This is a genomic window from Tsukamurella tyrosinosolvens (assembly GCF_900104775.1).
Taxonomy (GTDB): domain Bacteria; phylum Actinomycetota; class Actinomycetes; order Mycobacteriales; family Mycobacteriaceae; genus Tsukamurella; species Tsukamurella tyrosinosolvens.
In genome coordinates this window covers 1,181,477-1,237,944 of the sequence record NZ_FNSA01000003.1, presented here as the reverse complement: position 1 = coordinate 1,237,944, position 56,468 = coordinate 1,181,477, and the positions used below count along the sequence as shown (strand labels likewise).

50 protein-coding genes and 1 pseudogene (2 of these 51 running past the window's edge) are annotated in these 56,468 nt (G+C 73.2%); 16 read left to right on the top strand and 35 right to left on the bottom strand.

Features of this window, described 5'->3' with window-relative positions:
* Positions 1–1,681 carry the 5' portion of a PGRS repeat-containing protein gene (locus BLW32_RS28315; RefSeq protein ID WP_156486392.1) on the bottom strand. The gene continues 473 nt to the left of window position 1, outside the view, so only the first 1,681 of its 2,154 coding nucleotides appear in the window; it begins with the start codon at positions 1,679–1,681; the stop codon falls past the left edge of the window.
* A gap of 243 nt (positions 1,682–1,924) precedes the next feature.
* On the opposite strand from BLW32_RS28315, the gene dapD reads away from it, so the two are divergent.
* A complete protein-coding gene (gene dapD / locus BLW32_RS07615; RefSeq protein WP_068741133.1) occupies positions 1,925–2,875 on the top strand; it encodes a 2,3,4,5-tetrahydropyridine-2,6-dicarboxylate N-succinyltransferase in 951 nt (316 codons plus the stop codon).
* 58 nt (positions 2,876–2,933) lie between these two features.
* Here the strand turns inward: dapD and BLW32_RS07610 are convergent, their stop codons facing one another.
* Complete coding sequence (locus BLW32_RS07610) at positions 2,934–3,194, bottom strand: hypothetical protein (protein ID WP_139286101.1); 261 nt, start codon at positions 3,192–3,194, stop codon at positions 2,934–2,936.
* A 219-nt stretch (positions 3,195–3,413) separates the two neighbouring features.
* On the opposite strand from BLW32_RS07610, the gene BLW32_RS07605 reads away from it, so the two are divergent.
* Positions 3,414–4,874 (top strand): aldehyde dehydrogenase, encoded by a 1,461-nt coding sequence (locus BLW32_RS07605; RefSeq protein WP_068741132.1) that lies wholly within the window; start codon positions 3,414–3,416, stop codon positions 4,872–4,874.
* On the opposite strand, the gene BLW32_RS28310 is transcribed toward BLW32_RS07605, so the two are convergent.
* From BLW32_RS28310 to benA, 4 genes are read right to left on the bottom strand one after another with little or no spacing between them, the layout of a single operon-like run.
* The gene (locus tag BLW32_RS28310; RefSeq protein ID WP_068741131.1) at positions 4,865–7,366 is read right to left on the bottom strand and encodes a helix-turn-helix domain-containing protein; all 2,502 of its coding nucleotides are present in this window, start codon (positions 7,364–7,366) and stop codon (positions 4,865–4,867) included. The genes BLW32_RS07605 and BLW32_RS28310 overlap by 10 nt on opposite strands.
* Positions 7,367–7,407: 41 nt before the next feature.
* Positions 7,408–9,990, bottom strand: coding sequence for a benzoate 1,2-dioxygenase electron transfer component BenC (gene benC, locus BLW32_RS07595; protein WP_068741130.1), 2,583 nt, complete (start codon positions 9,988–9,990; stop codon positions 7,408–7,410).
* 22 nt (positions 9,991–10,012) lie between these two features.
* Complete coding sequence (gene benB / locus BLW32_RS07590; RefSeq protein WP_068524565.1) at positions 10,013–10,522, bottom strand: benzoate 1,2-dioxygenase small subunit; 510 nt, start codon at positions 10,520–10,522, stop codon at positions 10,013–10,015.
* Entirely contained in the window at positions 10,519–11,895 is a 1,377-nt protein-coding gene (gene benA / locus BLW32_RS07585) for a benzoate 1,2-dioxygenase large subunit (protein ID WP_068524564.1), read from the bottom strand. The genes benB and benA overlap by 4 nt, the downstream gene beginning before the upstream one ends.
* A 175-nt stretch (positions 11,896–12,070) precedes the next feature.
* On the opposite strand from benA, the gene BLW32_RS07580 reads away from it, so the two are divergent.
* From BLW32_RS07580 to BLW32_RS07545, 8 genes are read left to right on the top strand one after another with little or no spacing between them, the layout of a single operon-like run.
* Positions 12,071–13,009, top strand: coding sequence for a LysR family transcriptional regulator (locus BLW32_RS07580; RefSeq protein WP_231857340.1), 939 nt, complete (start codon positions 12,071–12,073; stop codon positions 13,007–13,009).
* A 5-nt stretch (positions 13,010–13,014) separates the two neighbouring features.
* Positions 13,015–14,118, top strand: coding sequence for a mandelate racemase/muconate lactonizing enzyme family protein (locus BLW32_RS07575; protein WP_068524769.1), 1,104 nt, complete (start codon positions 13,015–13,017; stop codon positions 14,116–14,118).
* A 52-nt stretch (positions 14,119–14,170) separates the two neighbouring features.
* Complete coding sequence (gene catA, locus BLW32_RS07570) at positions 14,171–15,025, top strand: catechol 1,2-dioxygenase (RefSeq protein ID WP_068741129.1); 855 nt, start codon at positions 14,171–14,173, stop codon at positions 15,023–15,025.
* Positions 15,025–15,321 (top strand): muconolactone Delta-isomerase, encoded by a 297-nt coding sequence (gene catC, locus BLW32_RS07565; protein ID WP_068741128.1) that lies wholly within the window; start codon positions 15,025–15,027, stop codon positions 15,319–15,321. The genes catA and catC overlap by 1 nt, the downstream gene beginning before the upstream one ends.
* Entirely contained in the window at positions 15,318–16,010 is a 693-nt protein-coding gene (locus BLW32_RS07560; protein WP_068741127.1) for a 3-oxoacid CoA-transferase subunit A, read from the top strand. The genes catC and BLW32_RS07560 overlap by 4 nt, the downstream gene beginning before the upstream one ends.
* Complete coding sequence (locus BLW32_RS07555) at positions 16,007–16,681, top strand: 3-oxoacid CoA-transferase subunit B (protein WP_068741126.1); 675 nt, start codon at positions 16,007–16,009, stop codon at positions 16,679–16,681. The genes BLW32_RS07560 and BLW32_RS07555 overlap by 4 nt, the downstream gene beginning before the upstream one ends.
* The gene (locus BLW32_RS07550; RefSeq protein WP_068741125.1) at positions 16,674–17,477 is read left to right on the top strand and encodes an alpha/beta fold hydrolase; all 804 of its coding nucleotides are present in this window, start codon (positions 16,674–16,676) and stop codon (positions 17,475–17,477) included. Before BLW32_RS07555 ends, BLW32_RS07550 begins: the two co-directional genes overlap by 8 nt.
* Before the next feature lie 37 nt (positions 17,478–17,514).
* The gene (locus tag BLW32_RS07545) at positions 17,515–18,708 is read left to right on the top strand and encodes an acetyl-CoA C-acetyltransferase (protein WP_068741124.1); all 1,194 of its coding nucleotides are present in this window, start codon (positions 17,515–17,517) and stop codon (positions 18,706–18,708) included.
* Positions 18,709–18,751: 43 nt separating this feature from the next.
* Here the strand turns inward: BLW32_RS07545 and BLW32_RS07540 are convergent, their stop codons facing one another.
* The 5 genes from BLW32_RS07540 to fdxA are packed head-to-tail and all read right to left on the bottom strand — an operon-like array spanning position 18,752 to position 21,764.
* A complete protein-coding gene (locus tag BLW32_RS07540; RefSeq protein ID WP_068524557.1) occupies positions 18,752–19,159 on the bottom strand; it encodes an SCO6045 C-terminal-like domain-containing protein in 408 nt (135 codons plus the stop codon).
* Positions 19,146–19,415 (bottom strand): hypothetical protein, encoded by a 270-nt coding sequence (locus BLW32_RS07535; protein WP_074850432.1) that lies wholly within the window; start codon positions 19,413–19,415, stop codon positions 19,146–19,148. The genes BLW32_RS07540 and BLW32_RS07535 overlap by 14 nt, the downstream gene beginning before the upstream one ends.
* An 18-nt stretch (positions 19,416–19,433) precedes the next feature.
* Entirely contained in the window at positions 19,434–20,330 is an 897-nt protein-coding gene (locus tag BLW32_RS07530) for a multinuclear nonheme iron-dependent oxidase (protein WP_068741122.1), read from the bottom strand.
* Positions 20,330–21,415, bottom strand: a complete 1,086-nt coding sequence (dapC, locus tag BLW32_RS07525; RefSeq protein ID WP_068741248.1) for a succinyldiaminopimelate transaminase — start codon at positions 21,413–21,415, stop codon at positions 20,330–20,332. Before dapC ends, BLW32_RS07530 begins: the two co-directional genes overlap by 1 nt.
* A gap of 16 nt (positions 21,416–21,431) precedes the next feature.
* Entirely contained in the window at positions 21,432–21,764 is a 333-nt protein-coding gene (fdxA, locus tag BLW32_RS07520; protein WP_068524555.1) for a ferredoxin, read from the bottom strand.
* 108 nt (positions 21,765–21,872) lie between these two features.
* Here fdxA and BLW32_RS07515 point away from each other — a divergent pair, with 108 nt between their 5' ends.
* Positions 21,873–23,087, top strand: coding sequence for a NupC/NupG family nucleoside CNT transporter (locus BLW32_RS07515; protein ID WP_068741121.1), 1,215 nt, complete (start codon positions 21,873–21,875; stop codon positions 23,085–23,087).
* 26 nt (positions 23,088–23,113) lie between these two features.
* On the opposite strand, the gene BLW32_RS07510 is transcribed toward BLW32_RS07515, so the two are convergent.
* From BLW32_RS07510 to typA, 7 genes are all read right to left on the bottom strand, one after another.
* Positions 23,114–23,650 carry a Uma2 family endonuclease gene (locus BLW32_RS07510; RefSeq protein WP_068741120.1) on the bottom strand — a complete coding sequence of 179 codons (537 nt, stop codon included), beginning with the start codon at positions 23,648–23,650 and terminating at the stop codon, positions 23,114–23,116.
* Positions 23,651–23,688: 38 nt separating this feature from the next.
* Entirely contained in the window at positions 23,689–24,456 is a 768-nt protein-coding gene (locus BLW32_RS07505) for a hypothetical protein (protein WP_068741119.1), read from the bottom strand.
* Entirely contained in the window at positions 24,453–27,044 is a 2,592-nt protein-coding gene (locus BLW32_RS07500; RefSeq protein WP_068741118.1) for a bifunctional FO biosynthesis protein CofGH, read from the bottom strand. Before BLW32_RS07500 ends, BLW32_RS07505 begins: the two co-directional genes overlap by 4 nt.
* Entirely contained in the window at positions 27,041–27,394 is a 354-nt protein-coding gene (locus BLW32_RS07495) for a hypothetical protein (RefSeq protein ID WP_068741117.1), read from the bottom strand. Before BLW32_RS07495 ends, BLW32_RS07500 begins: the two co-directional genes overlap by 4 nt.
* Positions 27,394–28,305: an N-acetyl-1-D-myo-inositol-2-amino-2-deoxy-alpha-D-glucopyranoside deacetylase gene (gene mshB / locus BLW32_RS07490; RefSeq protein ID WP_068741116.1), complete on the bottom strand. Its 912-nt coding sequence runs from the start codon at positions 28,303–28,305 to the stop codon at positions 27,394–27,396. Before mshB ends, BLW32_RS07495 begins: the two co-directional genes overlap by 1 nt.
* The gene (locus BLW32_RS07485; protein ID WP_082791314.1) at positions 28,302–30,161 is read right to left on the bottom strand and encodes an ABC transporter family substrate-binding protein; all 1,860 of its coding nucleotides are present in this window, start codon (positions 30,159–30,161) and stop codon (positions 28,302–28,304) included. The genes mshB and BLW32_RS07485 overlap by 4 nt, the downstream gene beginning before the upstream one ends.
* A gap of 81 nt (positions 30,162–30,242) precedes the next feature.
* Positions 30,243–32,150 carry a translational GTPase TypA gene (gene typA / locus BLW32_RS07480; RefSeq protein ID WP_068524543.1) on the bottom strand — a complete coding sequence of 636 codons (1,908 nt, stop codon included), beginning with the start codon at positions 32,148–32,150 and terminating at the stop codon, positions 30,243–30,245.
* 183 nt (positions 32,151–32,333) lie between these two features.
* Here typA and BLW32_RS07475 point away from each other — a divergent pair, with 183 nt between their 5' ends.
* Positions 32,334–32,531 carry a hypothetical protein gene (locus tag BLW32_RS07475; RefSeq protein WP_068524542.1) on the top strand — a complete coding sequence of 66 codons (198 nt, stop codon included), beginning with the start codon at positions 32,334–32,336 and terminating at the stop codon, positions 32,529–32,531.
* Positions 32,532–32,538: 7 nt separating this feature from the next.
* Here BLW32_RS07475 and BLW32_RS07470 read toward each other — a convergent pair whose 3' ends face one another.
* The 3 genes from BLW32_RS07470 to mgrA are packed head-to-tail and all read right to left on the bottom strand — an operon-like array spanning position 32,539 to position 35,007.
* Positions 32,539–33,246: a DUF8817 family protein gene (locus BLW32_RS07470; RefSeq protein WP_068741115.1), complete on the bottom strand. Its 708-nt coding sequence runs from the start codon at positions 33,244–33,246 to the stop codon at positions 32,539–32,541.
* A 25-nt stretch (positions 33,247–33,271) separates the two neighbouring features.
* Positions 33,272–33,943 carry a TetR/AcrR family transcriptional regulator gene (locus tag BLW32_RS07465; RefSeq protein ID WP_074850948.1) on the bottom strand — a complete coding sequence of 224 codons (672 nt, stop codon included), beginning with the start codon at positions 33,941–33,943 and terminating at the stop codon, positions 33,272–33,274.
* Positions 33,940–35,007, bottom strand: coding sequence for an L-glyceraldehyde 3-phosphate reductase (gene mgrA, locus BLW32_RS07460; protein ID WP_068741113.1), 1,068 nt, complete (start codon positions 35,005–35,007; stop codon positions 33,940–33,942). Before mgrA ends, BLW32_RS07465 begins: the two co-directional genes overlap by 4 nt.
* 49 nt (positions 35,008–35,056) lie before the next feature.
* On the opposite strand from mgrA, the gene BLW32_RS07455 reads away from it, so the two are divergent.
* Positions 35,057–36,055: a cation diffusion facilitator family transporter gene (locus BLW32_RS07455; protein ID WP_068741112.1), complete on the top strand. Its 999-nt coding sequence runs from the start codon at positions 35,057–35,059 to the stop codon at positions 36,053–36,055.
* Between the two features lie 13 nt (positions 36,056–36,068).
* On the opposite strand, the gene BLW32_RS07450 is transcribed toward BLW32_RS07455, so the two are convergent.
* From BLW32_RS07450 to BLW32_RS07430, 5 genes are read right to left on the bottom strand one after another with little or no spacing between them, the layout of a single operon-like run.
* On the bottom strand, positions 36,069–38,015 hold the full coding sequence (locus BLW32_RS07450) for a GMC family oxidoreductase N-terminal domain-containing protein (protein WP_068741111.1): 1,947 nt from the start codon (positions 38,013–38,015) through the stop codon (positions 36,069–36,071).
* A 4-nt stretch (positions 38,016–38,019) separates the two neighbouring features.
* Positions 38,020–39,063: an ABC transporter ATP-binding protein gene (locus BLW32_RS07445; protein ID WP_139286100.1), complete on the bottom strand. Its 1,044-nt coding sequence runs from the start codon at positions 39,061–39,063 to the stop codon at positions 38,020–38,022.
* A gap of 40 nt (positions 39,064–39,103) precedes the next feature.
* A complete protein-coding gene (locus BLW32_RS07440) occupies positions 39,104–40,711 on the bottom strand; it encodes an ABC transporter permease (RefSeq protein ID WP_068741109.1) in 1,608 nt (535 codons plus the stop codon).
* Positions 40,712–40,724: 13 nt separating this feature from the next.
* Positions 40,725–41,789 carry a thiamine ABC transporter substrate-binding protein gene (locus tag BLW32_RS07435; RefSeq protein ID WP_068741108.1) on the bottom strand — a complete coding sequence of 355 codons (1,065 nt, stop codon included), beginning with the start codon at positions 41,787–41,789 and terminating at the stop codon, positions 40,725–40,727.
* Between the two features lie 4 nt (positions 41,790–41,793).
* Positions 41,794–43,104 carry a glycosyltransferase 87 family protein gene (locus BLW32_RS07430; protein ID WP_068741107.1) on the bottom strand — a complete coding sequence of 437 codons (1,311 nt, stop codon included), beginning with the start codon at positions 43,102–43,104 and terminating at the stop codon, positions 41,794–41,796.
* A gap of 105 nt (positions 43,105–43,209) precedes the next feature.
* Between BLW32_RS07430 and BLW32_RS07425 the strand changes: the two genes are divergently transcribed.
* Positions 43,210–43,926: a CPBP family intramembrane glutamic endopeptidase gene (locus BLW32_RS07425; protein ID WP_372456802.1), complete on the top strand. Its 717-nt coding sequence runs from the start codon at positions 43,210–43,212 to the stop codon at positions 43,924–43,926.
* Between the two features lie 16 nt (positions 43,927–43,942).
* Here the strand turns inward: BLW32_RS07425 and BLW32_RS28105 are convergent, their stop codons facing one another.
* The 4 genes and pseudogenes from BLW32_RS28105 to BLW32_RS07410 form a co-directional block, all read right to left on the bottom strand.
* The gene (locus BLW32_RS28105) at positions 43,943–44,125 is read right to left on the bottom strand and encodes a hypothetical protein (RefSeq protein WP_231857354.1); all 183 of its coding nucleotides are present in this window, start codon (positions 44,123–44,125) and stop codon (positions 43,943–43,945) included.
* Positions 44,126–44,224: 99 nt separating this feature from the next.
* Positions 44,225–45,082: pseudogene (locus tag BLW32_RS07420) on the bottom strand (nitrilase-related carbon-nitrogen hydrolase); the annotation flags it as partial.
* A 29-nt stretch (positions 45,083–45,111) separates the two neighbouring features.
* Positions 45,112–46,431 carry a M20 family metallopeptidase gene (locus BLW32_RS07415; RefSeq protein WP_068741105.1) on the bottom strand — a complete coding sequence of 440 codons (1,320 nt, stop codon included), beginning with the start codon at positions 46,429–46,431 and terminating at the stop codon, positions 45,112–45,114.
* Entirely contained in the window at positions 46,428–48,164 is a 1,737-nt protein-coding gene (locus tag BLW32_RS07410) for an amidohydrolase (RefSeq protein WP_170181062.1), read from the bottom strand. The genes BLW32_RS07415 and BLW32_RS07410 overlap by 4 nt, the downstream gene beginning before the upstream one ends.
* A gap of 106 nt (positions 48,165–48,270) precedes the next feature.
* Between BLW32_RS07410 and BLW32_RS27440 the strand changes: the two genes are divergently transcribed.
* The gene (locus BLW32_RS27440) at positions 48,271–48,867 is read left to right on the top strand and encodes a TetR/AcrR family transcriptional regulator (protein WP_068741103.1); all 597 of its coding nucleotides are present in this window, start codon (positions 48,271–48,273) and stop codon (positions 48,865–48,867) included.
* A gap of 10 nt (positions 48,868–48,877) precedes the next feature.
* Here BLW32_RS27440 and BLW32_RS07400 read toward each other — a convergent pair whose 3' ends face one another.
* The gene (locus BLW32_RS07400) at positions 48,878–50,095 is read right to left on the bottom strand and encodes an MFS transporter (RefSeq protein WP_068741102.1); all 1,218 of its coding nucleotides are present in this window, start codon (positions 50,093–50,095) and stop codon (positions 48,878–48,880) included.
* Between the two features lie 50 nt (positions 50,096–50,145).
* On the opposite strand from BLW32_RS07400, the gene BLW32_RS07395 reads away from it, so the two are divergent.
* On the top strand, positions 50,146–51,135 hold the full coding sequence (locus tag BLW32_RS07395; RefSeq protein WP_074850428.1) for a LacI family DNA-binding transcriptional regulator: 990 nt from the start codon (positions 50,146–50,148) through the stop codon (positions 51,133–51,135).
* Here BLW32_RS07395 and BLW32_RS07390 read toward each other — a convergent pair.
* The 4 genes in view from BLW32_RS07390 to BLW32_RS07375 are tightly spaced (at most 50 nt apart) and all read right to left on the bottom strand, a layout consistent with a single transcriptional unit that may run on beyond the window.
* A complete protein-coding gene (locus BLW32_RS07390) occupies positions 51,123–52,451 on the bottom strand; it encodes a WS/DGAT domain-containing protein (RefSeq protein WP_068741100.1) in 1,329 nt (442 codons plus the stop codon). The genes BLW32_RS07395 and BLW32_RS07390 overlap by 13 nt on opposite strands.
* On the bottom strand, positions 52,448–53,353 hold the full coding sequence (locus tag BLW32_RS07385) for an ROK family protein (protein WP_068741099.1): 906 nt from the start codon (positions 53,351–53,353) through the stop codon (positions 52,448–52,450). Before BLW32_RS07385 ends, BLW32_RS07390 begins: the two co-directional genes overlap by 4 nt.
* On the bottom strand, positions 53,350–55,815 hold the full coding sequence (glgP, locus tag BLW32_RS07380; RefSeq protein ID WP_068741098.1) for an alpha-glucan family phosphorylase: 2,466 nt from the start codon (positions 55,813–55,815) through the stop codon (positions 53,350–53,352). Before glgP ends, BLW32_RS07385 begins: the two co-directional genes overlap by 4 nt.
* 50 nt (positions 55,816–55,865) lie before the next feature.
* Positions 55,866–56,468, bottom strand: partial view of a 2-isopropylmalate synthase gene (locus BLW32_RS07375; RefSeq protein WP_068741097.1) — the final stretch only. Its footprint extends 1,149 nt past the window's final position; only the last 603 of its 1,752 coding nucleotides appear in the window; its start codon lies beyond the right edge, outside the window; its stop codon occupies positions 55,866–55,868.

Sequence of the window (56,468 nt, the reverse complement as noted above, 5' to 3'; positions counted from 1 at the left end):
CCGCGGTGCCGTTGCCGCCCTGGCCGCCCGTGCCGCCCTGGCCGCCGCTACCGCCGGGGGCCGAGATGGGGCTGCCCGGGGGCCGGATGCCGTTTCCGCCGGTGCCACCGGTACCGCCGGTACCGCCCGTGCCACCGGTGCCGCCGGTGCCACCGGTACCGCCGTCGCCGCCGGGTCCGCCCCGGCCACCCGTGCCGCCGTCGCCCGCATCGCCGCCGGTGCCACCGGTGCCGCCCGTGCCACCGGTACCGCCGGTGCCGCCCCCGCCGCCGAAGCCGCCCGCGCCACCGGCTCCGCCGCCGCCGAAGACGCTGAACAGGCCCGCGGCGCCGCCGGCGCCGCCGAGGCCGCCCGCGGTACCGGGAGTGCCAGCACCGCCGGTCCCGCCGGTCCCGCCCGTTGCGCCCGGGGTGCCCGACCCGCCGGTGCCGCCGACGCCACCCGTGCCGCCGACGCCGCCGTCCTTGCCGTCGGTGCCGGCGGTCGTCGCGTCGGTTCCGGGGTCACCGGGTCCGCCGGGGCCCCCGTTGTAGCCGGAGGGATGGAAGACGGGCGGCAGGAGGCTGATCCGGCCGTTGCCTCCTGTGCCTCCCGGGGTGCCGTTCGGGCCGGTGGTCCCATTGGTCCCGTTGGTGCCGGCCGCGCCCGTGGTGCCGCGGGACCCCGTCGACCCCGTGCTGCCGTCGGCACCGTCCGTGCCGCGGGCCCCGGTGACGCCCGTGGCGCCCGTCGTGCCCTTGGCGCCCTGGGCGCCGTTCCCTCCTGCACCGCCGGCGCCGCCGAAGCTGAACAGCGCGAAGGTACCGGCGCTGCCGCCGGCACCGCCGTTGCTACCCGCGGCGAGGCCGTAGCCCGCGGCGCCGTTGCCGCCGCGACCGCCGTCGCCGAAGAGGAGTCCGCCGCTGCCGCCCTTGCCGCCGGCGACGCCGACGACGGTGCTGTTCCAGCCGTTACCGCCGTGGCCGAGCAGGAGGCCGCCGTTCTGTCCGTCGGGATGCGCGGCGGTACCGTCGGCGCCGTTGCCGATGAAGACCCGCACCACGTCGGCGAAGGGGTTGATCGGTGCGACGAAGTCCGCCATGGCGATGATCCCGTTGCCGACCAGGTCGGCCACCTGCAGCACCAGCCCCACGACGGGCGTCATCAGCGAGGTCACCTGCGCGATACCGGGCAGCGGGATCTGGGGCACCGGGCCCGACAGGGGCGCGAGGGGCGAGCCCGTGCCGGAGAGGATCTGTGTGAGCCCCGGGAGGACGGAATTCGCTCCGCCGAGTACCGATTCGGCCACCGACGCCGCGGAGCTCGCCGGCGCGGACCGGGCCGCGGGAGCGCCGAACGATGCCGGCGCCGCCGTGCCGGGCGAGCGGCCGGTACCCGCCAGGGCGACCGTCTGCGGGGCGAACGTCAGGGGACCCGTCACCCGAGCGCCGTCCCCGCCCGACGGTGCCATCGGCACCGTCCAGCCCGCGGGCAGCGGAACCGCCCTCACGACACCGTCGACCTCGGTGAGCACCGCTGCCACCGCGACCCGGGCCGGGGTGAACGCAGCGGGCAACAGGTGCTCCTGCTGGACCGGCGGGGCCGCGGTGAGCCCCGCCGTGACGCCGGGCGCGGCGACCAGCGCACCCGTACTGACGATCGCGACGCCCGCCGCCGCGAAACGATGAGTTCTACGTGACATGACCACTCCTTGATCGGGACGTACTGCCTTGTCCAGCAAACTCCCAGCGAGTGCACAGGTCGTGAGTAGTCGACTACTCAATTCCGCAGGGCGGACCGTTGTCCGGCGCCCGGCGCACTACTCGGGACCAGCGGCGAGGACGCCCCGGCCACGCCGGGTACATGCGATCGAGGGCGCCCGGCGCTCGGTCGTCCTCCTCGCCTGGGGACGCGCCCACCACGGCCGTGCCGGTACCCTGATCGGGTGACGAATCGTGGAGCGAAGGCGTACGGACTGGCCACCATCACCGACGACGGGACGGTGCTCGACACCTGGTTCCCCGCGCCGGAGCTGACCGACGGCGGCGGTACCGCCGGCACCGTGCAGGATCCCGACGGCGCGCCGGAGGTCCTCACGGCCTCCGCCGGCGCGGACGCGGCCCGCAAGGTGCGGATCGTGGTCGTGCAGACCACGATCGCCGATCTCGGTGCCGCCCCGGCCGACGCGCACGACGTGTACCTGCGCCTGCACCTGCTGAGCCATCGCCTAGTGCAGCCGCACGGCCTCAGCCTCGAGGGCCAGTTCGGCCTCCTCGCGAACGTCGTCTGGACCAACTTCGGCCCCTGCTCCCCCGTCGACTTCGAGTCGGTGCGCGCGGCGCTCTTCCCCCGCGGCCACGTCACCGTGTACTCGGTGGACAAGTTCCCGCGCATGGTGGACTACGTGCTGCCGAGCGGCGTGCGCATCGGCGACGCCGACCGGGTGCGCCTCGGCGCGCACCTGGCCGAGGGCACGACCGTCATGCACGAGGGCTTCGTGAACTTCAACGCCGGCACGCTGGGCACGGCGATGGTCGAGGGCCGCATCTCTGCGGGCGTGGTCATCGGCGACCACTCCGACGTGGGCGGCGGCGCGTCGACGATGGGCACCCTGTCGGGCGGCGGCAAGGAGATCATCAAGCTCGGCGAGCGGTGCCTGCTCGGCGCCAACTCGGGCCTGGGCATCCCGCTCGGCGACGACTGCGTGCTCGAGGCGGGCCTCTACCTCACCGCCGGCACCAAGGTGACCGGCCCGGACGGGACGCAGGTCAAGGCCCGCGATCTGGCCGGGCAGAGCAACCTGCTCTTCCGTCGTAACTCGGTGACCGGCGCGGTCGAGGTCGTGCCGTGGAGGAGCGAGGGCGTCGAGCTCAACGCCGCCCTGCACAAGAACTGATCGGACGACGACGAGAAGGGCGGCCGGTGCGCGCACCGGCCGCCCTTCTCGTGCACCGTCAGTGCATTCTGTTCGCGGTCGCGTCCCGCGACGGTCCCGTCGCGCACCCGAGGCCGCTGAGGACCCGGTCGAGCGCGCGTTGCAGCACGGGCTCACCGCTCACGGACTCGGAGACGGACACCCGCGGCGAGCCGGTGCCCGCACATCCCGGATGATTCGCCACCAGGCGTGATTCGACGATCCACAGCCCGACTCCGCACAGCACCACCGCGCCGCACAGCGCCGCGATCAGCGCAATCCTGACTCTAGTGAATGTCATCTTCACCACCTCTCCGCAACCGAACCTCGCTCCTGTTTGCAATAGCGTACCACTGATCGCCCGTTACTTCGCAGAGGAAAGCACTGCCGCCGTCCGCGATCCGGACGATCCGGTTCTCAATCCGCGCGCAACAGGTCGTGGACCTGCACGAACGCCGCCCCTACCGTCGGAGGGACGGGATCACGGTGATCCCGGTCACGACCGGACAGGGAACTGCACATGAGCGCCTCCACGATCGACACCACGACGTACGACCGGCTCTACATCGGCGGCGACTGGGTCGCCCCCGCCGGCCGCGGGTCGATCACTCCGATCAACGCGAGCACGGAGGAGCCGCTCCCCGCGGTGCCCGAGGGCGTGGAGGCGGACGTCGACGCCGCGGTCGGCGCGGCCCGCCGGGCCTTCGATGCACCGTCGGGCTGGCGGACGTGGGAACCCGCACGCCGGGCCGAGGTGCTCGAGCGGTTCGCCGCCGAGCTGGAGGCCCGCGCCGACCGCATGATAGGCCTGGTCAGCGCGCAGAACGGCATGCCCGTCTCCGTGGCCGCCCAGCTCGAGGGCTCGTACCCCGCCACGCTGTTGCGCTACTACGCCGGCCTGCTCCGCGCCCCGAGCGCGCCGGACCTGCGGGACGGCCTCTTCGGCGGCGTCGTCGAGGTGCGCCGGGAGCCGATCGGCATCGTCGCCGCGATCGTGCCGTGGAACTTCCCCCAGACCCTCGCCATGTTCAAGATCGCCCCGGCGCTCGCCGCGGGCTGCTCCATCGTGGTCAAGCCCTCCCCCGAGACGGTGCTGGACGCCTTCCTGCTCGCCGAGGCCGCCGACGCCGCCGGCCTGCCCGCGGGCCTGCTCAACGTGGTGCCGGCCGGCCGGGAGGTGGGCGCCTACCTGGTCGCGCACCCGGGCGTCGACAAGGTCGCGTTCACGGGCTCGACGGAGGCCGGGCGCGCGATCGGCGAGACCTGCGGCCGGCTGCTGCGGCCCGTCACGCTGGAGCTGGGCGGCAAGTCCGCGGCGATCGTGCTCGACGACGCGGACCTCGACCTGGGCGCGATCGGCGAGGGCCTCTTCGTCGCGACGCTGCTCAACAACGGTCAGACCTGCTTCCTCGGCACCCGGGTCCTGGCGCCGCGCTCGCGCTACCAGGAGGTGGTGGACGCCTTCACGGCCTTCGCGGGCTCCCTCACCGTCGGCGACGCCGCGGATCCCGCGACGCAGGTCGGGCCCCTCGCCACCGCGCGACAGCGGGAGCGCGTCGAGGGCTTCATCGCGCAGGGCCGCGCCGACGGCGGCCGGATCACGGTCGGCGGTGGCCGCCCCGACCGGGACCGCGGGTGGTTCGTGCAGCCGACCGTGTTCGCGGACGTCGACAACGAGGCGGCGATCTCGCGGGCGGAGATCTTCGGCCCCGTGCTGTCGGTGATCGGGTACGACGACGTCGACGACGCCGTGGCCATCGCGAACGCCTCCGACTACGGGCTGGGCGGCACCGTCTGGACCTCCGACCCGGATCGCGGTGCGGCCGTGGCCCGCCGGGTGCGCACGGGCACGATCGGCGTCAACCGCTACATCCCGGATCCGGTCGCCCCCTTCGGCGGCGTCAAGGCCAGCGGCCTCGGCCGCGAGCTCGGGCCCGAGGGCCTGGCGGCGTACACCGAGCTGCAGACGATCTACCGCTGACCCGCGCCGGGGTCGGCCTCGAGCTCGCCGCCGTACCGGGCGGCGAGCTCGCCGCGGGTCGTGACCCCGAGCTTGGCGAAGATGCGGGTCAGGTGGAACTGCACCGTCTTGGGTGACAGGTAGAGCTGCTCCGCCACGCGCCGATTCGTGTCCCCCGCGACCACGAGGCGGGCGACGTTGAGCTCGTGCGGGGTCAGCGCGGCGACGTCCGCGTCGGCGGGGCCGCCGGCCCGCCCGAGCTCCCGATCGGTCGTGCGGAGCGGTGCGTGTGCGCCCAGCGACGCGAAGACCGCCGCGGCCTCGCCGAGGTGATGCGCGGCGTCCCGGCGGTGACCGGTGCGCCGCAACAGCATCCCCAGGTCGAGGTGCAGGCCGCCCGCCGCCACGGGGAACGGATCGGCCTCGGCGAGGCAGTCGCGCAGGGTCTCCGCCGCCGCGTCGGCGTCCGGTTCGGCCGCCGCCCGGGCGGCGCGCATCCGGATCCGCGCGGGCGTGCTCTGCGGGGCCGGCGCACCGTCGAGCAGGGCGACGGCCTCCTCGGCTCGTCCCGCGTCCACGAGGGCCCGGGCGGCGACGGGGTGCCAGGGCCAGAAATCCGGTCCGACCGTTCGCGCCGCCGGGTCGGCGAGGAGGGGCTGGACCGCCGCCAGGACGGCGCGCGGGCCACCCCGGGCCGCCGCGGCCTGCGCGAGCGCGGCCGGGATCCGCTGCGTCAGATAGCCGGTCGGGGCCACGCGCGCGGCGGCCGCGTGCCGGTCCGCGGCCTCGGCATCCCCGCGGAGCGCGCGGATCTCGGCGGCCGTCCAGTGCGCGAGCGGCGAGCACAGCACGATCCCCGTGCTGTCGCCGAGCTCCACCGCCTCCCGCGCGCTCTCCAGTGCGGCGTCCCAGTCGCCGATCTCGAACTGCACCCGCGCCAACCAGCCGAGAGCCCACAGCGAGACCCGGTGCGCGCCGCCCACGGCGTCGCGGGCGGCGGTGAGCGCGGTGCGGGCGCGGTCGAGATCGCCGAGCCCGTACTGGATCCAGCCCACCCCGAGCATGAGCCGCTGGGACACCGCGACGGGCAGGCCCGTCTCGGCGAGGCCGGCGTCCACGGCGCGGGCGGCACCGACGAGGTCGCCGGCCGCGGCGGCGCCGAGCCCGCGGAAGGCGCGGGATTCGATCGCCGGCGGTGCGGCTCCGCCGAGCTCGATCGCCCGGTCGGCCCACGCGATGAGCGCGGGTCCGTCCCAGCGCACCAGGGCGTCCAGGCCCCGACGGTGCGCGATCCGCGCGGCGGGGAGCGGGCTGAGCCGCGGGTTCACCGCCTTCCAGGCCCGGTCGAGCCGGTCCTGCGCCTCCGCGGGGCGGCCCGACTGGATGGCGACGTAGCCGAGCACGGAGTCCCGTTCGGGGCTGGGCGGCAGTGCCTCGATGGCGGGCACCAGCTCGCGCGCGGCGCCGAGGTCACCGGCGCTGACGTAGGCGTCGACGGCGGCGATGCGCAGCTCGCGGGCGGCCTCGGCGTCGTCCGCGACGCCGGTGGCGGCGGCGAACGCGGCGGCGGCCGCGGACCATTCGCCGCGGGCTGCGAGCGCGGCGCCGTCGTCGGCGAGGGCGGTCGCCAGCGCGGGATCGCTGCGGAGCACCGCGGCGGCGCGGTGGCGCAGTGCGCGATGCGGGTCGACGACCTCGGCCGCGGCGGCATGCAGGCGCGCCCGGTCGGCCCACGACGAGGCCTCCTGCACGGCGCGGGCGACGACCGGCGCGAGCGGCAGCACCCACGGCCCGTCGCGGTCGCGGCGGGCGAACACCAGCCCGCGGTCCGCGAGTGCGTCGAGCACGTCCGCGGTCACCTCCACGCCCGCGACGGCGGCGAGGTCCGTGGGGGCCGCGCCCCCGAGGATCGCGGCCGCGAGGGCGACGCGCGCGGCACCCTCGCCGACCTCCGTCAGCGCCGCCGCCACGCGCTGCCGCTCACCCGCGGGCACCGCGTCCGGTGGCTGCGCACCGGAACGCGCCGCCTCGTCGAGCGCGGCCAGCGTCGCCTCGACGGCGCCCGCGGTGCGCCGGTGCACCCGCACCGCGCCCGCTGCCGGGAGATCGAGTCCGAGGGTGCGGGCCAGCGCGGCCACCTCGTCGGGCGTGAACGCGTCGACCGAGAGGATCACGTCGGGGCCGAGCGCGCGGGCGGCATCCCGCCAGAGGTCGGAGACCGGCGGCTCGGCGGTCGCGCGTGCCAACACGACGGGTGTCCCGCGCTGCGCCGCGGCGGCGAGCTCGCCGAGCTCGGCGGCCGCGAGCCGCTGGGCGTCGGCGACCACGACGGCGCCGGCCGCGAGGGCCGCGCGCAGGCGGTCGCCGTCGTCCGGCGCGAGGCCGCCGAGTGCCTGCACGACAGGGGCCTCCGGGTGCGCCAGCGCCGCGAGCGCCCGCGCGCCGCGGCCGGACGGGTCGCCGACCACGGCCAACCGGGCTCCGCGGATCCGCCGCACCGACCAGGGGTCCATCGCCCCACGATAGGCGGGCGGCGGGTCCGCGGGGCGGCGGTTCAGCCGAGATCCCCTCCGCCGACGGGCAGCACCGAGCCGGTGAGGTAGCCGGCCTCGTCGCTCGCCAGGAAGCAGATCACGGCTGCCTGCTCGTCGAGCGTCCCGTAGCGGTGCATGAGGCTGGACTCCAGCGTCTGGTCGATGTGCGCCTGGAACCAGGCCCGCTCGGCGTCGGTCTCGGGGGCGTCGCCGCCGCGGGGGATGCGCCGCGGCGGCGCCTCGGTGCCACCGGGGGCCGAGGCCACGACACGGATCCCGCTGTCGGCGTATTCCATCGCGAGCGAGGCGGTGAGGGCGTTGACGCCGCCCTTCGCCGCCGAGTACGGCACGCGATGCACGCCGCGGGTGGCGACGGACGAGACGTTGACGATGACGCCGTGGCCGCGCCGCTGCATCGACGGGAGCACGGCCCGGCAGGAGAACAGCGTGGTGAGCAGCGATCGGGTGACCTCGGCGCCGATCTGGGCCTCGGTGAACTCGGTGAAGGGCTTGAACCACATCGCCCCGCCGACGTTGTTGACGAGCACGTCGATCCGCCCGAAGCGCTCGAGCGCCTGCGCGGCGACGTCCTGTGCGCCGGTGAGCGATTCGAGGTCGGCCACGGCGGCGACCGCCTCGGATCCGTGGCGCGTGAGCTCGTCGGCGAGCTCACGGACCAGGTCGGACCGGTCGACCACCAGCACCCGGCCGCCCTCGGCGTGCACCCGGCGGGCGACGCGCTCGCCGATCCCCTGCGCGGCGCCGGTGACCACGACGACCTTCCCCGCGAACCGGCCGGGATGCACGAACGCCGGGGTGCGCGCCAGCTCCTGCTCGCGCATCGCGCGACGGGTGGTCTCCATGGACCGGTCGGCGTGGTCGGCCACGAGCGCGCGGGCGGTCTCCCGGTCGCCGGCGGCGACGGCCTCGACGATGTCGAGGTGGTCCTGCGCGCACCGCGGGTGGATCCAGGTGGCGCTGCGCAGCGTGGTGTCCATGTGGCTGCGGACACCGAGCCGCTGGTAGGCGGCGAGCAGGTGCTCGTTGCCGGTGAGGGTGAACAGGTAGTCGTGGAACGCCGCATTGGCCTCGGTGTAGCCGGCGGCGTCGGTCAGGCGGTCACCGTCGAGGTACGGCACGGTGGCCTCGGCGAGCAGCCGGTAACCGGCGAGCTGGGGCGAGCCGATCCGCCCGAGGACCAGTTCCAGCGCACCGAGTTCCAGCGCCTTGCGGGCCTCGAAGACGGCGTCCGACTTGCGGATGTCCGGGTGCTCCTCGCCGATCTCGTACCCGCCCGGGCCGGCCGGCTCCGGCGGTTCGACGACCGGCTGCAGGTCCCGTGCGGCGAGGATCGGCTGCCCCGCGAGCCCCCGGGCGTCCGGGTTCTCCACGAGCGCGCCGCCCGCGTCGACGAGCAGGCCCGGGTACGCGAGGGCACCCGTGGCGACGGGGACCGGCGCGGCGGGCTCCTCGGGCACCGGCGCCGCGGCCGCGGGGGCGGCGACCTCGGCGGCCGGAGCAACGTCGATGGGCGCCGCTGCCGGTGCCGCTGGGGCGGGCGCCGCGGGAGTCGAGGCGACGGCCGGCAGGAACTTCTCGTAGTAGAAGCCCGTCGGCGTGATGCCCAGGCGGCCGAGCTCGGCGCGGAAGCCGTCGATCATGGGCGGCGGCCCGCACAGGTACACGGCCACGTCGCCGCCGTGCAGGTGCGCGGTGCGGAGGATCTCGGTCACGTGCCCGCGGTGCGCGGCGGTGCTGGCGGGGTCGGAGACGCAGTGCTCGAAGTCGAACTCGGGCAGCTCCTCCCGGAGCCCGGCGAGCACATCGAGCCGCGTGACGTCCTGGTCCTGTGAGACGCCGTAGAGCAGCTGGACGGTGCGCCCCGGGTCGCGGGTCCGCATGGACCGCAGCATGGACAGCATGGGCGCGAGCCCGGTGCCGCCGGCGACCAGCAGCGCGGGCCGGTCCGCCTCGCGGAGGAAGAACGAGCCGAGCGGGCCCCGGAAGGTCACCCGGTCGCCGACCTGCGCGCGGCCGGTGAGCCAGTCCGACATCGCGCCGCCGCTCGGGATGAGCTTGACCAGGAACTCCAACTCCTCGTCGTCGGGGTGTGACGCGAACGAGTAGGACCGCTCGGCGTCGGGCGCACCGTCGGCCCCGGATCCGGGCACGGCGATGTTGACGTACTGCCCGGGGAGGAAGGCCAGGCGGTCCCGCTCGTCGGCGCGCAGCCGCAGTCCGACGGTGCTCGGGGTGAGCCGCTCGAGGCCGGTCACGGTCGCGGCGAATTCACCCACCTGCGTCTTCGCGACCGCCGAGGTGCTGCTGATCTGCAGCACCAGGTCGGAGGTCGGCGACATGGAGCAGGGCAGGCAGTAGCCCTGCTCCGCCTCGTCCGCGGTGAGTGCGTCGTCGACGTAGGTCCCGCCGTCGTACGTCCCGGATTCGCAGAGCGCCTTGCACGTTCCGCACGCCCCGTCGCGGCAGTCGAGCGGGATGTTGATCCGCTGCCGGTACGAGGCGTCCGCGACGGTCTGTCCCGGGTCGACTGAGATGAACCGGGTCACCCCGTCCTCGAAGGCGAGCGCCACCTGATGCGCCATGATGAGATCCCTTCCGCCCGAATCAGACGTGGTAGATGTCGACGACGTGGTGGATGTAGTCGTTCTTGAGCACCACCGTCTTCCGGCGGAACAGCGGCTGCTCCCCCGAGAAGTCGAGCGTCGCCAGGGTGGTGCCGTAGTACGGGTCGACGGTGTCGTAGCGGAAGTACATGGTGTGCCAGTTGAACCGGATGTCCACGAGATCGCCGCGGCGCTCGATCACCTCGACGTTGCTGATGTTGTGGCTCGTCCGCGGCTCGGGCAGCGAGGTGGCCGAGGAGCGCTCGGTGCGGATCCGGAAGACGCGGTCCGTCAGGCCGCCCTTGTCCGGGTAGTACACGAGCGAGATCTCGGTCTGGGGGTCCTCGGTGAGCTTGTCGTCGTCGGCCCAGGCCGGCATCCAGAACTCGCAGTCGTCGGCGTAGCAGTCGAGCCACTTCTCGAACTCGCGGTCGTCCAGGTGCCGCGCCTCGCGGTAGAGGAACTGCTCGATCGCGTGCTGGTCGATCGCGGCGGTGGTGGGCGCGCTCATCGGTTCTCCTCCTTCGCGGCGTCGGCCTGCAGGCCGGCCTGCAGGGTCTCCTGCCAGTACTTGTGCTGCACGGGATACAGCCCCTCGTCCTCGTTCTTGACGCCGGAGGAGACGACCCCGGTCATGCCGAGCACGGTCGCCACCTCGTCGGGGCCGGTGAGCCAGTGCTCCGCGCCGCGGCTCATGTCGTTCCACTGCGCGGCGGTCGCGAGGAAGGTCTTCTGGCAGCTGCGGAACTCCTCGAGATCGTCCGGCGTGGCCATGCCCGAGGCGTTGAAGAAGTCCTCGTACTGGCGGATCCGCCAGGCGCGGTTCTCCTTCGACTCGCCCTTCGGGGCGATGCAGTAGATGGTCACCTCGGTCTTGTCCACGCTGATCGGGCGGAAGTGCCGGATCTGCGTGGAGAACTGGTCCATGAGGTAGACGTTCGGGTACAGGCACAGGTTGCGGGAGCCGCGGACCATGAAGTCGCCCTTGGCCTCACCGAACTGCTCCTTGAGGGCGTCCATCCGGTCCCAGAGCGGTCGGTCCTGCGGGTTGCCGGCCCAGGTCCACAGGCACAGGTGCCCGTTCGGGTACGACCAGTAGCCGCCGCCCGACTTGCCCCATTGGCCGGCGTCCAGGGTCTTGGTGGTGTTGCCCGAGTCGCCGGTGTTGCGGCGACTGGTGGTGGCCGCGTAGTTCCAGTGCGTCGCGGTCACGTGGTAGCCGTCGGCGCCGTTCTCCGCCTGCACCTTCCAGTTGCCGTCGTAGGTGTAGGTGGAGGCGCCGCGGAGCACCTCGAGCCCGTCGGGCGACTGATCCACCAGCATGTCGATGATGGTCGTGGTGTCGCCGAGGTGCTCCTCGATCGGTGGCACGTCCGGGTTCAGCGAGCCGAACAGGAAGCCGCGGTAGTTCCCGAACTTCGCGACCTTCGTGAGGTCGTGGCTGCCCTCGTGGTCGAACTGGGCGGGGTACCCGGCACCGTCGGGATCCTTGACCTTGAGCAGCCGGCCGTCGTTGCGGAAGGTCCAGCCGTGGAACGGGCAGGTCAGCGTCTTGCGGTTGTCGGTCTTCTTGCGGCACAGCATGGCGCCGCGGTGGGCGCAGGCGTTGATGAGCAGGTTGAGCTCGCCGTCGGTGCCGCGCGTGATCACCACGGGCTGCCGGCCGATGTACGTGGTGTAGTAGTCGCCCGGCTCGGGCACCTGGCTCTCGTGCGCGAGATACACCCAGTTGCCCTCGAAGATGTACTTCATCTCCAGTTCGAAGGTCTCCTCGTCGGTGAAGATGTTGCGGTTCACCCGGTAGACGCCGTCCGCGGGGCGCTCGTCGATCGCGTGATCGAGCACGTCCGCGGACGGGGTGGGCGAGGGTTCGGTGACGGTCATCGGGAGACCTCCGGGTCGGCTGGGTGGCTGTGATCCCCATCACCGTCCCGCGGGACGGTCCTCCCGCGCGCCGGGCATATCGCTAGCAACCCACCAGGGTGTCTTCATTGCGTTTCAGGCACTAATCACATCCCAATAGGTCCTGGTCTTTCCCAATCAATGCTCCTACCGTGAGATGCACATCACAACGGACAGCGAGGAGGACGTCATGGAGCTGCGGCACCTGCGCCAGTTCCTGGCCGTCGCGCAGACCGAGCACTTCGGGCGCGCCGCGGACGGGCTGCACATCGCCGGCCCCGCCCTGTCGCGGTCCGTGCGGCAGCTCGAGGCCTCGCTCGGGACGCCCCTCTTCGAGCGCACCACCCGCCAGGTCGAGCTCACCGAGGCCGGCCGGGTCTTCGCCGGGGAGGTCCGGCGGATCCTCGGCGAGCTCGACGGTGCCGTCGGCCGCGCCCGCCTGATCGGGCAGGGCGCGAGCGGCGTGCTGCGCGTCGGCGTCACCGGATCCGCGTCGTACGGCGTGCTCCCCCGCGTCGTGCGCCGCGTGAAGTCCGCACTGCCCGACGTCGAGCTCACCATCGATACCGAGATGCTGACGCCGCTCCAGGCCGCCGCCCTCACCGACGGCCGCCTCGACCTCGCGCTGCTGCGCACGCCCGTCGCGGTCGAGGGCATCGCGCACCGGGTGCTGTTCGCGGAGCCGCTGATCCTCGCCCTGCCGCAGGGACACCGGTTCGACGGCGACCCCGACGTCACCGTCGCCGACCTCCAGGACGAGGCCTTCGTGACCTACCCGGCCGACACCGGGTCCGTCGTCGACGGCGCCGTCGTCCGGACGTGCGCCGCCGCGGGCTTCACGCCGCGCCGCGCACACCAGGTGCCGCAGACCTCGACCCTGCTCGCGCTCGTCGCGGCGGGGCTCGGTATCGCCCTGGTCCCCCGCACCGCCAGCTCCATCCAGCTCCCCGGCGTCCACTTCGTGGACCTGCCCGACACCGAGAGCGTCGAGCTCGCCCTGGCGTGGCGCGCGGCCGACGACTCGCCCCTGCTCGCCCGCGTCCTCGAAGCGCTCGGCGGCACCGACCTCACCGACCACCAGGAGACCGCGGCATGACCGACCTGCGCATCACCGCCATCGACGCGATCCCCTATCGGATCCCCTACGTCAAGCCGCTGAAGTTCGCCTCCGGCGAGGTGACCCACGCCGACCACGTCCTGGTGCGCGTGCACACCGCGGGCGGGCTCGTGGGCGTGGCGGACGCGCCGCCGCGGCCCTTCACCTACGGCGAGACCCAGGCCGGGATCGTCGCCGTGATCGACGGGATCTTCGCCCCGCAGCTCGTCGGCCTCGACGCCGACCGCCGTGCCGTCGCGCACGCCCGGATGCACCGCACCGTCGGCAATCCCGCGGCCAAGGCCGCCGTCGACATGGCCGTCTGGGACGTCCTCGCCCAGGCCTGGGGCACCACGGTGAACCGGGCCCTCGGCGGGTTCACCGACCGGATGCGCGTGTGCCACATGCTCGGCTTCGACGCGCCCGCCGCGATGGCGCAGGAGGCCTCGGCCATCCGGGACCGCTACGGCATCACCACCTTCAAGGTGAAGGTCGGGCGCCGCCCGATCGACCTCGACGTCGACGTGGTCCGGGCGCTGCGGAACACGCTGGGCGACAAGGCCGAGCTGTACATCGACGGCAACCGCGGCTGGACGCCGTCGGAATCGCTGCGCGCCCTCGACATGCTCGCCGACGCGGGCCTCACCCTGGCCGAGGAACTGTGCCCCGCGGACGACGTTCTCGGTCGGCGGCGACTGGTGGCGAACTGCCGCATCCCGTTCGTCGGCGACGAGTCGGTGACGACGCCCGCGGAGGTCACCCGTGAGCTGCTCGGGGGCGGCGCCACCGCCGTCTCCATCAAGACCGCCCGCACGGGATTCACCGGCTCGCAGGAGATCCTGGACCTCGCCACCGGCCTCGGCGTGGAAGTCGTGATGGGCAACCAGATCGACGGCCAGCTCGGCACCGCGTGCACGGTGGCCTTCGGCGCCGCCCACGCCGCCACCAGCGCCCGGGCCGGCGAGCTGTCCAACTTCCTCGACATGGCCGACGACCTGCTGACCGAGCCCCTGCGCATCGTCGACGGCGAGCTCGCCGTCCCGCCCGGGCCGGGCATCGGCGTCACCGTCGACCCCGACAAGCTCGCGCACTACCGCCTCGACGGGTGAGAAGTCCCGTCCTCCAGCCCAGTTCCGAATTCAGCCCACCCGAGGAGAGATCATGACCACCACCGAATTCGACGCCAAGGCCGCCGACTCCGGGGCCGGCGCCACCGCCGCCTTCCTGAAGAAGCAGGGCGCCGGCGCCGACACCCCGCCCGAGCGGGTCTCGCAGCTCGCCACCGAGGTGATCACCGCCGTGCACGACGTGGTCCGCCGCCACGGCGTCACCTACGCCGAGTACGACGCCGTGAAGTCCTGGCTGATCAACGTCGGCCAGGACGGCGAATGGCCCCTGTTCCTGGACGTCTGGATCGAGCACGTCGTCGAGGAGGTCGCCAACGCGCACCACCAGGGCAACAAGGGCACCATCGAGGGCCCGTACTACGTGCCCGACGCGCCCGTGGTCGGCGCCCGCGGCCCGCTGCCCATGCGCGACGACGAGGCCGGGACGCCGCTGGTCTTCTCCGGCCAGGTCCGCGATCTCGACGGCACCGCCCTGCCCGGTGCGAAGGTCGAGATCTGGCACGCCGACGCGAACGGCTTCTACTCGCAGTACGCCCCCGGCCTGCCCGAGTGGAACCTGCGCGGCACCTACCTCGCCGACGAGGAGGGCCGGTTCGAGATCACCACCGTGCGCCCCGCGCCCTACCAGATCCCCACCGACGGCTCGTGCGGCAAGCTGATCTCCGCGGCCGGCTGGCACGCCTGGCGCCCCGCGCACCTGCACCTCAAGGTGTCGGCACCCGGCAAGGACCTGCTCACCGCGCAGCTCTACTTCCCGGGCGACGCGCACAACGACGACGACATCGCCTCCGCCGTGAAGCCCGAGCTGGTGCTCGACCCGCAGCCGGCCGCCGACGGCACCGGCGAGACCGTGGTCTACGACTTCGTGCTCGATCCGGAGACCCGCTGATGGCGCTGTACGCGGTGCGCATGGACGTCGCCATCCCCGACGACGTGGACCCGGCGGTGCGCGCCGAGACCATCGCGACCGAGAAGGCCTACAGCCAGGAGCTGCAGCGCGGCGGCGAGTGGGTGCACATCTGGCGCATCGTCGGCCAGTACTCCAACATCTCCGTCTTCGACGTCGCGGACAACGAGCGGCTGCACGAGATCCTCTGGGGCCTTCCGCTGTTCAAGTGGATGACCGTCGAGGTCACGCCGCTCGCCGCGCACCCGTCGGACATCACGGTCGGGGGTGCGCCGTGACCGCCCGGATCGTCGGCACGCCCGCCGAGGCCGTCGCCGGCGTGACCGACGGCGCCACCGTCCTCGTGGGCGGCTTCGGTCTCGCGGGTATGCCCTTCGACCTGATCGAGGCGCTCATCGACTCCGGCGCGACCGATCTCACCGTGGTCAGCAACAACGCCGGCAACGGCGATCACGGGCTCGCCGCGCTGCTCGCCGCCGGCCGAGTGCGGAAGGTGATCTGCTCCTTCCCACGCCAGTCCGACTCCTGGGTGTTCGACGGGCTGTACGCGGACGGCCGCATCGAACTGGAGGTGGTGCCGCAGGGCACGCTGGCCGAGCGGATCCGCGCCGCGGGCGCGGGGATCGGCGGCTTCTACTGCCCCACCTCGGTGGGGACGCCGCTCGCCGAGGGCAAGGAGGTGCGCGAGCTGGACGGACGCACCTACGTGCTGGAGCTGCCGATCCACGCGGACCTCGCACTGATCGCCGCGCACCGCGCCGACCACGCCGGGAACCTCGTGTACCGCAAGACCGCCCGGAACTTCGGGCCCGTCATGGCGACCGCCGCCGAGCTGGTCGCGGTCCAGGTCGACGAGGTGGTGCCCACGGGTTCCCTCGATCCCGAGACCGTTGTGACACCGGGGATCTACCCCGACCGGATCGTCGCCGTGCCCACCCGGCACCTGGCCGTGGCGGGTGCGCGATGACCGCCGCGCTCGCCGCCCCGACGGTCTCCCCCGACCTCGTCGAGCACGCCACCCCGCTGACGAAGGCGGAACTCGCCGCGCGCGTCGCGGCCGACATCCCGCCCGGCTCGTTCGTGAACCTGGGCATCGGGCAGCCGACCACCGTCGCCGATCATCTCGACCCGGCGAGCGGCGTGGTGCTGCACACCGAGAACGGCATGCTCGGCATGGGCCCGGCCGCCGTGGGCGACGACATCGACCTCGACCTCACCAACGCCGGCAAGGTCCCGGTGACGGAACTGCCCGGGGCGTCGTACTTCCACCACGCCGACTCCTTCGCGATGATGCGCGGCGGGCACCTGGACTACGCCGTGCTCGGTGCCTTCCAAGTCTCGTACCGCGGCGACCTCGCCAACTGGCACACCGGCGCACCCGGCGCGATCCCGGCGGTCGGCGGCGCGATGGACCTCGCCACCGGCGCCCGGCACGTGCTGGTGATGATGACGCTGTTCGCGAAGGACGGGACGCCGAAGCTGGTGCCCGGCTGCACGTATCCACTCACCGGCCTCGGCTGCGTGAACCGGGTGTACAGCCCGGACGCGATCATCGAGTGCGGGCCCGACGGCGCCGTGATCACCGAGGTCTTCGGCACCACCGCCGACGCCCTCCTCGCCCGGCTGCGCGATGCCTGACCGGATCGTCGCGACCCGGCACGGCCCCGTCGGCGTCACCACGGCCGGCGACGGCCCGACGGTGCTGCTGCTCCACGGTTTCCTGTTCTCCCGCGCCATGTGGGCACCACAGTTGGCCGCCCTGGCGGACGCCGGGCACCGGGGCGTCGCGATCGACCTCCTCGGCTTCGGCGACACCGCACCCGCGCCACCCGGCGGCGAGATCCCCCTGCATCACCACGCGGAGGCGGCGCTCGACGTGCTCGACGCGGTCGGGGCCGAGCGCTTCGCCGTCGTCGGCTACTCGATGGGCGGCCAGGTGGCGCTCGAACTGGCGGACCGATGCGGACCGCGGCTCGAGCGGCTCCTGCTCAGCGACACCTTCGCCGGCCTCGACACCCCGCAGGTCCGCGCCGCGCGGCGCGCCCTCGCCGACCGGCTGGAGGCCGAGGGTACCGCCCGGTACGGCGAGGAGTTCCTCCCGGCCGTGCTCGGGCCGACGACGGTCGCGACGCGGCCGGCGGTGTGCGAGCTCGCGCGCGCGATGATCGCCGCCGCGCCGCCCACCGGGGCGGCCGCCGCCCTCCGCGGGCGCGCCGAGCGGCGCGACCTCACCGCGGTGGCCGCCGGATTCGGCGGCGCCGCACGGGTCGTGGTCGGCGCCGAGGACGTCTTCGACGCCGGGACGCTCGGTGCGGCGCTGGCCGCGAGTCTCGGCACCGACGACCTGCACGTGCTCCCCGCCGCGGGCCACACCCCGTCGCTCGAGACCCCCGCGGCGTTCGACCGAGCGCTGCTGGCCCTGCTCCGCCCCTGAACTCCCCATCCGGACTCCGTCCGACGAGAGGACCCCTATGCCCGACATCGTGATCTGCGAGCCCCTGCGCACCCCGGTCGGCCGGTTCACCGGCGCGCTGCGGGACGTGCCGCCCGAGACCCTCGCCGCCACCGTGATCCGCGCGCTCGTCGACCGCACGGGCATCGACCCCGCCGCGATCGACGACGTCGTCCTCGGCCAAGCGGGCCCGAACGGAGAGGCCCCGGCCCTCGGCCGGATCGCCGCCCTCGACGCCGGGCTCGGCATCGCCGTCCCGGGGTACCAGGTGGACCGCCGCTGCGGCTCCGGCCTGCAGGCGGTCCTCGCCGCCGCGGGGCAGATCGCGTCGGGCGGCGCGGACATCGTCGTCGCGGGCGGCGCGGAGTCCATGAGCCGCACCGAGTTCTACGACCGTCGGCTCCGCTGGGAGGAGGACTCCCCCGCCGATCCGGTCGACCGGCTGGCCCGGGCCCGCGTCACCGCGGGCGGACGCCTCCACCCGGTGCCGGGCGGGATGGTCGAGACCGCGGAGAACCTCCGCGCCGAGTACGCGATCCCCCGCGCCGCCCAGGACGACCTCGCCTTCGCCTCCCACGGCAAGGCCGTCGCGGCGCAGCGGGCGGGACGGTTCGCCGACGAGATCGTTCCCGTGCCCACGGATTCCGGCACTGTCGACACCGACGAGCATCCGCGGCCGAACGTCGACCGGGCCAAGCTCGCGACCCTCACCGCCCTCCGCTCCGCGGTGGACCCCGACGCCACGGTGACGGCGGGCAACGCCAGCGGCCAGAACGACGGCGCGGCGGCGGCGATCGTCGCGAGCGCCGAGGCCGCCCGCGCCCACGGCCTGACGCCGATGGCGCGGCTCGTGTCCTGGTCCATCACCGGCGTCGCGCCGGAGCGGATGGGGATCGGTCCCGTGCCCGCGACCGCGGCGGCGCTGTCGCGCGCCGGCATCGGCCTCGCCGATCTCGACGTGATCGAGCTCAACGAGGCCTTCGCCGCCCAGGTGCTCGCGGTGCTCGCCGAGTGGGGCCTCTCCCCCGAGGACCCGCGCCTGAACCCCAACGGCTCCGGCATCTCCCTCGGGCATCCGGTCGGGGCCACCGGCGCGCGGATCCTCGCCACCGGACTGCACGAGCTCCGCCGGCGCGAGGGCCGCTACCTGCTCGAGACGATGTGCATCGGCGGCGGGCAGGGCATCGCGGCGGTGTTCGAGCGCGTGTCCTGAGGGCCGGGCTGCGCAGCACGTGCGCCGCGCCCGGCGCCCCGGCTCAGCGCGGGGCGCCGTACACGCGGGACCCCACGCGAACGACGGGCCGGCCGTGCGCGACGGCCCACCGCCGTGCCCCGCTGCGCACCGCCTCCACGGCGACCCAGGCGCGCTCGGCGGCGGTGCCGTGGTCGCGGAGCCAGCCGATGTAGGCACGGGCGTCGTGCGCGGAGCAATCCGCCTTCGGGTGCGCCGCCGCGTAGGCGACGAAGCCGCCCGGCCAGCCCGGCAGAGCCCGCAGCGCCGGGAACGCCCGCGCCGCGGAGCCCGCCCGCTTCACCGCGAGGACCCGGCCGGTCAGTTCCGCGCCGGCGGGGTCGAAGCCGGACGGGACCCGGCCGGCGAGGAGATCGGTGAGCACCGCCGCCTGGCGGTGGCGCAACCGGTCGCGGGCCTCAGGAGGAACCACAGCTGCTCGAACTGCTCGACGAGCTGGATCCGCAGCTGCTGGAGCCCCCGCAGCTGCTCGCGCTGCAGTTGGACCCGGAGTCGTGGCCCGAGTGGTGCGAGCCGCCGTCGGAACCGCCGAAGAACCAGGCCGAACCGCCGCCGTCGCCCGACGCACCGCCGCGCCCGCGGCGCCGCCTGCCACTCTGACCGCCCGCGATGGACACGCACACGGCGATCACTGCGAAGATCACGAAGACTGCCACTACGATCTCCATCCCGCACCTCCTCGTCGTTCAGTCGATCCCGAGAACCTCTCGTAGGCACAGCATCTCGTGCCGGACGGCGGATTCGATCACGGACTCGTCACGTTCCAGCAACACTCCGGGCAAGGCGCCCCCACCTGCGGAGACGCCCCCAAGAGAACGCTGTGAATCCCGCCAGACGGCGAGGAGATCCAGAACTTCCGGACATATCGGGTCGGCGTGGGTGTCGAGGTAGAGGCCGCCGTCGTACCTGCCGCCCGCGATGTGCACGTACGCGACCGCGTCCAGCGGGTAGCGACGCAATTCATCGGCGGCGTCGGCGCCGCGCGCGGTGCACGAGGCGTGGACGTTGGCCAGGTCGAGCACGAGGCGCACCCCGGTCCGGTCGACGAGCTCCCGCATGTAGGCGGGCTCGTCGTAGTGGTCCTCGGGCCACGCGAACAGGGCCGCGATGTTCTCCAGGGCGAGCGGGACGGGCAGCGCCGCCTGCGCGACGCGCACGTTCTCCACGAGCACGTCGAGCGCCTCCGCGGTGCGCGGGGCCGGCATCAGGTGCCCGGCCTCGAGGACGTCGTCGTGGGGCCCGTGATCGGCACCCGCCGCATCGTCGTCCAGCCCGACCGTGCCCGCCCGCACGAAGGCGACGTGCTCGCTGACCAGCGGCGCGTTCAGCGCGACGGCGAGGTCCGCGAGCCGCTGCAGCCGCCCCGCGTCCGGGAGGTCGGCGCCCGCGATGCCCAGCGTCACGCCGTGCGGCACCACCGTGACGCCCAGGTGCGCCAGTTCCGCGAGCTCGGCGGGCGGGTCGGCGGGATCCACGTTCTCCGCCACGACCTCGGTGAAGGCGACGGAGCCCGACCGCGCACCGTCGAGCAACAGGCCGGCGAGCTCGGGCCGCCACGCGGCCGAGACGCCGGAGATCGCCATCAGGCCAGGCGCTGGGCGGCGGCGGCGATCCGCTCGTCCGTCGCGGTCATCGCGATGCGCACGTGCTGGGCGCCCTGCGGGCCGTAGAACTCGCCCGGCGCGGCGAGGATGCCGCGCTCGGCCAACCAGTCGACGGTGTCGCGGCAGGGCTCGCCGCGCGTCGACCACAGGTACAGCCCGGCCTCCGAGTGGTCCACGGTGAAGCCCGCGCCCCGGACGGCCTGCAGCAGCACCGCGCGGCGTGCGGCGTAGCGGGCGCGCTGCTCCGCCTCGTGCTCGTCGACCGAGAGGGCGTAGGTCATGGCGGCCTGCACCGGGAACGGAACGATGGCACCGGCGTGCTTGCGGACCGCGGCCAGCTCGGCGATGAGCTTCGGGTCGCCCGCGAAGAAGCCGGCGCGGTAGGACGCGAGGTTCGAGGTCTTCGACAGCGAGTGGATCGCGATCAGCCCCGTGGTGTCGCCGTCGCAGACGCGGGGATCGAGCACCGAGACCGGCTCGGCCTCCCAGGCCAGGCCCAGGTAGCACTCGTCGGAGGCGACGATCGCGCCGCGCTCGCGCGCCCACTGCACCACCTTGCGGAGGTGGTCGACGCCGAGCACCTTGCCGGTCGGGTTCGACGGCGAGTTCACGAACACCAGCGCCGGCCGCTCCGGGCCGAGCTGCGCGGTGCCGTCGGCCCGCACCGGCCGGGCGCCGGCGAGCAGCGCGCCCACCTCGTACGTCGGGTACGCGACCTCGGGGATGACGACCGTGTCGCCCGCGCCGAGGCCCAGGGTGGACGGCAGCTGCGCGATCGCCTCCTTGGTCCCGATCACGGGCAGGATCGCATCCTCCGGCAGCGCGACGGTGCCGTAACGGCGGCTCAGCGCCTCCGCAGCGGCCTCGCGGAGCGCGAGGGTGCCGATCGTCGCCGGGTAGCCGGGGAACGCGGAGCCCTCGTAGAGGGCGCGGCGGATGGGCTCGGCGACCGGGTCGACCGGTGTGCCCACCGAGAGGTCGACGATGCCGCCGACGTGCGCCGCGGCCTTCGCCTTCGCGCCCGCCAGGGTGTCCCACGGGAAGTCCGGCAGGCCGGACGCCACGGGCACGCGCGGCACGTCAGTGCTCGGTGTCGGTGTTCATGGGCGGGAGCGCCTTGATGAAGGGATGGTCGTAGTCGATCTTCCCCTGCTTGGCGGCGCCGCCGGGCGAACCGATCTCGTCGAAGAAATCGATGTTCGCGGTCACGTACTCGGCCCACTCGTCCGGCACGTCGTCCTCGTAGAAGATGGCCTCGACGGGGCACACCGGCTCGCAGGCGCCGCAGTCCACGCACTCATCGGGCTGGATGTACAGCATCCGGTTGCCCTCGTAGATACAGTCGACGGGGCACTCCTCGATACATGCCTTGTCGAGCACATCCACACAGGGCTCTGCGATGGTGTACGTCACCTGTCATCTCCTTCGCACCGACTGCTTCCACCCGACAGTATTCCGCGCCGTTGGAACGTGTCACAAAGAAGTGTCGCCTAACCTGCCGGTGTGTGATTTCATTCACCAGTGCACGTAATCGTCGGTGTGTTCGGACTCGTCGTCTTCCTCCTCCTCGCGTACCTGCCCACGCGGAACGTCGCCCTGCTCAAGAAGAAGGCGCCGTACATCGCGGGCATGCTCGCGATCCAGTTCGTGCTGGGCCTGATCATGCTCAAGACGCCCGTGGGCAAGTTCGTCATCGACGGGCTGTCGGCCGGCTTCAAGCACCTCCTGAGCTACGCCCACGCCGGCACCGCGTTCGTCTTCGGCGGTCTCGTCGACTTCAAGGACGAGAACGGCGGTACGCCGTTCTTCCTCAACGTGCTCACGCCGATCATCCTGATCTCGGCGCTGATCGGCATCCTGCAGTTCGTCAAGGTGCTGCCGCTGATCATCAAGTACCTGGGCCTGGCGCTGTCGAAGATCACGGGCATGCCCAAGCTCGAGTCGTTCAACTCGGTGAGCTCCGCGATCATCGGCCAGTCCGAGAACTTCATCGCGATCAAGAAGATCCTGCCGACGCTCTCGGCGGACCGCCTGTACACGCTGTCGGCGTCGGCGATGTCGACCGTGTCGATGTCCATCGTCGGCTCGTACATGGCGATGATCCAGCCGAAGTACGTGGTCGCCGCGATCGTGCTCAACCTCTTCGGCGCCTTCATCGTGGTCTCGCTCCTGAGCCCCTACGAGATCGAACCCGAGGAGGACGTCTTCGCCGCCCCCGAGCAGAAGAAGCAGTCCTTCTTCGAGATGCTCGGCGAGTACATCCTCGACGGCGCGAAGGTCGCCCTCACCGTCGCCGCGATGCTGATCGGCTTCGTCGCGCTGATGGCGCTCGTCAACGGCCTTTTCGCGGCGTTGTTCGGCGGCACCACCTTCCAGGACGTCCTGGGCTACGTGTTCGCGCCGCTCGCGTGGCTCACGGGAGTCCCGTGGAGTGAGTGCACCACCGTCGGCAGCCTGATGGCCACCAAGCTCGTGACCAACGAGTTCGTGGCGATGCTCTCTTTCACCGAGCAGAACCCCGGCGGCCCGCTGGTGCTCTCGGCCCGCGGCGAGGCCATCATCCAGACCTTCCTGGTCTCCTTCGCGAACTTCAGCTCCATCGGCATCATCGCCGGCGCGGCCAAGTCCCTCGCGCCCGACCAGGGCGACCAGATCGCCAAGTTCGGCCTCAAGCTGCTCTACGGCGCGACCCTGGTCTCGTTCATCTCCGCGACCGTCGTGGGGCTCATCTCGTAGTTTCCCGACGGTGCTCTCGGGTCTTGTCAGGTCAGTGCGGTCAGGTCCACGCGGAGGTCGAAGGGCACCGTCGTCGTGAATTCACCTGTGGAGGTTGCGCCTTCGTATCGGCCGTCGCGGAGTGTGAGGGCCTCGATGCTCGGGCCACCGTCGAGGTCGACGATCCAGTAGTGCGGGATGCCTGCGTCGGCGTACTCGCTGCGCTTGGTCACCAGATCCTGGCGACGAGTGCCGGGCGAGAGGATCTCGACGATGAGGAGAACGCGATCGGCCGTCACCTCATCCGGAGCGGTGACAGGAACGATGATGAGGTCGGGACGCCGCACCGTCGGCGGAAAGCCGGCTTCGACGATGACGTCGAAGTCCGGTACGAGCTCGAGACCATCGGGCATGTGCGCGGCCAGCAGCATCGCCAATTTCAAACCAGCGGTCTGGTGCAGTTTGCGCGGACTCGGAGACACGATCAGGACCCCCTCCTGAAGCTCCGACCGCCCCGACGTGTCCTCCCCCAAGGCACGCCAGTCGTCCAGCGACATCAAGTCGACTCTCCGAGCTGCGGTCATGCGCCGAGTGTAACGCCGCGGACCGACAGGAATCGGGGCTACGCCTCCGGTTCGGGGTCGGCCTCGACGCCCGACGGTGCCGGGTTTCCGGCGAAGGCGGCCTCCAGGCCGAGGATCTTCGCGCCGTCGGAGGCGCGGGCCTCGACGATGCGGAGCGTGGCGAACTCGCCGACGTAGCCGGCGGCCGCGCCGACGACCGGCAGCCTCCCCATCGTGTCGAAGACGCCGCCCGGCCGCGGGCGCGATTCGAGCGCCGAGCGCGCCGACTTCACGGTGTGCAGCACGTCGCGGACCGCGCCGAACGCCGAGAAGACGCCGCCCCGCAGCTTCTCGGTCGTCTCACGCACGGGCACGAGGTCCTGGAAGCCCGGCTGATCCCCGAGGAGCGCGCGGGCGTCGATCTGGCGGCGCGAGAGGACCCGCGCGACGAGGTCGATCTGCTCGGGCACCTGGTCCACCCCGTGCTCCCCCGCCACCCCCACGACGACGAGGGTCTGGTTCGCGAAGCCCAGGTAGGTCTGCAGCGGCAGCAGGCGCGCGACGAAACCGAGGGCGCCGGGCCAGGCCACCGCCACCGTCGAGACCGCGCCGACGGGGATGACCCACCAGCGCGAGCGGCCGTCGGCGTCGCGCTTGAGGTAGTCGTTGACCAGCGGGATCGGGGTGAGCCCGGCCAGCGTGGACACGACCCGCACGCCGGCCACCGCGGGCCGCGCGACCGTCACGAACACTCCGACGGTGCGCGCCAGCTCCAGGTCCGTCACCGTGCCCGTGACCGCGCCGCCGCGCGGCTCCAGCGCGTTCACGCGGCACCCCGCTGGGCGTGCGTCGTGGTGCGCTCGCGCGCCGGACGACCGATGCCGTTGGCTATCGCATGCAGTTCCGCCACCGTCTTCTCCGATCCGTGCGCCGATCCCGCCATCCGCGAGATCGTCTCCTCCATCAGGGTGCCACCCAGGTCGTTCGCGCCGCCCTGCAGCATGGCCTGCGTTCCCGCCGTGCCCAGTTTGACCCACGACGTCTGGACGTGGTCGATCCGGCCGTGCAGCATGACCCGCGCCAGCGCGTGCACGGCGCGGTTGTCCCGCTTGGTCGGCCCCGGCCGCGCGGCGCCCGCGAGGTACAGCGGGGCGCTCTGGTGCACGAACGGCAGCGGCACGAACTCGGTGAAGCCGCCCGTGCGGTCCTGGATGTCGCGCAGCACGTTCAGGTGCGTCACCCAGTGCGAGGGGTTGTCGACGTGGCCGTACATCATCGTCGAGCTGGAGCGGATGCCCACCTCGTGGGCGGTGGTGACCACGTCGACCCACGCCGACGTGGGCAGCTTGCCCTTGGTGAGAACCCAGCGGACCTCGTCGTCGAGGATCTCGGCGGCGGTGCCGGGGATCGTGTCGAGGCCGGCCTCACGCAGCCCGATCAGCCAGTCCCGCACCGACTCCCCCGAGTGGGCCGCGCCGTTGACGATCTCCATCGGGCTGAAGGCGTGCACGTGCATGCCGGGCACGCGCTGCTTGACGGCGCGCACCAGGTCGGCGTAGCCGGTGGCGGGCAGGTCGGGGTCGATCCCGCCCTGCATGCACACCTCGGTGGCCCCCACCTGCCACGCCTCCTCGGCGCGGTCGGCCACCTCCTTCATGGAGAGGGTGAACGCGTCGGCGTCGCCCTTGCGCTGCGCGAAGGCGCAGAACCGGCAGCCGGTGTAGCAGATGTTGGTGAAGTTGATGTTCCGGTTGACCACGTAGGTCACCACGTCGCCCACGACGTCCTTGCGGAGCTGATCCGCCAGGGCCACCAGGGCTTCGAGGCCCGCGTCGTCGGCGTACGCGAGCGCCCGGTACTGGTCGTCGGACAGACCGCCGGGGTTCTTCTCGGCCGCGCGCAGGGCCGACAGCACGTCGGACTCGACCTTCTCCGGCGCCGACAGCGAGAGCACCTGCTCGCGGACGGACTCCCAGTCGCCGAAGGCGGAGCCGAGGTCCGAGCGGGTGTCGGTGTTGCGGCCGTCGACGTCGATCGCGGTGTTCAGGTCGGTGCGGCCCGACGACGCCCACTCCTCGTCGGGCTCCTGCCAGGGCAGCCCGGTGGGCATCGCGTCCGGATCCGCGAGCCCCGTCTCCGGGTCGGCGAGGGCCGCGACGTGCGGCGCCACTCGGGGGTCGATCCACGGGCTGCCGGCGCGCACGTACTTCGGCTGCGCCGTGAGCCGCTGCCGCAGTTCGAAGCCCGCGTCGGCGGTGATCGCCGCGAGCGCGTCCAGGTCGGGCCAGGGGCGCTCGGGGTTGACGTGGTCCGGGGTCACGGGCGAGACGCCGCCCCAGTCGTCGACGCCGGCCTCGAGCAGCAGCCGGCACTCGTCGGCCGAGACGAGGTTCGGCGGGGCCTGCACGCGCATCGCGGGCCCCAGCACCATCCGGGTCACGGCGATCGCCGCACGGTAGACCTCGAGGTCCGCGTCCTCCACCGACCGCATCGCGGTGTCCGGCTTGGCGCGGAAGTTCTGGATGATGACCTCCTGCACGTGGCCGAAGGCCTTGTGCACCTTGCGGATGGCCATGATCGACTCGGCGCGCTCGCGCTCGTCCTCGCCGATGCCGATGAGCAGCCCCGTCGTGAAGGGCACCGAGAGGCGCCCCGCGTCGGTGAGGGTGCGCAGCCGGACCGCCGGGTCCTTGTCGGGCGAGCCGTAGTGCGGCTGCCCCTTCTCGGTGAACAGGCGCTCCGAGGTGGTCTCGAGCATCATCCCCATCGACGGCGCGACGGGCTTGAGCCGCGAGAGCTCCTCCCAGCTCATGACGCCCGGGTTGAGGTGCGGCAACAGGCCGGTCTCCTCGAGCACGCGGATCGCCATGGCGCGCACGTAGTCGAGCGTGGAGTCGTAGCCGCGCTCGTCGAGCCAGGTCCGGGCCGCCTCCCAGCGGTCCTCCGGCCGGTCGCCGAGGGTGAACAGGGCCTCGTGGCAGCCGAGCTCGGCGCCGCGGCGCGCGACCTCGAGGATCTCGTCGGGCTCCATGTAGGCGCCGTGGCCCTCGGCCGCCAGCTTGCCGGGCACCGTCACGAAGGTGCAGTAGTGGCACTTGTCGCGGCACAGCCGCGTGATCGGTATGAAGACCTTCTTGCTGTAGGTGACCTGCGGCGTACCGTCGGGCCCCGTCAGCGCGGCCTCGAGGAGGCCCGCGTCGCGCACCCGCGCCGCGGAGCGGCACAGGTCGTCGAGGTCGTCGCCGCGGGCCGCGAGCAGCACCTGCGCCTCATCGACGTTGAGCACCGCCCCGTCCCGCGCCCGGCGCAGGGCGCGGCGCATCGCCGACGCCGTCGGCACGTACGACTCCGCCGCGCGTTTCGGCACCGTCGGCAGCGGGAGAAGCGCGGGGGTCTGCTCTGAAGCGTCCGTCACTTCTCCGATGATGCCAGGTGTCCCGCGAGGATCGGCATCCCGATTCCACAGAGCAGGAGCAGGAGCAGCCGCCAGTCGACGTAGAGAACGATGTCGCCGCCCGGCCCGCCGGCCAGGAAGGCCGCGATCACCAGGAGGAACGCGATCACGGGCAGGGCGCCGTGGACGGGCTCGCCACCCAGGCGGCGGGCCGCGACGGAGATCGCCGCGAGCAGCGCGCCGAACAGAACCGCGGAGAGCGGAAGGGGCACCGCACCGGAGTACAGGTAGAGGTACATCGCGGCGCCGACCCCGCACACCGCGCCGCCCACGGTCGCGACGCCGAGCAGGATCCGGTCGAGCGGCTCCATCACGCCACCCCCGCGAACAGGTCGCGCTCGACGCCGTCCGGGCCGGGTGCGGCGGTGCCGCGGGCCAGGACGTAGGCCTCCTCGGCGAAGACCGGCTGCGCGATCCGGTTGGTCAGGGCGAGGGCTGCGCCGTCCGCGCTCACGCCGAGCTGCGTCGCGTGGGAGCGGAGCGCGGCGCGCTTGCGGTCGAGGACACCCGCGACGTCGATCCGGGTGGTGATCGCGGGGTCGTCGTGGGCGGGCAGCTCGTCCGCGGCCGGCACGCGCCAACCGTCGGGCAGGTCCGTGTCGCGCAGCTCGTCGAGCCCGGCGGCGAGGTCGCCGCCCGCGGTCACGGTCCAGTAGAGCTTGGCGACCTCCCACGGCTCCCCCGGGGTCTCGGGGTTCGCCGCGGCGGCGACGGCCGCGGTCGTCAGGCGGTGCGCGGCGATGTGGTCGGGGTGGCCGTAGCCGCCGACCTCGTCGTAGGTGATCACGACGTGCGGCCGCGTCTCCCGGAGGATCCGCGTGAGCGCCTGCAGCGGGCTCCCGTCGACCCACTCCAGGTAGGGCGACGACGCGAAGGCGCGCGGGTGCTCGGCCGCGGGGGTGCCGGCCATGCCGGAGTCGCGCCAGCGGCCCATGCCGCCGAGGAAGCGGGGCCGCAGCACCGGTCCGGCGGGATCGCTCAGCGCCGCCAGCGCACCGGTGAGCTCGCCGATCCGGTAGCCGCCCAGCTGGTCGGCGTTGTCGGCGGTGAGCTGCGCGAAGCGCGGCTCCATCACCTCGCCCTCCTCGCCGAGCGTGCAGGTCACGACGGTCACCTCGGCGCCCTCGGCGAGGTAGCGCGCGATGGTCCCGCCGGTGGTGATGGTCTCGTCATCGGGGTGCGCGTGCACCAGCAGCAGCCGCCGTCCGCCCTCCCCGGTCACTGGCGGGCCCACCCCTCGACGCCGGTGAAGACACCGTCGCGCGGCGGGCCCTCGAGGGTCACGCCCTGCACGGCCGGGCCGACGGCGGTCAGCGTGACGTCCTGCAGGATCGGCAGCATCGTGGCGCGCGACCACAGCCGCGCGTCGATCGCCGCGAGGTCGATCGGGCCGCCGCGCAGCCCGTCGAGCGCGAGGCCCTGCAGGTCCGCGTCGCACAGTCCGGAGAGGTTGCCGCCGACCGTCGTGGCGGCGGGGTCGTTCTCGAGGTTCGGCGTCGGCGCCGCGCTGGTCGTCGTGGGCCGCTGCCCGCCCTCCGACGGGGGCGCGGGGCACTCGACGCGCGCGGCGAACCTCTCCGCCGGCGTCGGGCCGGTGCTGGACCAGCCGACGACGGCGTCGACGGCGCCGTCGAGCAGCGCGGTCCCGGCGACCACCTGCGGCTCCAGCGTCACGACCGAGGCGAACACGCCCATGGCCCGCAGCTGGTCGGTGGCGTTGCTGGCGACGGCGAACGCGGCGACATTGCCCTGCGGCACGCCGATCCGCAGGAACATCGGCACGCCGTCGCGGACGTACTGCTGCACGTTCTCGCCGGGCGACGGCGAGGGCGGCACCGGCAGCGCCGACGGATCGGTGCTGGTGCTCGGGCCGGCCTGCTCGGTCGTCGGGGGCGGCGGGGTGGGCGGCACGCTCTGGCTGGGCGGGATCGGGGCGTTCTGCAGCGTGTACCCGGCGCCGGCGAGGGCCTGTTCGAGGCGGGCCTTCGCCTCCGCGGGGGCGGGGCGCGCGGGCATGGTCGGGGCGTAGCCGGGGTCCGACGGTGCCAGCACCTGCGCGCGGGCGGGCCGCACGGCGTCGCCGCCGGAGCCGACGGTGGTGAGCAGGTCGACGTTCACGGCGTCGAGCAGGGCGCGGCGCACCTCGACGTCGGCGAGGAACTTGGAGCGGGTGTTCAGCGTCAGGGAGAGCACGCGGGGATCGACCTGCTCGACGGCCCGCACCTCGTAGATCGACGTGAGCTGCGCCAGCAGCGACGGCCCGCCGTGCATGGAGACCACCTGCACGTCACCGGTCCGCACGGAGTTCGCGAGCTGCGTGTCCGTGCCGCCCTTGCGGAGCACGATGCGGTCCACGCGGGCGGGCTTCATCCAGTAGCGGTCGTTGCGCTCGAGAGTGACCTCGTCGCGCGCCACGTCGACCTTCTTGACCAGGTAGCCCGCGCCCGAGGCGGGGATCTTCTCCCGCATCGCGCCGTTGAAGCCGCCGGGCGAGCCCTTGATCAGGTGGCTGGGCAGCAGGTTCTGGAACAGGGTCCGCCACCCGGGCAGCGGCGCCTTGAGCGTGACGATGACCCGCTTGCCGCCGGCGCCGGAGGCCACCGACTCGATCTGCCGGTACGGCGCGGAGCCCACCGTGTCCGGGGCGGTGGTCATCGACTGCCAGAGGTAGACGAAGTCCTCGGCGGCGATCGGCGCACCGTCGGACCACTGCGCGTCCTGCCGGATGGTGTACGCGATCTGCAGCGGCGCGGGATGCTCGATCGTCGGGATCAGGTCGGTGTTCTGGGCCAGCGTGACCCGCCCGTCCGGCTCCTTGACCTCGCGGAAGACGCTCGGCAGCGTCATCGCGGCGAGCGCCCGCGAGGCCGAGGACGAGTTGGACGCGAGGTGCGGATTGAAGCCCGGCCCCAGGCCGTCGATCGCCACCTGCACGGTGGCGCCGGTGGCGGCCGGGGCCTGCGGCGGCGCCGAGGTCTCCGAGCCGGGCACCGCCGGCGGCGGGTCCGCGACGCAGGCGGTCAGGGTCGTCGCGAGCAGCGCCGACGCCACCGTCAGCCCCAGGGACCTACGCCGCACTGCTCGTGCCTCCTACCGCTCGCTCGAAGTCCACACCGCCCGAGGCGTCGCCGCCGGGTCCCGTCACCGCGACCGAGGCGGTCAGCCCGCGGCCTGGTCCCGCGACTTGGCGCGCGAACGCTCACGGGCGCGCTCGGTGGCGTTCAGGTGCACCTTACGCACCCGAACGACCTCGGGGGTGACCTCGACGCACTCGTCGCCGGCGCAGAACTCCATGGCCGCCTCGAGCTCCAGCTTGATGGGCTTGGCGAGGGTCTCCATCACGTCGGCGGAGGACTGACGCATGTTGGTCAGCTTCTTCTCCTTGGTCACGTTGATGTCGAGGTCCTCCGCGCGCGGGTTGATGCCCACGACCATGCCCTCGTAGGTGTCGGCGCCGGGCTCGACGAAGAAGGTGCCGCGGTCGGCCAGCTGGATCATGGCGAACGGGGTCACGCTGCCCTGGCGGTCCGAGACCAGCGAGCCGGTGTGGCGGGCGCGGATCTCGCCGGCCCACGGCGCGTACTCGTGGAAGACGGCGTTGGCGATGCCGGTGCCGCGGGTCTCGGTGAGGAAGTCGGTGCGGAAGCCGATGAGGCCGCGCGACGGGACGACGAACTCCATGCGGACCCAGCCGGTGCCCTGGTTGGCCATGGTCTCCATGCGGCCGCGACGGTTCGCGAGCAGCTGGGTGACCGAGCCGAGGTACTCCTCGGGCACGTCGATGGTCAGGTGCTCGAAGGGCTCGTGCACCTTGCCGTCGACCTTGCGGGTGACCACCTGCGGCTTGCCGACGGTGAGCTCGAAGCCCTCGCGGCGCATCTGCTCGACGAGGATCGCCAGCGCCAGCTCGCCGCGGCCCTGCACCTCCCACTGGTCGGGCTTGCCGATGTCGAGGACCTTGAGCGAGACGTTGCCGATGAGCTCGGAGTCGAGGCGCGACTTCACCATGCGGGCGGTCAGCTTGTGGCCCGAGACCTTGCCGACCAGCGGCGACGTGTTCGTGCCGATGGTGACCGAGATGGCGGGCTGGTCGACGGTGATGCGCGGCAGCGCGACCGGGTTCTCGAGGTTGGCCAGCGTGTCGCCGATCATGATCTCGGGGAAGCCCGCGACGGCGACGATGTCGCCGGCGACGGCCTCCTCGGCGGGCTTGCGCTCGACGCCGTCGGTGGCGAGGAGCTCGGTGACCTTGGCGTTGGTGACCACGGGCTCGCCGTCGACCTCGCGCATCCAGGCGACGGTCTCACCCTTGCGGAGGGTGCCGTTGTGGATGCGGACCAGCGCGAGGCGGCCGAGGAAGGCCGACGCGTCGAGGTTGGTGACGTGGGCCTGCAGCGGCGCCGCGGCGTCGCCCTTGGGGGCGGGGATGTAGTCGTGCAGGATCTGGAACAGCTCGTCGAGGTTCTCGGCGTCCGGGACGGTGCCGTCGGCGGGGGCCGTGGTCGACGCCTTGCCCTCGCGGCCGGAGGCGTAGACGACGGGCAGCTCGAGCGCGAGCTCGGCGGCCTCCGCGGCCTCGTCGGACAGGTCCGAGGCGAGGTCGAGCAGCAGGTCCTGGGCCTCGGTGACGACCTCCTCGATGCGGGCGTCGGGGCGGTCGGTCTTGTTCACGACGAGGATGACGGGCAGCGACGCGGCGAGCGCCTTGCGCAGCACGAAGCGGGTCTGCGGCAGCGGGCCCTCGGAGGCGTCGACGAGCAGCACGACACCGTCGACCATGGACAGGCCGCGCTCGACCTCGCCGCCGAAGTCGGCGTGGCCCGGGGTGTCGATCACGTTGATGACGGTGGTGGTGCCGTCGGCGTTGACACGGTGCACGGCCGTGTTCTTCGCCAGGATGGTGATGCCCTTCTCCTTCTCGAGATCACCGGAGTCCATGACGCGGTCGACCAGCTCGGCGCGCTCGCCGAACGCGCCGGACTGCCGCAGCATGGCGTCGACCAGGGTGGTCTTCCCGTGGTCGACGTGCGCGACGATGGCGACGTTGCGGAAGCTGGGCTGAGCCACTGTGGTTCTCCTGTGAGGTGATCGTGCGCGCCGCGGCGGAGGGTGGTCCGTGGGCGCGTCGAAGGGGGCGTGCGGACACGCCTGGTCGTGACCAGGTTACTTCCCGAAGGCCCGAGGAGCCGCATCGTGACCGCCGGATGTGACGGTTGGCATCGCACGATTAGGTTGCGCTAACCTATTTACGTGAGTAAGACCAAGGCGCACAAGCTCGTGGGCAGCAAGCCCAAGAAGAAGTGCTGTCGCAAGAAGACGCGGTGCATGAAGTGCCCCGTGGTGATCCACAAGCTCAACCGGATGGCCGCGCACGGCGCCACCAAGAAGGAACTCGAGAAGTCCCTGAAGACGGTGCGCGCCAACCCCGATCGGACCCGCGTCGCCTGACGCCGGGCTAGTCCTCGCCGGCCAGCAGCGCCCGCAGCGCGCCCGGCTCGGCGGCGGTCGCGACCGCGGCCTCCAGTTCCGCCGCCGTCACCGGTAGCGCCCGCAGCTCCCCCACCAGGCCCGGCACGTCCGCGCCGCGCCCCGCCGCCGGCGCGAGCTCCAGCAGGAAGGCCAGGGCCAGCGCCCGGTCGGCGTCGGTGTCGCCGTCCTTGGGGCGGCGCAGCGCCGAGGTCAGCGCCCGGTAGGCAGCGGCGTCGTCGCCCTTGAAGCCGCTGAGGATCCGGGCGTTGTCCAGCGCCTTCGCGAGCCCCGACAGCTCCTTCCCGCCGCCGTACTCGAACTCCGGCTCGTCCTTCTGGATGATCAGCAGCTGGTTCCCCGACGGGTCGACGAGGGTGAACCGGGAGGCGCCGGGCCGGAAGCGGGTGAGGCGCGGTTCCCCCGACGCGGGCACCTTGCCCAGTAGGCCCTTCATCGCGGCCTTGAACGCCGCGTGCTCGGCGGCCACGTCGTCGACCAACAGCAGGCAGATACCCGTGTCGTCGGCGTCGCGGGCGAAGCGCCCGAAGTGGACGTCCGCACCGTCGCGCGTGAACGCGAGGTACAGATACGGGCGGACCTGATAGCCGACGCACTCGAAGCCGAGGGCCGTGTAGAAGTCGCGGAGGGCCTCGGGGTCGACGCAGGGCAGGACGGGGACGGCGGTGGTGGACACGACGCCAGGCTAGAACGGAAAGCGGTCAGTTCCTGTCCGACGGTGCCGTCACCAGCAGGTTCGTCAGCACGGAGGTCAGCACGCGGACCAGTTCCGCGGGGTTCGACCGGTCGCCGCCGTGCTGCCACCAGGCCATGAGGAACTCGTTGACCGAGGGGATGAAGGCCGCGTGCACCCACGGCGCCACGGGCCGCGCGCCGGCGGCCTCCGCCGCCGACCGGATGGTCTGCGCCCACAGGTCGCGATTCGCCAGCCGGTAGGCCTCCAGCTCGGCGCTCACGCCGACGACCTCGACGAAGGCCACCCGCAGCCCGCGCGGGTCGGCCAGCACCGCACCGATGTACGCCGTCAGGCCGGATGCGACCAGCGTCGCGACGGCCCCGTCGCCCGTGCCGGCGGCGCGGGCACCGTCGGCCAGCGCGGCGGCGACGGCGGCGCGCCCGCGGTCGTGGACGCCGGTGTAGAGGTGCCGCAGGAGGGCCTCGCGGTCGGCGAACTGCTCGTAGAAGTGCCGGCGCGACACCTTGGCCCGCTCGCACACGTCCGCGACCGTCGTCTGCTGGTACCCGACGGTGGCGAACAGCTCCAGCCCGGCGTCCTCGAGCCGGGCCAGGCGCTCGGCGTGCCGGGTCCGCGCGTCGGCGCCGCCGTAGACCCGTCCGGCGGCGCGGGGGTTTCCGGTCCGCGCGGTGGTCATGACGTCGAGGCGGTGGCGCCCCACCAAAGGTTCACGTCGCCGTCCACGGCGAACTCGTCGATCGCGGCCAGCTCTTCGGCGGTGAACGCGAGGTTCGCAACGGCACCCACGCTGTCCTCGAGCTGCGCGACGCTGGACGCCCCGATGAGCGCCGAAGTCACTTCCGGCGAGCGGAGCACCCACGCGATCGCCATCTGCGCGAGCGTCTGGCCGCGGTCGGCGGCGATGCCGGCCAGCCCGCGGACGCGGGCCAGGTTCTCCTCGGAGAGCATGCCGCCGGAGAGGCTCTTGCCGGCGGCGGCGCGGGAGTCCTCGGGCACGCCCGCAAGGTAGCGGTCGGTGAGCAGCCCCTGCGCGAGCGGCGAGAAGGCGATGACCCCCATGCCCTCCGCCGCGGTGGTCTCCAGCAGCGACCGCCCTGCGGCGGCCTCGTCCCCGCGTTCGATCCAGCGGTTGAGCATCGAGTACGAGGGCTGGTGGATGAGCAGCGGCGTGCCGAGGCCGCGCATGATCTCCTGCGCCCGCACGGTGAGTTCCGCGCTGTACGACGAGATGCCCACGTACAGGGCCCGGCCCGAGGTCACGGCGGTGTGCAGCGCGCCCATCGTCTCCTCGAGCGGGGTCTCGGGGTCGGGCCGGTGACTGTAGAAGACGTCCACGTGGTCGAGGCCCATCCGCCGCAGCGAGCCGTCCAGCGAGGAGAGCAGGTACTTGCGGGATCCGCCGAAGCCGTAGGGGCCGGGCTGCATGTCCCAGCCGGCCTTCGAGGAGATGATCAGCTGGTCGCGGTAGGGACGGAAGTCCTCGGCGAACAGGGTGCCGAAATTCCGTTCGGCGCTGCCCGGCGGCGGCCCGTAGTTGTTCGCGAGGTCGAAGTGGGTCACGCCCAGGTCGAACGCCCGGCGCAGGATGTCGCGCTGGGTCTGCAGCGGCTTGTCGTCGCCGAAGTTGTGCCACAGGCCGAGCGAGACCGCCGGGAGCTTCAGGCCCGACTCCCCCACCCGGCGGTACGGCACCCCGTCGTAGCGACGGTCGTCGGCGGCGTACGGATCGAATGCACCCATGCCCCTATCATGCCCGGCGCGCGCCGCCGCCGGGCCTACGATCAGCAGCATGAGCGACGAAGCGGCGGAGGAATCCCAGGACGAGAGTCTGGTGACGGTGCTCATCGCGTTCGGCGCGAACGTGCTGATCGCGGTGGCGAAGTCGGTCGCGGCGGTGGTCACCGGCTCGGCCGCGATGGTCGCGGAGGCCGCGCACTCCTGGGCCGACACCGGCAACGAGGTCTTCCTCCTCATCGGCGCGAAGCGCGCGGCGAAGCCCGCGGACGCGACCCACCCGTTCGGGTACGGACGATCCGGCTACGTGTGGTCGATGTTCGCCGCCTTCGGCCTGTTCAGCGTGGGCTCGGCAGTCTCGGTGTGGCACGGGATCTCGGCGCTCGGCGCGCCGGAGGAGGCGACGGACTACGGCTGGGGCTACGCCGTCCTGGCCATCTCCTTCGTGCTGGAGGGGATCTCCTTCCTGCAGGCGCTGCGCCAGACCAAGGAGGGCGCGCAGGAACGGATGCTGCACCCGCTGCGGTACGTCCGGGTGACCTCGAACCCGGTGCTGCGTTCGGTCTTCGCGGAGGACCTCAGCGCGCTCATCGGCATCGTCATCGCCGCGACCGCGATGGCGCTGCACCAGATCACGGGGAACCCCGTGTGGGACGCCGTCGGGTCGATCCTCGTCGGCATCCTGTTGGGCTTCGTGGCGGTGTTCCTGATCCGGCGCAACATGGACTTCCTCACGGGCGAGGAGGCGACGCCGCTGGCCCGCAACCGCATGCTGGAGGCGCTGCAGTCGCACCCCGACGTCAAGCAGGTCAGCTTCCTGCACATGGAGTGGGTCGGCGCGGACCGGCTCTTCCTCGTCGCGGCCGTCGACTTGGAGGGCGACCTGCCCGAGTCCCAGGTGGCGGCGCGGCTGGCCGCGATCTCGGACGACATGAACCGCATCCCCCGCATCCAGCGGGCGCTGTTCACCCTGACCCGCCCCGGCGACACCACGCGGCTGGCCGCCGAGCCGCTCCCCGACTGGTACCTCCCGGAGGACGAGCGCCGACCGTAACGGTCGGCGGGCGCTACCCCAGCCGCGCCGCGAGCCGCGCGGCGTTCATGTGCGCGATGGCCTCGATGGAGATCATCGGGTTCACGCCGCTCGGCGTGGGGAAGCACGAGGCGTCGGCCACCACGAGGTTCGGCACCTCCCACGTCGCGCCGTCGGGGTCCGTCGCCGAGGTGTCGCGGCTGCCGCCCATCGCGGCGGTGCCCATGATGTGCAGCGCGATCATCATGCAGCGGGCGGGCGCGTAGCCCTCGCGCTGCGCGGCGGCGGCGAAGCCGTCGAGCGACCCGGGCAGGCGGGCGGCGACCCGGTTCTGGTGCGAGCTGCGCACCGACGTCGCGCCCGCGGCCGCCAGGATCTCGGCCGCGCCCACCACGCCGCGCTGCATGTGCGCGGCGTCGTGGTCGCTGAGGCGGTACCGCACGACGGGCTCGCCGTCGCGCCCGACGGTGACCCGACCGCTGCCGGTGTCGCGGACGATGACGCCCACCTGCACGGTGTGCCGCATCGCCCGCATGTCGGCAGCGTGCTGGGCCGCGGAGTGCCAGGGCTGGAACAGCGTGATCGCGCCGGGGCTCACGGGCCCGGTCTCGTAGATGACCCCGTAGCCGTCGCCGTCGAGGTCGGCGTGCTCGGTGGAGTAGCGGGTCTGCAGGCCACCCTCCCACGGGCGCACCTCCTCGTCGAAGACGCCTGCCACGGCGGTCACGGGATGCAGCCGCAGGTTCTCCCCGATCCGCCTGTTCCGCAGGCCCGAGCGCCGCAACAGGGGCGGGGTCTGCAGCGAGCCGGCCGCGACCACGACCGCTTTCGCGGCGACGGTGACGGGGGCACCGTCGGGACCGATCGCATCGACGCCGGTCGCGCGGCCCCGCTCGACGACGACCCGCCGCACCTCCACGCCGACGGCGATCCGCGCGCCGTCGGCGGCGGCGTCCTGCAGCCAGGTCTTGGCGGTGGACTGCTTGGCGCCGATCCGGCAGCCGTAGCCGCAGCGCCCGCACTCGACGCCCTGGTCGCAGCCGAGCACGTTGCGCGGCATGGCGTCGCAGTGCCAGCCGAGGGCGGTGAGGCCGCGCTCGAGGATCGCGTCGCGCGACGACGCGGCGCCGTGGCCGGTGTTCACGCCGAGCCGGCGCTGCACCGCGTCGAGCGCGCGGGTGAACTCGTCGCCCGCGAACTGCCGGGCGCCGTGCGCGGCCCATTCGGCGCGCACCGCGTCGGGCGTCGCGAACGAGGTGGACCAGTTGACGACGGTGCCGCCGCCCAGCGTGCCGCCGGCCATGAGGGACGAGAACTGCCCCTCCGCGGAGATCGCGGGCGCCCCGGCGTAGAGGGTGGTGAGCGATTCCAGTTCGCCGCGGCCGAAGTCGCGGTCGTCGTGGTAGCCGCCGCGTTCGAGGACGAGCACGTCCAGCCCGGCGGCGGCGAGCACGGCGGCCGCGGTGCCGCCGCCCGCGCCGGAGCCCACGATCACGACGTCCGCAGTGAGCCTCGTGCCGCCCGCCGGAACGGTGATCGGTCGCAACGGCCGATCCGGGGCGTCGGGCAGCGGGCCGGGCGCCTCGGGGTAGCCGGTCGCGGCGCGCGCGGCGGTGGCGTCGGGCGCGATGTAGTACGAGCCGATGAGGAGCGAGCGCAGTCCCTGGAAGACGGTCCGGACCGGGGTGAGCGGGTGGGTGCCCCAGGCGAGCAGCGCCTCCTCGCGCCGGGCGTGCGGCAGCGCGGAGAACCTCCGCGGGCCGATGCGGTTGACCACCCCGAAGCCGCGGGTGTCCCAGAGGTCGAGGAAGACCTTCAGTTCGCGCAGCTCCCGCGGCAGCATCTTGTGCTGCGCGGTGCGCGAGACGGAGGTGAGGAAGTCGATGTCGCGGGCGCCGGGCAGCCCGTCGCCGCCGGGGATCAGGGTGTCGGCGATCGCGAGCAGCGCGCGGGCTTGGCGCGGGGTGAAGACGTCGGTCACCGGACTATCCGATCACGGCGATCCGGCGCGGGTTGAGCGCGACGCGCACGACCTCGCCATCGGCGGGTGCCGTGTCGCCGAGGGCGTCGACGAGCAGTTCGCCGTCGTCGGTGTCGACGGCGGCGGTGATCCGCACCCCGTCGGCGGTGGGGACGGAGCCGGTCACCCGGGCCGGCACCCCGTGCGCCTGGATCACGACGGAGCCGGGACGCAGGCCCAGCCGGAACCGGCCGTCGGGGCAGTCGACGAGGACCTGCCCCAGCGCGGAAGTCGCCTGCAGGTCCTTGACCTGCGCGTCCAGCAGCACGGAGTAGCCGAGGAAGCGGGCGACGTCGGGCGTGCGCGGGCGCCGCCACAGACGGGCGGGCCGGTCCACCTGGGCCAGCTCGCCCGCGTCGAGCACGGCGACGGTGTCGGCCAGCTCGACGGCCTCGTCGTGGTCGTGGGTCACGATGAGCGCGGGCGTCCCGGTCTCGCGGAGGATGCGCCGCAGGTCGCCCACGAGACGATCGCGCAGCTGCCGGTCCAGCGCCGACAGCGGCTCGTCGAGCAACAGGAGGCGGGGCTTCGGAGCGAGGGCGCGGGCCAGCGCGACGCGCTGCTGCTGCCCGCCCGACAGCTCCCCGACGGGCCGCGCGCCCATCCCGGGCAGCCCCACGAGCTCCAGCAGCTCGTCGACGCGGGCGTTCGCCTCGGCGCGCGGCCAGTGGTGGCGCTGCAGCCCGTAGCGGATGTTGCCGGCGACGTCGCGGTGCCCGAAGAGCTGCCCGTCCTGGAAGACGACGCCGAAACCGCGCCGATGCGTCGGCACGGCCGCGAGGTCCTCGCCGTCCCAGAGGATGCGGCCGCGGGCCAGCGGCTCGAGGCCCGCGACGGCCCGCAGCAGGGTGGACTTGCCGCAGCCCGACGGCCCGAGCAGCGCGGTCACGGAGTCCCCGCGGCCCTTCGTGACGGCGTCCGCGCCGTTCTCGTTCCCGACGGTGAGCGAGACGTCCCGGACGGCGGTCCGGTCACCGTAGCGCACCGAGACCCGGTCGATGGTCAGCATCGTCGGCCCCCTCCCCTGTCCCCGCATCCACGGATACGCATCAGAACTCCGCCCGCCCGATGTCGTCGCGGCGCAGCGCCTCGACCGCGCCGATCACCACGACCGTCGCCGCGATGAGCAGCACCGAGCACGACGCGGCGAGCGCGGCGTCGGCCCAGCCGGGGCGGCTGGAGATCCGGCCGATCAGCACGGGAAGCGTCATCTGCTCGGGCCGCACCAGGAAACTCGCGGCCCCGAACTCCCCCAGGGTAACGACGTATGCGAAGCCTGCGGCCACGGCCACCGACCGGCTGATCACGGGCAGGTCGACGGAGGTGAAGACCCGGACCGGCGAGGCGCCGAGGACGGCGGCGGCCTGCCGCTGCCGCGGGTCGACGGCCCCGAGCGCGGGCACCAGGACGCGCACCACCAGCGGCAGCGCGACGAGGGCCTGCACGAAGGGCAGCACCGCGGGGGACTCCCGGATCGCGGGCAGCGACTGCAGCGCGAGGAGGTAGCCGAAGCCGAGCGTCACCGCGCTCACGCCGAGCGGCAGCATCACCACGGCGTCCGCGAACCGGCTCAGCAGCCCCCGCGAGCGGGCGATCGCGACCGCGGCGAGCCCGCCGACGAGGAGCGCGATCGCGCCCGCCTGCGCGGCCGTGACGAGCGACATCAGCAGCGCCTTCACCGGCACGACGCCCCCGAAGTCGGTGGTGAGCCGCCGGTAGGCGTCGAGGCTCAGCGCGCCCGACGGGTCGGGGTGCAGCGAGCGCAGCAGGAGCGCGGCGAGCGGGAAGAGCAGCAGCGTCACGCTCACGGGCACGCCGACGAGCACCGCGAGCCGGGCACGGCCGGCGGCGCGGGGCGGGTCGACGCGCGCGGCCGCCGCGGGCCGCGAGACGCGGACCCGCAGCGCGCCGCTCAGGGCGACGGCGAGCACCACGATCACGATCTGCACCAGCGCGAGCAGCGCGGCGGTGCGCAGGTCGAAGGCGCCGACGACCTCCTGGTAGACCGCCGTCTCCAGGGTGCGCAGCCGGCTGCCCCCGACCACGAGGACGATGCCGAAGCTCGTCGCGCAGAACAGGAACACCACGGACGCCGCCGAGGCGATGGCGGGCAGCAGCGCGGGCGCGGTCGCGGTGAGGAAGGCCCGGACCGGGCCCGCGCCGAGCGTGCGCGCGGCCTGCTCGGCGCGCGGGTCGACCGCGGACCACACGCCGCCGACGATCCGCGCCACCACCGAGACGTTGAAGTAGGCGTGCGCGAGCAGTACGGCCCACACCGTCTCGGAGATGCCGAGGAAGCCGAGGCTCCCGCCGGGCGCGAAGAGGGTCCGGAAGGCGACGCCGACCACGACGGTCGGCAGCACGAACGGGACCGTCGCCACCACGCGGACGAGCCACTGCCCGCGGAACCTCACCCGCGCGGTCAGCCACGCGAGCGGCAGCCCGAGGACCACGGTGAGGAGCGTCGACGCCGCGGCCTGCCACACGGTGAACCAGACCAGCCCGAGGCCGCCCGCGCCGGTGAAGCCCTGCCACAGCCCGACACCGTCGGAGGAGAGCCCGCGCGCGACGATCGCGGCGACGGGCCAGAGGAAGAACACCGCGACGAACAGCAGCGGGGCGGCCAGCAGCGCGAGCCGCCCGCGCGAGGTGGTCATCACGGGCGGAGGTTCACCGCCCCATCAGCTGGCGCCACTGCCGCACCCAGCCGTCGCGCTCGTCGGCGAGGCGATCGGCGGGCAGGGTGGCGGCCTTCGGCGGGACGGGCGCGTACTTGGCCCAACTGTCGGGCAGCGCGACGCCGCGGGTCACCGGGTAGACGTACATCTCGTCGGGGATGGTGGCCTGCGCCGCCGGCGAGAGCAGGAAGTCGATGAGCTTGCGCGCGCCGTCGGGGTTCTTGGTGCCGCGCAGCACGCCCGCGTACTCGACCTGCCGGAAGCAGGTGTCGAGCAGCGCCTTGGTCGGGGGCGCGGCGCCGTCCTTGCCCACCTCGGCGGCGGGCGAGCTGGCGTAGGAGACGACGATCGGCTTCGGGCCCTTGCCCGACGAGCCGGAGAAGTCGGTGGAGTACGCGGTCGACCAGTTCGGGGTGACCGCGACGTCGTTGGCGCGCAGCGAGCGCCAGTAGTCCTGCCAACCCTCGCCGAGGGTGGCGACGGTGCCGGCCAGGAACGCCATGCCCGGCGACGCGGTCTCCGGGTTCTGCACCACGGTCAGGCCGCGGTACACGGGCTTCGCCAGGTCCTGGTACGTGACCGGCTCGGGCAGGTTCTTGTCCCGGAAGTAGCGGGTGTCGATGTTGACGCAGACGTCGCCGAAGTCGATCGCGGTGAGCTGCGGCATGCCCGCGAGGGCGTACTCCTGCGCGCCGTTAGCGGCGGCGGGCGAGACGTACTCGTCGAAGACGCCGGCGCGCACGGGCCGCGCGGCGTAGGTGTTGTCCACGCCGAACGCGACGTCGCCGGGTGGATTGCCCGGGGTCAGCGACAGCTTGGTGGCGAGCTCGCCGCCGTCGCCGAGCTCGACGGTCTTGATCGCGAGCCCCGTCTGCTTCGTGAAGTCGGCGAGGACCTGTTCGGGCAGGTGGAAGCTGGAGTGGGTCACCAGGGTCACGGTGCCCGTGGCCGACGGCGCGTCGCTCTCCTTCGACGGTGCCGTGCTGGTCGCGCACGCGCTGGTCGCGAGGGTCGCCGCCGTGAGGATCGCAAGGCCTACGCGGCCGAGGTTGGTCATCCGCTCAGACTAGTGCGTCCAGCCGTCGCCGCTGCGCGAGGATCAGCGCGACGAGCACCATCGGCGCCAGCACGCCGGGCGCCATGAACAGGGCCCAGACGGGGCCGTCGTCGATCCCGATCGCGGCGAGGCCCTTGCGCAGGAAGTGCACGCCGATGTAGCCGAAGACCGCGGTGACGCCCGCGACCGCCGTCGCCCACGGCGTGAAGCCCGCGCCGGGGCTGCGGAAGTCCGCGCCGCCGCCGGGGCCGAGCGGGCCGTGCACCACCCAGATCAGCAGCGGGACGATCCACACGAAATGGTGGATCCACGAGATCGGCGAGGCGAGCAACCCGAGGAACTGCACCAGCACCAGCGCGATGAGGGCGTCGCCGCGGCGGACGACCCACCAGGCGGCGAACAGCAGGGCCGCGGCGACCAGCACAGCGATGATCCACGCCGGCCCGGTGCCCACGTCGTGCCCGGCGAACCGGGAGACGGCGCCGCGCAGCGCCTGGTTGTCGGGCTTGGCGGGGTCGCCGATGGGGCCGGTGTCGCCGAGCAGGATCGTGAAGTAGCGCCGGGTCTCCGCGGGCAGGATCAGGTAGCTGATCCCGACGGTGGCGGCGAACGTCACACCGGAGAAGACGGCGGCCCAGACGCGGCCGCGGGCGAGGAGGAACAGCCCGCCCACCGCGGGGGTGAGCTTGATGCCGGCGGCGAGGCCGACGAGGAAGCCGGAGGCACCGTCGACCTTCTCGGGCTTCAGCGCGAGCGACGGCGACGGGGCGGCGCGGGCGACGAGATAGGCGGCCCACACGCCGAAGGTCATGAGGACCACATTGATCTGGCCGTAGTCGAGGTTGGTGCGCACGGGGTCGATCCACAGCGCGGCCGCGGTCCACACCAGGGGCAGCTCGCGCGGCACGTCGCCCAGGCGCGACGGTGCGCCGCGCCCCGCGGCCAGGATGGCCAGGCACATGCGGATGACCAGGAACAACAGGCCCGCGGTGAGCGCCACCCAGCCGACCGCGACCACTGGGAACGGGAGGAACTTCAGCGGGTAGAAGAACAGGGCCGCGAACGGCGGATAGGTGAACGGCAGCGGCTGCTGCGGTGTGTAGTCGCGCAGCGCGAAGTCGTAGAGGCCGCCGTCGGCGGTCACCCGCTGGGCGGCTTCGTAGTAGACCCGCAGGTCGACGAAGTTGAAGTTGTGCTGGCCGGCGAGGATCCACACGATCCGGGCGCCGAGGGCCACGAGGAAGAGGGGAAGCGCGACGCGCCGGAGGCCGCTCGCGGGACCGCCGTCGGCCGACGTGCTGCGGTCCTTGGTCACGGGTGGACACCTTAGCCATGCTCACACCCGTTGCGCGAACCGCCGCGCGTCTGGACTATGGAGCGGGTGACCACAGTCGAGACGACCGCCCCCGATCATTCCGCCCTGCGTTCGGCGGTCTCCGGGGCACGCGCGATCGTCGATGTGGGCGTCGTCGTCGCGGTGCTGGTCGCGACCAATCTGGTCGCCCATTTCACGGGCAGCTGGGCCGCCCTGCTGGCCGTCCCCGTGTCCGCGGTCCTGCTCATCGGCATCGCGCGGCACCGCGGCCTGGACTGGCACGAGCTGGGCCTGGGCCGCGAGCACTGGCGCTCCGGGGCGAAGTACGCGGCCGCCGCGGTCTTCGTCGTGGCGACGGTGATCGTCGTCGGCGCGCTGCTGCCCGTCACGCGCGGCCTGTTCCTCAACGACCGCTACGCCACCTTCTCGACCGCGATCATCGCGTCGATGGTGATCATCCCGCTGCAGACGGTGATCCCCGAGGAGCTCGCCTTCCGCGGCGCACTGCACGGCACCCTGTCGCGCGCGATGCGCTTCCGCTGGGTCGTGGTCACGGGCTCGCTGCTCTTCGGCTTCTGGCACATCGCCTCGTCGCTCGGCCTGACCAGTGGCAACGCCGGCCTGACGAAGGTCCTCGGCGCGGGACCCCTGGCGCAGTTCCTCGGCATCGCGGGCGCCGTGATCGCGACCGCCTTCGCCGGTTGGGTGTTCACCTGGCTCCGCTCCCGCAGCGGCTCCCTCATCGCCCCCATCGCGCTGCACTGGTGCCTCAACGGCGCGGGCGCGCTGGCCGCCGCCTTCGCCTGGCAGCTCCTGCGCTGACCCGCGCCGTTGGGCATCATTCCTCCCAGTTCGCGATCACCGCGTCGAAGTCGCCGTCGGCGGGTCCGGGGAGGTGCCGCGCGCCGGGGTGCCGCACCGCGGGCTCGGTGTAGGCACCCGATTCCACGAGCCGCGCGATATTGCCCCGATAGATCTCGTCGACCTCCGCGTGCCGGCCGGGTTCGCGGTCCAGCCACAGGTTCGCGGGGTGGATCGGCCGGTCGTACATGCCGCGGAACAGCTCAGTGCGCAGATCCTTCATCCAGTTGGAGTTGAGATTCATCGCGCGGAACTGGCGCAGCGCCTCGACGTCGACGGGGGCCGCGACGATCGCGTTGGCGCCCGACGGGGCCCGCCCGATCACCTGACCCGTGTAGTCGACGATGTGCCCGTTGCCGCCAGCGATGTCGACGGGGTGCTCCGCCGCCGGCGACGAGTACACCGGCCCCGTGTTGGGGCACACCATGTAGACGCCGTTGAAGTGGGCGTGCGCCCGGTTCTGCAGCAGCCACGTGCCGCCGGGGTCCGGGCCGGCCGCTGTCATCGGCACCGCCTCACTCGGCCGGTAGATCACCTCGGCGCCTCCCAGCGCGAGCGCCCGTACCGCCTCGGGGTACTCGCCGTCGCTGCAGCAGATGGTGCCGATGTTGCCGATGTCGGGCGTGCGCAGCACCGGGTAGAAGGCGTCGATGCCCTCGCCGAACAGCTCGACCCACCGGTCGTAGACGTCGTGCGGGGTGCACGAGTGCTCGCGGCACCAGACGTGGTTCTTCGCCGCCCGGTGCACGATCTCCCCGTCGGGCGAGATCACGATCATGACGTTGAAGAACCGGTCCTCGATCACCTCGGGCCAGCGCGCCTTGCACTGCACCACGACGTAGGTCCGGTACATCCGCGCCAGCGCGGCGAGCCGCTCGGTCTCCGGCCCCGGGATGTCGATGAACAGCACCCGGGCGCTCCGCGCGTGCGGCAGGTCGAAGACCTCGTCGGTGAACCCGGTGAGCGCGCCCTCGGACAGGGCGACCAGCTTGACCGGGAGGTTGATGCCCACGATGGAGACCGCGGCGTGGAAGGCCTCCTCGATCACGTCGAGGTTGCGCGCGATGTGCTCGCGCGCGCCGATGCCGTGCACGAAGGTCGACAGGCCCACGGCCATGTAGGGCGCGATCGGCCGGTTCGCCGCCGTCATCGGACACCGCACCAACGCAGGGCGGCCAGCGCGTAGGTCTTCGCCGCGCACACGACCTCGTCGATCGCGCACCGTTCGTCCACGGCGTGCGCCATGGCGAGGGCGCCCGGTCCGAGCCCGACCGCGGGAATGCCCGCCGCGGTGAACCAGGTGAGGTCGGTCGCGCTCGGGAAGGGCCGGACGTCGGGTGCGCCCGCGTAGGCGGTTCCGGCGGCGGCGTCCTCGCGGGCGGCCACGACGACCCGGCAGAACGGGTCGTCGCCGTCGGTGCGCCCGCCGGGGTAGTGCATCGGCCAGTCCAGCACCGGCGGGTGACGGCGCAGCCACGGGGCCGCGTCGGCGACCCGGGCGACCACGGCCGCGATCTCTGCCTGCACGTCGGCGATGCCCGCCGCCGGCGGGTAGAAGATCGCGTAGTCCAGGGTGGTCTCGTCGGGGATGAAGGCGACGTTCCGGCCCGCGCGGGCGCCGCCGTCGATCACGTCGAGGCCGATGGTGAACTGGCCCGGCTCGAAGAGCGGGTCGACGCGGGTGCGCTCCCACTCGGTCTCGAGCCGCCGCAGCGCGTCGTGGATCGCGAGCGCGCCGTCCACGGCGCTCGCGGCGATCGGGTCCTCGGCCCCGGCGCGCCGCTGGGCGCGCATCAGGGAGCGGGCCGAGGCGTGGCCGGTGCGGCCGGTCACGGTGATCCGCAGGACGAGGACGCCGGGGGTCGCGGGCATCACGCTGAGTGGGGCGAGCGCGCCGGTGGGCTCGGCGATGATCGCGCCGTCGGCGGTGTAGCCGCGGGCGAGCACGGCGGACGTGCCGAGGTGGTGCTCGAGGTTCTCCTCCCCCACGACGCCCTGCAGGATCAGGTCGCCGCCGAGGCGGACCCCGGCCTCACGCAGCGCGCGGGCCGCGAAGGCCTGCGCCACGAGCCCGGCCTTCATGTCGACGGCGCCGCGGCCCCACACGTGGGTCTCGTCGCGGAAGCCGGCGAAGGGGTCGTGCGTCCAGGCGTCGGCATCACCGGCGGGAACCACGTCGACGTGCCCGTTGAAGATGAGCGAGCGCCCGTCGCCCTCGCCGTGGACGACGCCGACCACGTTGTCGCGCCCGGGTACCTCGCCGAACAGCTCGGTCTCGGCGCCGGCCTCGCGGTAGACGCCGGCGAGCAGCCGCGCGACCTCGGTCTCGCCGCCGACGAGGTCGTCGAAGTCCTGGTCGGGATAGGTGGGATTGACGCTGCGCACGGCGATCGCGTCGCCGAGCGTCGCGATCATCTCCTCGCGCAGGCCGTCGACGCGACCCAGCACCCGATCGGCGGCGGTCATGCGCGCACCTCCTGCGCCGGGGCGGCCAATTCGCCGCTGTCGTGGACGGTCTCGCCACCGAGGTAGGTGCGCAGCACCTGGGTGCCGGCGAGCTCGTCGATCGGGCAGGTCGACGGGTCGCGGTCCACGAGGATCACGTCGGCGTGCTTCCCCGCGGCGAGCGAGCCGATCTCGGGCCAGTCGAGGACGGCGGCGGCACCGGTCGTCCACATGCGGAGGGCGTCGACGCGGGAGAGCTTCTGATCGGGGCCGTCGTTACGGTGGCCGCTGCCGGCGAAGCGATGGGTCTGCGCGAGTTCGATCTGCTCCCAAGGGTTCTTCGGCCCCCAGTCGGAACCGCCGGCGAGGTCGAGCCCCGTGTCGATGAGCCGCTGGAGGGGTTCGAGGTCGCGCCAGGCGTGCTCGCCGATGCGCTCGCCATACATGGCGCCCTTGCCCCACGCGAAGCCGGCGCTGGTGGTCACCTGGAAGCCGAGGTCCGCGTAGCGCCGCGCCTGCGCGGGCGTGATGGTGATGGCGTGCTGCAGGATCCAGCGACGGTCCCGGAAGTCGACCTCACGCACGACGCGCTCGGCGATGTCGAGGAAGTCGTCGTGCTCGCGGAACGCGCCGAGGCAGAGATTGGCCCGGATTCCCTGTTCGGCGCAGTAGCGGACGAAGGCCTCCTCCTTCTCGAGGGAGAGGAACCGGGTGCCGCGGGTGGGCCTGCCGAACGGGTCGAGGGCGGGCTCGTAGGTGGCGAAGTAGCCGGAGAAGCACGGGCCGCCGGGGCTCATGGTGAGGCCGCCGGTGCGGAGCAGGTCGTCGCCCGCCTCCCCCACCTGCGCCGCGAACTGCGGGAGCCGGTCGGCGAATTCGGCGTCGGTGAGCGGGTCGAAGGGGTAGAAGATCACCGATTCGACGTCGAGGGTGGCGTGGATGCGCATGGTGAGGGCGCCCGCGGCGCGCAGGTGCCGGTACAGCGCGAGGTGCTCGGGTTCCATGGCGTGCCCCTCATAGCCCGTGGTGACGCCCTGCCGGGTGAACCGAGCCATCTCGGCGGTGGTCCCGGCGGCGGCGGTGTCGAGGCTCGGCCGCGGCAGCTTGGTGAGGATCTGGCCCCAGAAGGGGTCGTAGGTGTAGTAGTTGGTGACCGGTCCACGGAGGACGCCGGTCAGCTCGCCGGCGTCGTTCTTCTCGATCTCCACGTCGCACACGCGATCGGGGATGAAGGCGCTCAGTCCGACGGCGCGGAGCCCGGCGCTGTTGAAGGCCACCACGTTCGGCATCTTCGGCGCCCAGGCCTGGATCATGACGGGGTGGTCGGCGGTCGCCGCGTCGAGCGTCCACCGATCGGGCAGGTGCCGCTCCAGCAGGTCCTTCTCGGAGCGACGGAGGAAGTAGTGGGGCTCCCCGACGGGGGTGCACATGATCCACTCCCCCGCCGGCGTGACGGCGGCCTTCGCCCGGATCCGCGCGACGATGTCGGAGTGGTCGACGGCGTCCGTCAGATCGACCAGCCCACCGGCGAGCATGCCGAAATGCATTCCGTGCGGGTGCGTGTCGATGAGCCCGGGCATCACAGTGGCGCCGCCGGCGTCCACGCGCTGCGCGCCGGATCCCGCGGCGTCCTCCATGTCGCGGCGGTCGCCCACGGCGACGATCCGGCCCTCGTCGAGGACCAGCGCCTCGGCCTCCGGACGATCGGGATCGAGGGTGAGCACCCTCCCACCGGTGATGAGTGTTGTGGTCATAGCGGCCCTTCCGAGATGTGTCCCCTGCGGACGCCACCACCGTAGCCCTAATTTTCTCCATTTGGAGAAAATTGACCGCAAATCGGCCGCCGGTACGATCGCGACCATGTCCTCACCGGTGCGCGAACCGCGCATGGCCCGCGGCGCCGCGCGCCGCGAAGCGCTCCTCGATGCGGCGATCCGGCTGGTCGCCCGCGACGGTGCGCGGGCGCTCACGCACCGCTCGGTCGCGGCGGAGGCCGGCACCACCCACGGCAACGCCCGCTACTACTTCGGGACCCTCGACCAATTGCTCGACGAGGCGCTGCATCGCCTCGCGACGCGCCAGATCGAGGAGGTACGCACGCTCTTCGCGGAGGAGCTGCCCAACGCCGGGACCCCCGAGCGCATCGACCGGCTCACCCGGTACGTCACGGGCTCACTCACCGACGACCGGGATGCGGCGATCGCCCGGTACGAGCTCTTCCTCGAGGTCGCGCGCCGCCCGGGGCTGCGCGCCAGCCTCGACGAATGGGGCACCACGCAGCGCGCCGCCTTCGCGCGCGAACTCCGCGGCGCGGGTGCCGCCGATCCGGAGGCGGACGCGGCGGATCTCCTCACCACGGTCAACGGCCTCGCTCTGGAGCAACTGGCGCTGCCCGTCGACGATTTCGAAACGGCGCGCCTGCGCCCCGCGATCGCCCGATACTTCCCCGCGCCCTGACACCTCCGGGCTACTGCGCCGAGGACTCCGCCTCCTCAGGCTCGCGCGCCGCGGGCGCGACGACCACCGCGACGGCGACAGCGACGAGCACCAGGATCAGCGCGTAGAGCAGCGTGACGTACTCGCCCAGCGCACCGATGATCGGCGGGCCGGCGAGGAAGGAGAGATAGCCGATCGTCGACACCACCGACACCCCCGCCGCCGCCATGCGCGGCTCGTCGGCTGCGGCGGACATGCCCACCGGGAAGCCGAGGGAGGCGCCCAGGCCCCACAGCGCGACGCCCACGTACGCGGCCCACGTCGGGCCGAAGATCACCAGCGACAGGCCGACGAACGCGAGGCCGCCGCAGGCCCGCAGCGTCCGCACCCGGCCGTAGGTGTCGAGCACGCGCGTCCCCGCGAGCCGTCCGATCGTCATGAAGGTGACGAACACCGCGAAGGTCAGCGTGCCGACGGTCTTGGACGTGCCGTGATCATCGACCATCGCCAGCGCCAGCCAGTCGTTCGCGCTGCCCTCGGTGAGCGCCATACCCAGCACCATCAGCCCGATGAGCAGCGTGCGGGGCTCGCGCCACACCGCCAGTCGCTCGCGGCGGGAGACCGGGGCGTGATCGTCGGCGTCGTGCGCCTCGTAGGGCACGTGCCGCAGCGCGAACCAGCCGGCGACGAGCAGGACGCCGTTCACGACGAGCAGGTGCGGCAGCAGCGGCACGTGCGCCGCCTGGGCCGCGGCGGCGGTGAGGGCGCCCGCCACGGTGCCCATCGAGAACGCGGCATGGAAGGCGGGCATCACGGTGCGCCCCAGCGCCCGCTCGTTCTCGGCGCCGGAGAGGTTCATGCAGACGTCGGTGATGCCGTGCGAGAGCCCGACGAGGACCAGCGGCAACAGCGTGAGCGCGTAGATCCCGGACTGCGCGCCCGCAGCGGCGGCGATCATGGTGACGCCCAGGGCGGGCAGGGTCACCGCGATGACCCGGCGCGCTCCGAACCGCGCTGCCAGCGCCCCCGAGCCGACGAGGCCCACGACGGAGCCGACCGCCAGGCCGAAGGTCAGGAGCGCCACCTGCAGCGTGGTGGCCTGCAGATCGTCGCGAACCTGGGGCAGGCGGCCGATGTAGCTGGCGAAGGTGAGCCCGCTCAGCGCGAAGATCACCGCGACGGCGTTGCGCCAGGCGAGCACTGAGCCCCCTACCGCGTCCGTCTTCTGCTCCTGGAAGTCCACGCTCACCGATCAACCCTTCGAAACGTTTCGAATACTGCTTGCTAGGCTAGGTCCCCATGACACGCGGGTCAAACCGAATAACGCTGGTGCACGTCGCCGAGGCGGCGGGTGTCTCCCTGTCCACCGCCTCGCACGCCTTCGGCGTCGACAAGCCGATCAGCGACGCCACCCGCGCCCGCGTCCTCGCGGCCGCCGCCGACCTCGGCTACGAGGGGCCGGATCCCCGGGCCCGGTCGCTGCGCAGCGGCCGCACCGACATCATCGGCGTCCAGGTGGACGACGAGGCCGGGCGCGCCTTCCGCGATCCCGTGATCATCGGCATCCTCGACGGGGTGTCCGCCGCACTGTCCGCGAGCCCCACCTCGGTCCTGCTCCTCCCCGACTCACTCCCGGAGGAGCGCCTGCGGACGCTCCCCGTCGACGGTGTCGTGGCGGCCGGCTGCTCGCCCGCCCTCGGGTCGCTGCGCGCGGCGATGGCGAAGCGCTCGATCCCCGTGGTCACCGCGGGCAACCAGGTCGACGACATCGGCAGCGTGGGCGTCGAGAACCGCTCCGCCACCGCCCTGCTCACGGGCCACCTGCGCGCGCTCGGCCACCGCTCGGTCGGCGTCGTCCGGCTCCGGCACGGCGACGTCGAGCAGGCCCGCACCGCAGCGGCGCTCGCCGCCTTTCCCGACGCCGTCGTCGTGATCTCCGCGGACAGCACCATCGACGAGGGCTTCCGCGCCGGCGGCGAGCTGCTCGACGCGAACGCCCCCACCGCGGTGATCGCCCAATCGGACCTGTTGGCGGCCGGGGTGATCCGCGCCGCCGAGGCACGGGGCCTGCGCGTCCCGGAGGACCTCTCCGTGGTGGGTTTCGACGGTGTCCGCATCGACGGCTTCGACCGCGTCCTGACCACGATCCGACAGCCGATCGTCGAGATGGGAAGGCGCGCGGCGCAGGCCGTCCTCGCCGCGCAGGAGGGCGCGCCGCTGCCCACCCTCGCGCTCGACGTCGAGCTCGTCGTCGGCGACACCACCGGGCCGGCGCCTCAGCGGTCCTGAGCCACCTCGTCGAGCGCCGCCGCGAGCAGGTCCGCGTACGCGTCCGGATCGGGCACCGCGGTCCGGCTGCTGGTGGCCGACACCGTCACCGTCTCGCCGAGCCCGTGGACGCCGTGCGTCAGCCCCATGGCGGGCGAGAGCGCCGGGAAGCCCGCGGTGAACACCGATCTCCCGCCGAGCAGCTCCAGGTCCGCCGGTCCGCGGTGCACGCTCGAGAGCACCGTCGCGCCCGCCATCGTGTCCGGCAGGAGCGTGGGATCGAAGGCGCGGACGCCGAGCACCGCCAGGGACGACGGTGCCGCGTCCTCCGCCGCCCCGACGGTGCGCCACAGGGGGCTGGCGGCGCGCTCGCGGGCGGCGGCGAGCGCCGCGGCGATGCGGCCGGGCCGCTCTGCGGCGGGCTCGCCGGGGTACAGCGGTACGGAGACGTTGCCGAAGGCGTTGCGCTCGCCGTGCCGGCGCTCGCGCGCCACCATCACCTCCGCCGACAACTCCGCCGGCACCGAACCGCCCCGCGACCTCAGGTAGCGCTCGACGGCGAGCGAGACCGCGGCGAGCGCGGTCACGGTGACGGTGTGTTCGGAATGCAGGGAGGCACCGTCCCGCACCAGCATCCGCACGTCGCGGGTGGCGTCGGGTGCGGCGTTGAGCAGGGTGCGCGGGCAGCCGGGCACGGCGGGCGGGAGCGCGCCGGCGGCGGTGCGCCGGTCGATGGCGGCGCGGGCCCGCGGGGCGAGGGCGCCCAGCGCCACCGTGCGGGCCAGCGCGACGGGGAGGCCCAGCAGGCCGCGGGCGGCGCGCACCGGTCCCGGCAGCGGCCGGAAGACGGGCACCTCGCCGGTCCCACCGGTCCCGAACAGGGCCCGGGCGATCTCGGCGGACCGCCGGCCGTCGGCGAGGGCGTGGGCCACCTGCAGCACCACCACCGTCGCGTGGCCGGTGCACCGCGGTGCACCGGCCACGCGCGGGAAGACGTGCAGCCGCCAGGGCGCGACGGTCGCGTCGACCTGCCGCGCGAACAGGCGGGCGACGCCGGCGGGGACGGCGTCCCAGGAGTGCGCGATGCCCTCGCGGACGTCGGCCACCTCGCCCGGCGCCCATGCCGGGTGCTCGAGATCGCCGGGGGCGGGGGCGATCCGCAGGCGCAGGTCCGTGACCGACGGTGCCCGCGCCAGCACAACGTCCGCCACCTCCGCGGCCGACGGGGCCGGGCCCGCGCCGTGGTCGAAGCAGTAGAGCAGGAATTGGTCGCTCGGGATCACGCGCGACGCCCAGTAGGTGCGGGCGTCCCGTGGGGAGAGCAACCCGTCGGTCACGGCAGGAGATCCCGGCGGTAGACGAGTGCGGCCGCGCCGACGAGCGGGGCGTCGCCCCCGAGGCCCGCCGGAACCACCCGTGCGGCGGCCACGTAGGGCAGCGGATGCGCGGCCACGGCGCCCTGCACCTGATCCACGAAATCATCGGCCACGCGGGTGAACCCGCCGCCGAGGACGACGACGGAGACCGGTACGAGCGCCACCGCGCTGCCGATCCCCTGCCCGACGGCGGCCGCGCACCGTCGGACCGCGGCGACGGCGACGGCGTCCCCGGCGCGGTAGGCGGCGCCGAGGTCCTCGCCCGTCTCGCCGGTGAAGCCCTGCGTGCGTGCCCACTCCACGGTGTGCGGGCCGGAGGCGACGGATTCGAGCATCGTGGTGCGCCCGAGGGATTCGCTCCCGGTGTACCCCGAGAGCTCGACCTGGCCGATGTGCCCGGCGTTGCCGACCAGTGCTCGGCCCCCGACGACGAAGCCGCCGCCGATGCCGGTGGAGACCACCATGCCGAGGGCGTCGTCGTGGCCGCGGGCGGCGCCGAGCCAGTGCTCGCCGAGCACGATCGCGACGCCGTCGCGGCGGAACTCGACGGGGAGGCCTCCGGCGGCGTCGGCCACGAGGTCGCGCAGCGGGAAGCCGTGCAGCGCCTCGAGGTTGATCGGCGACGTGGTGCCGGTCGCGTCGTCGACGGGCCCGGCGGCCGCGAGGCCCACGCCCTGGACGGGACCGTCCGCGGCGGCCAGCGCGTCGCGGACGACGCCGGCGATCGCGGCCTCGAGCTCGGCCGTCGTCGCGTCGGGCCCGGTGGGGGCGCGGTGCCGCGACGCCTCGACGACGGTGCCGTCCGCCTCCACCAGCGCCGCCGCCACCTTGGTGCCGCCGAGGTCCACCGCGAGGACGGTCATCGCGCGTACCGCACGAGGCCGAGTTCGGCGGGGCCGGTGAGCAACCGGTGCTGGGGCAGCACACGGACGGCGTAGCCGAAGCGGCCGACCTGCCCGGGCAGCACGGCCCGGTAGCCCTCGCCGTCGAAGTGCAGCCGAACGGCCCGGCCGTCCACGATCTCCCCGGCTTCGTCGACCCCGCCGATCACGGCCTCGACGCGGACGTCGCCGTCCTCCAGCGACCCGAGCGCGATCTCCGCGGCGATCTCCACCCCCTCGGGCAGCACGGTCGCCGTCGATGCGCCCACGCGCACCGCGTCCCACCCCGCGCGGACCTTCTCGATGTACTCGACGAGGTCACCGATGGCGGGGCGGGTGGAGCGGGCCGAGCGGGCGGCCGGGCGGTAGTAGGCGGTGGCGTACTCCCGCACCATGCGGTCGGCGGAGACCTCGGGCGCGGTCGCCGAGAGCGTGTGCCGCACCTTGGCGAGCCAGCGCGGGGGCGCGTCGTCCGCGTCGCGGCGGTCGTAGAAGGCGGGCACCACGTCGTGTTCGAGCAGGTCGTACAGGGCGTCGGCCTCGATGTCGTCGCGTCGGCCCGGGTCCACGCCGACCGCCGACGGGATGGCCCAGCCGTTGTTCCCGTCGTACAGCTCGTCCCACCAACCGTCGAGCACGGAGAGGTTGAGACCGCCGTTCATCGCGCTCTTCATGCCCGACGTGCCGCAGGCCTCCAGCGGACGGAGCGGGTTGTTCAGCCACACGTCGCAACCGTGGTACAGGTAGCCCGCCATGCCGATGGAGTAGTTGGGCAGGAAGGCGATCCGGTGCCGCAGCGTGCGGTCGTCGGTGAAGTGCAGCAGCTGCTGCAGCAGGCGCTTGCCCTCGTCGTCGTGGGGATGACTCTTGCCGGCGATGACCACCTGGACGGGGCGATCCGGATCCAGGAGGAGCGCCCGCAGCCGCGCGGGATCGCGCAGCATCAGGGTGAGCCGCTTGTAGGTCGAGACGCGGCGGGCGAAGCCGATGGTGAGCACCTCGGGGTCGAACATCCGGTCCGTCCAACCGAGTTCGGCGTCGACGGCACCACGCTCGCGCCACGCGGCCCGGGTGCGGGTGCGCACCTCGTCGACGAGGCGGTGCCGCAGCGTGGTGCGCAGGCGCCACAGGGCGTCGTCCGGCATGGACAGCGGGTCCGTGGCGCGCTCCGCGACGAGGCGGTCCGCCCACGTGCCGTGGTGCACGCCGTTGGTGACCGAGCCGATGGGGACCTCCGCCGGTTCGAAGCCCGGCCACAGCCCGGCGAACATCTCGCGGCTCACGGCGCCGTGCAGCTTCGAGACGCCGTTCGCGCGCTGGGCGAGCCGGAATCCCATGTGGGCCATGTTGAAGACCCCGGGATCGGCCTCGGCGCCGAGGGCGATGATCTCGTCGAGCGGCACGGTGGGCAGCAGCGAGCACATCTGGCTGCCGTCGCCGAAGTAGCGGCGCACGAGGTCCACCGGGAAGCGGTCGATCCCCGCGGGCACCGGCGTGTGGGTGGTGAAGACCGTGGCGGTCCGGGCCAGCGTGCGCGCCTCCGGGTAGGTCAGGTCCTCGGTCGCCATGAGCTCGCGGATCCGCTCCAGGCCGAGGAAGCCGGCGTGGCCCTCGTTGGCGTGGAAGACCTCGACGCCGGGGTGGCCGGTCAGGTCGCAGAAGGCGCGGGCGGCGCGGACGCCGCCGATTCCGAGAAGGATCTCCTGGCGCAGGCGGTGTTCGGCGTCGCCGCCGTACAGCCGGTCGGTGACGCCGCGGAGATCCGGATCGTTGTTCTCGATGTCCGTGTCCATGAGCAGGAGCGGTACGCGGCCGACGTCGGCCCGCCAGACGGCGGCGCTGAGCACGCGGCCCTCGAGCGGGACGGAGACCACGAGCTGCTGCCCGCTGGAGAGCGTCACCGGGCGCAGCGGCAGCTGCGCCGGGTCCAGCTCGGGGTAGGCCTCGAGCTGCCAGCCGTCCGCGGAGAGCGACTGCTGGAAGTAGCCGTGCCGGTACAGCAGTCCCAGTGCGATGAGCGGCAGCCCGAGGTCGGACGCGGCCTTGAGATGATCGCCCGCCAGGACGCCCAGGCCACCGGAGTAGTTCGGCAGCGTCTGGCTCACGCCGAACTCCATCGAGAAGTACGCGATCCCCTTCGCGCCGTCCGTCAGCTCGTCCGCCCATGCGGGCCGGGTGAGGTAGTCGTTGAGGTCGGCGTGGAGGGCGCGCACCAGAGCGACGAACTCGGTGTCGCCGCCGAGGGCCGCCACCCGGGCCTGATCGGCACCACGGAGGGCCTCGAGGGGATCGCGGGTGGCCGCCCACACCTCGGGTGCGACGGTGGAGAACAGGTCCTGGGTGGGTCCGTGCCACACCCAGCGCAGGTTCCGCGCGAGGTCGGCGAGCGGCGCGAGCGCCTCGGGGTAGACGGGCTCGACGGTGAAGGTTCCTTCTGCGTGCACGCCTACCGACCCTATTGGTTGCCCGCGCCGCCCGCGACGTTACCGGCGGGTCACGTGGCCTGCGCCGCACCGAGCACGGCGGCGGCCGTCGCGGCCAGCACGGAGCGATCGCGGCCCATGCTCCACCGCACCTCGCCGTCGTGGCGGAACTCCAGGAGGGTCAGTGCCTCCGCATCGTCGCCGCGGCCGAGCGAAGCCTGGTGCAGCGCGAGCACGTCGACCTTCGCGTCGTGCTCACCCAGCGCCGCCACGATCGCCTCGACCGGGCCGGCTCCTTCCACGACGATGCGGTGCGGCGCACCGTCGACCCGGAGTCCGACGGTCACGCGGCTGCCGGCCGCGGTCTCCTCGGCGACGCACTCGACGAGTTCGAACCGGCCGGGCCCGGCCCGGTACGCCCGCTCGAACACGGCCCACAGCGCGGCGGTGTCCATCTCCGCGCCGTGCTCGTCGGCGTGCGCCTGGACGTGTCGGGCGAAATCGATCTGCAGGCGCCGCGGCAGCTCCAGTCCCAGGTCCCGCTCCAGCAGGTAGGCCATGCCGCCCTTCCCGGACTGGGAGTTGACGCGGATGACGGCGTCGTAGGTCCGGCCGATGTCGGCGGGGTCGACGGGCAGGTAGGGCACGCGCCACTCGATCTCGCGCTCCGGGCG

Bases quoted from the DNA above. Each gene is read 5' to 3' on its own strand.
- BLW32_RS07410 (WP_170181062.1), bottom strand. From the start codon at position 48,164: ATGACCACAACACTCATCACCGGTGGGAGGGTGCTCACCCTCGATCCC.
- benC (WP_068741130.1), bottom strand. From the start codon at position 9,990: ATGGCGCATCAGGTGGCGCTCGCCTTCGAGGACGGGGTGACCCGGTTC.
- BLW32_RS07535 (WP_074850432.1), bottom strand. From the start codon at position 19,415: ATGGAGATCGTAGTGGCAGTCTTCGTGATCTTCGCAGTGATCGCCGTG.
- benA (WP_068524564.1), bottom strand. From the start codon at position 11,895: ATGACCGTCACCGAACCCTCGCCCACCCCGTCCGCGGACGTGCTCGAT.
- BLW32_RS07605 (WP_068741132.1), top strand. From the start codon at position 3,414: ATGAGCGCCTCCACGATCGACACCACGACGTACGACCGGCTCTACATC.
- BLW32_RS07385 (WP_068741099.1), bottom strand. From the start codon at position 53,353: ATGACCGTCCTCGCGGTGGACCTCGGCGGCACCAAGGTGGCGGCGGCG.
- BLW32_RS28310 (WP_068741131.1), bottom strand. From the start codon at position 7,366: ATGGACCCCTGGTCGGTGCGGCGGATCCGCGGAGCCCGGTTGGCCGTG.
- benB (WP_068524565.1), bottom strand. From the start codon at position 10,522: ATGAGCGCGCCCACCACCGCCGCGATCGACCAGCACGCGATCGAGCAG.
- BLW32_RS27440 (WP_068741103.1), top strand. From the start codon at position 48,271: ATGTCCTCACCGGTGCGCGAACCGCGCATGGCCCGCGGCGCCGCGCGC.
- BLW32_RS07545 (WP_068741124.1), top strand. From the start codon at position 17,515: ATGCCCGACATCGTGATCTGCGAGCCCCTGCGCACCCCGGTCGGCCGG.
- catC (WP_068741128.1), top strand. From the start codon at position 15,025: ATGGCGCTGTACGCGGTGCGCATGGACGTCGCCATCCCCGACGACGTG.
- BLW32_RS07610 (WP_139286101.1), bottom strand. From the start codon at position 3,194: ATGACATTCACTAGAGTCAGGATTGCGCTGATCGCGGCGCTGTGCGGC.
- BLW32_RS07415 (WP_068741105.1), bottom strand. From the start codon at position 46,431: ATGACCGCCGCCGATCGGGTGCTGGGTCGCGTCGACGGCCTGCGCGAG.
- BLW32_RS07435 (WP_068741108.1), bottom strand. From the start codon at position 41,789: ATGACCAACCTCGGCCGCGTAGGCCTTGCGATCCTCACGGCGGCGACC.
- mgrA (WP_068741113.1), bottom strand. From the start codon at position 35,007: ATGGGTGCATTCGATCCGTACGCCGCCGACGACCGTCGCTACGACGGG.
- BLW32_RS07455 (WP_068741112.1), top strand. From the start codon at position 35,057: ATGAGCGACGAAGCGGCGGAGGAATCCCAGGACGAGAGTCTGGTGACG.
- BLW32_RS07530 (WP_068741122.1), bottom strand. From the start codon at position 20,330: ATGGCGATCTCCGGCGTCTCGGCCGCGTGGCGGCCCGAGCTCGCCGGC.
- BLW32_RS07440 (WP_068741109.1), bottom strand. From the start codon at position 40,711: ATGACCACCTCGCGCGGGCGGCTCGCGCTGCTGGCCGCCCCGCTGCTG.
- BLW32_RS07580 (WP_231857340.1), top strand. From the start codon at position 12,071: ATGCACATCACAACGGACAGCGAGGAGGACGTCATGGAGCTGCGGCAC.
- BLW32_RS07550 (WP_068741125.1), top strand. From the start codon at position 16,674: ATGCCTGACCGGATCGTCGCGACCCGGCACGGCCCCGTCGGCGTCACC.
- BLW32_RS07510 (WP_068741120.1), bottom strand. From the start codon at position 23,650: ATGACCGCAGCTCGGAGAGTCGACTTGATGTCGCTGGACGACTGGCGT.
- BLW32_RS07495 (WP_068741117.1), bottom strand. From the start codon at position 27,394: ATGGAGCCGCTCGACCGGATCCTGCTCGGCGTCGCGACCGTGGGCGGC.
- BLW32_RS07465 (WP_074850948.1), bottom strand. From the start codon at position 33,943: ATGACCACCGCGCGGACCGGAAACCCCCGCGCCGCCGGACGGGTCTAC.
- catA (WP_068741129.1), top strand. From the start codon at position 14,171: ATGACCACCACCGAATTCGACGCCAAGGCCGCCGACTCCGGGGCCGGC.
- BLW32_RS07555 (WP_068741126.1), top strand. From the start codon at position 16,007: ATGACCGCCGCGCTCGCCGCCCCGACGGTCTCCCCCGACCTCGTCGAG.
- BLW32_RS07445 (WP_139286100.1), bottom strand. From the start codon at position 39,063: ATGCTGACCATCGACCGGGTCTCGGTGCGCTACGGTGACCGGACCGCC.
- BLW32_RS07395 (WP_074850428.1), top strand. From the start codon at position 50,146: ATGACACGCGGGTCAAACCGAATAACGCTGGTGCACGTCGCCGAGGCG.